The organism is Streptococcus sp. 2022WUSS135 (genome assembly GCF_044427045.1).
GTDB lineage: Bacteria > Bacillota > Bacilli > Lactobacillales > Streptococcaceae > Streptococcus > Streptococcus hashimotonensis.
In genome coordinates, this window is the sequence record NZ_JAOTGL010000012.1 from 1 (window position 1) to 57,671 (window position 57,671).

A 57,671-nucleotide genomic window follows, 5' to 3' on the forward strand; every position below is an offset into this window, starting at 1 on the left:
ATTTTGGAGGCTTTTTGGAAATCGTATTTTGCCATTTGTCCCTTGCAGGAAGGGCATTTAGGGGCTGTGTAATCCAAGTGACCGTGGAGTTCTAAGTGAGTTCCCATATCATATTCATCAGTGATAACGATATTTTTGTCTTTAATTCTGAGAAAATTTGTGATAAGATTTAGTTGTTCCATATGAGTCTTTCTAATGAGTTGTTTAGTCGCTTTTCATTATAGGTCATATGGGACGTTTTTCTATACTCAAAAACTGTCGACTCTGGAACCTTTTTCGGCTCTTTGTCAACTGTAGTGTGTAACCGCCTAATAACAAGGTATCTATCCAATCACTCCCTCCTCCAGTATACTGTTATAAAAAACAAAACTGGAGGATTTTTTATGTCACACCCCATCGTCCCATTGACTGTTCCCCACTCTCGCCGCTTTGAGAAGAAAGGCAGAAATGATATTCTGATGAAAATTCGTCTCGGAAAAGTGGAAGTCGCATTCTTTCACTCTATCAACCAAGAAATATTAGAAACAATCTTGGATAAGGTACTGTTCTATGACAATCCGGCTCAGTGATTTAGGTCAAGTCTACTTGGTTTGCGGTTACTTATGTACGAAGTAGTGGTGTGATTTGGTTAAGAGGATTATGCTCACTTAGAATTTCTACCTGCTTGCTTTGAGAGACATGAGTGTAGATTTGTGTCACATTGATGTTACTGTGGCCCAGTAAATGTTGTATTTGTCGAATATCGACACCATTATCAAGTAACATAGTTGCAAAACTATGTCGAAACATATGTGGAGTGATATGTTTTTTCAGTTGTAGCGAGTGAGAAATATTTTTCAGAATTAAGCGCACACTTTGTTCTTTAAGATGATCATCGTTTTTCACACCGGTAAATAGATAACTAGAATGACCACAATGATGCGTTATATAGTCTTCAAGTAACGAAAGTGTTTCATCGTTTCCAATATAGAGTAGTCGCTCTTTCTTTCCTTTTCCGAGTATTTGAATGGTTCTATTTTCCAAATTGATATTAGCAAGTTTTAAATTACATAATTCAGAGATGCGTAACCCAGTTGATAAAAGTAGCGAGATAAGGAGTAGATTTCGCATAGCTTTCCGCTTAGAATGCCTATTTTTAGAATTTTCTATTTGTTGGTGGGCGAAACAATATATTTTTTGTAAATCTTTCAAGGAAATCGTTTTAGGAAGCTTTTTCTCTTCCTTGTAGTGGAGTCGAAGCTGATGGAAGGGATTTTTTGAAATTAGTTTTTCTTCTTCCAGAAATTTATAGTATGATTTAAGACTAGCAATCTTCCGTTTTAATGTGCTAGTCTTTTTTATATGTTGGTTGAGAAAAGTAAGATAGGACCTAATATCATTGGTCCCAAAGTTATAATACTGATGTAAATCAGATTTGTATGCTCGGATAGTATGAGAACTAAGTCGCCTTTGAATAGCGCAAAAGTCAAGATATCTCTGGATAGTGTCGTAATTCATAATATAATCTCCTTAATATGTCGTAATAAAGCTATTATATACGATAATTTATCAATTTACTAATGATAATAAATTGTTATCGGTAGGAGAAATTATGGATACTTTGCAAAAATTTAAACAGCTATACAATGATGCCGTCGTTACATATCAAAATCAACTTCCTCTATGCGCAGCAGAAAACGTTGTATCACCTTTTTCTAAAATTATGCTCTCTTCATCGCTACAAGAGAAATATCTTCTAGGAGCAAGTTCTGCCTATCAAGAAAATAATTTTTTAGGAAGTGATAAGCTTTTTGAATTTAATATTTTTTTAAACCAACTATGTCTTGAATTATATGGCGCCCAATATGCTGATGCACGCACCTTATCTGGTATTAATGCTGTTACGTCATTATTGATGACTTTATTTGAGGAGGGGGACATTGTATATATTTCAAGTGATGAATATGGTGGCCATACCTCAATAAAGAAAATATGTCGGAGATTAGGAATAATTACTAGATATATTCCTTATGACTACAATAAATTAGATTTTGATTACGATCAATTAAACAAAGCACTAACAAAGGAAAATGTCAAAGGTGTATTAGTGTGTCTTTCTGATATTTTATTCCAACCTAAATTAGAAAAGATTAATTTACCCAAGGACTGTATTTTATTATACGATGCCACTCAGACTCTGGGCCTGATTGCTGGTAAAGAGAATAAAAATCCTTTTGAATATTTTAATAAAAGCGATGACAATTTCATTATGTTTGGTGCTGCTCATAAAACTCTTCCAGGGGTAACATGTGGGCTTATATTGACAAATAATCCAATGTTACTTCAAAAATATGAAACAATCAATCCTGACTTCTTAAGAAATACCCATTTTCATCATATTCTCAGTTTGATAACAACTTTGATTGAGTTTGAAAAATTTGGTAGTGCCTATTCTCAAAATATTCGGAACATGGTCAAAGACCTCTCTAAAAAGTTAATAGGAGGTGGTTTCACCTTAGTAGGTGGTGAACGGTATTCTGAAACTCACCAGATTTGGCTCTCTTTTCCTAATCAAATTGAATTGGATGCCTTTTTTGATGCATGTTATCACTATGGCATATCCGTAACAAAGCGAGAAAAGAAAATCTATAATGATTTTGGGATTAGGATTGGGTTACAAGAAATCGCACGTTATAGCTGGGAAACCGATATTATTGATACTATAGCCACTGTGCTAACGGCAATAAAAAATAATATGCCTAGCGATGAAATCACTAAGCATATTGATACCTTTTTAAAAGCAAAACGAACCCTAAACTATACTTTTTCAGAAGCGCAAGTTAACCAATTTAAACAAAGTTTACATGACAGTTAAAGGTATAAAACAAGAATGTTTTTTCGATAATTTTTGGGCAATAGTAGAAGTATCATAATACTCTAACCGCCTAGTATACTTAGAGAGTTCTTCAAGCATGTCATAGTCATGCGTTAGGTAATAATAAGCTAATTGGAATTGCACTTTATTCAGCAAAGGCTCTATTTGAATAGCTCGTTGGATAGAATTCAAATCTTCTTGTGTAACATTAGCAGATTGCTCCTGCAATAGTATCTTTCCAATCATGGCATTGTGATATAAATTGGTATCTCCGACGTTTTTTGAAAATGCAATAGCTTTATCATAGAAATCATAACTCGCTTTGTAATTCTTTTTAGAAGGATGTAGATAGAATTTCTCACGGTATAATTCCCCAGCTTCAAAATAATAATCATATAAAATTCTTAATTTGCTATTCTCTAGACTCTTAATATTTTTTATTAAGAGTTCTTCTGCTTTTTTTAAGTCATTGCAGCATTTACGATAAAAAATAATATAATGACGCTGAGCAAACAATACGATCTCATTACCAGACTGTAAACTATCTATTTTATTTTTCAGCTCTTCAAATTTTCTTTTCAGGTGTTTTTTTCCTTGAAACATATCAATTGAAAAAGCTGAATAGAGCGAACGAATCTTATAATAAGTTTCTTGACTACTGTCGGAAAGTTTACGAAAGCTCTTAGAGATTTGACTTAAGTCCTCACCGATATGCCTCTTACAATGCAAGATTAAATAGTCACAACGTTCCTGTTGCTCAGAGGATACGGTACTTGTCGCCATTAATAATTCTAAATTGTCTATAGCATCTTGGAATGAATTTGTTAAATGCAAGAGATCACAGAAATTTATCTTATAAGACATTACTTCGGTTTGAACATTTTTATAAATTAAGTTGTGATCAAATACGCCGCAATCATTTATTTTATCGATAATATTTTTTGCGTAGTTGTAATCTCCTATTTTTAATAAAGAAGAAATAAAACAGTCAAAAAAACAATCTGTAATTTTATCAAAATCAAAAAAAGCTTGAGTTCCGTTTTGTAAAATTGTCTCACCTAAATATAATAGATATTGATATTTTTCATCGTTGTATAACTGTTTTAATATTTGAATAAAGACTGAATACTCATTTTTTATTGCAATAGGTAGTCGTAATGACAATTCCAAAAAATTTTCCTGACTATGTATTTTATAATATTCCAGTAATTTTATGTACACGTCTTCATTCTTTAAGTGTGCGAGGTATTGTTCAGCAATGAGCGGATTTAATTCAATATTCTTTGTAGTCACTTCAAATTGCATCAACCCTTTTGATGACAAAGACATTGTTAGACCAATATCAAAAGTGGAGAACAGTTCCTTGGTAAAGTCATGATATAGAATTTTATTCAAAGCGATTAACTGCAAGAGGTCTTTCTCTTTAGCAGTGCAAATGGCTAATTGAGATGATATAACCTCCACGAGTTCATAGTTAAGCGGGCGGCGATTTGTTTTGAAAAGATAGTCTACATAGACAGGAATACCTTGAGTTAAGGTAAACACTCTTGAAAGATTGTCTTCATCAATATCCAATCTACGTAGCTTTGCTAGTTCAGCAACTTGTTTTGCATCAAAATTCTTTATTTCTATTTGAGAAGATTCATTAGGATTAATATAGTTTAGTCCCATAATAATCTTATATTGAACATAATAATTATCTAGGAAAAAATTGATTATATTGGCGTATTGTGTAGGAGCAATATTATCTAGGATAATCAGACATTTTTTTTGACCAAGGAGACTATTAAGCCAATTATAAAAATCAAGTGGACTGACTATCTTTATTTCAGTAATTTTCTCTAGTTCATCAATTAAATTTTTCTTTTCTAAATCGATATACAATGAAAATTTAAGGGATTTTTCTTTTTTATCAATGATTCTATCGTGTAGTTTTTTCAGTATAATCGTCTTACCACGTCCTAGAGCACCGTATACAATGGTCAGCTCCTGTTCTTTAATGAGTTCCTGAAGAATTTCTTGGATCTCTAATTCCCGTTTTAAATAAACATTATCCTGTATATATTGTTTGTTCTTGAAAATGCTCTTGCGTTTTTTATGTTTTTGTAAACACTGTTGTACAAACTTCTGTGGAATTTTGAATATAAACAATATGGCCGATAAAACTACCGGTATAAAAAGTTGATAAAAATTGGGGTATTTTGCTAATAACTCCTCTAAATATTTAAGCAATTTAATTTCTCCTACCGATAACAATTTATTATCATTAGTATACCATAATCTACATTTGTTTTATAGATTTTATTAAAATTTTTATAGTAAATATTTTTAGTTTTTTGTTTCCCAAAATGTAATAGAGATTGATTTTTCACAAGTAATTGTCATAAAAATCAGAAAATATTTTATAAATATGATAAAATAGAAGTGATACTAGTTTGAGGTAAGGATATGAAATTAAGAAGAAGCGTAGAAAAACTACAGGGAACGATTCGTGTCCCAGGAGATAAATCAATTAGTCATCGCTCTATTATTTTTGGTTCCCTTGCAAAAGGTGTTACCCGTGTCCACGATATTTTGCGTGGAGAAGATGTCTTGTCAACCATGCAGGTCTTTCGTGACTTGGGTGTAAAAATTGAAGACAATGGTGATATTGTTGAAGTACACGGTGTTGGCTTTGATGGTCTTCAAGCACCCAAAAATGATTTGGATATGGGAAATTCTGGAACCTCGATTCGTTTGATTTCAGGCGTTTTAGCAGGTCAAGATTTTGAAGCGACTATGTTTGGTGATGATTCCTTATCCAAACGTCCTATGGACCGAGTAACTATTCCACTCAGTCAAATGGGAGTAGAGATTTCTGGACAAACTGAACGTGACCTACCTCCGTTGACCATCAAAGGGAATAAGAATTTAAAAACAATTCGCTACCAACTCCCTGTAGCCTCTGCCCAAGTAAAATCAGCTCTGATTTTTGCTGCCTTGCAGGCTGAGGGAGAGTCGGTCATCGTAGAAAAAGAGTTGACTCGAAACCATACAGAAGATATGATTGTCCAGTTTGGTGGACAGTTGGAAGTCAATGGCAAGGAAATCCGCATCCAAGGTGGTCAGGAGTTTATTGCTCAAGAGATTACAGTTCCAGGAGATATTTCAAGTGCTGCCTTTTGGTTGGTTGCTGGCTTAATCGTACCAGGTTCAAAAATTGTCCTTGAAAATGTGGGAATAAATGAAACTCGGACTGGTATTTTAGATGTCATTAAAGCTATGGGCGGTAAAATGACTCTTTCTAACATGGATGAACTTGCAAAATCAGCTACCATTACAGTTGAAACGTCGGAATTGAAGGCTACGGAGATTGCAGGCGAATTGATTCCTCGTTTGATTGATGAGTTGCCAATTATTACCTTACTAGCGACTCAAGCACATGGAACAACGATTATTCGTGATGCTGAGGAGTTGAAAGTTAAAGAAACGGATCGTATTCAGGTTGTTGCAGATGCTCTAAATAGTATGGGAGCAACTATTGAACCAACAGAAGATGGTATGATTATTCACGGACCAACTGCTTTACATGGTGCTGAAATCAATACATTTGGTGACCACCGTATCGGTATGATGACTGCCATTGCTGCCTTGTTGGCCAAAGATGGAGAAGTTGTATTGGAAAGAGCAGAAGCTATCAATACTAGCTATCCTGCCTTCTTTGAACACTTAAATAGTTTGATGGATTAGGAGAACGTATGCCAATCGTTTTACTTGGATTTATGGGAGTTGGAAAAACAACAACAGCACATTTGTTAAATCTCCCCGTTTACGATATGGACCATATCATTGAAGAACGGATTGGTATGCCTATTGCTGACTATTTCAGTCTTGAAGGAGAGGCTTCGTTTAGACAACTGGAGACAGAGGTATTGAAAGAATTGCTGGACTTACCTAGTAATTGTATCGTGTCAACTGGTGGTGGTGTGATTAAATCTGAAGTAAACAGGGAATTGCTGTTGGCAAATAGGGAGGACAATGTACTTCTTACTGCCTCCTTTGAAGTTTCCTATCAGAGAATTCGTAAGGATAGACAGTCGCAAAGACCTCTCTTTTTACAGTGTAGTAAGGAAGAGTTTGAAGCCCTTTATCGTGAACGAATGGCACTTTATCAAGGTTTAGCCGATACTGTAATCGATACAGATAAACTGAATCCAGAACAAGTAGCAAGGAAAATTTTATGCAAGTAGCCTATCTAGGACCTCGTGGTTCTTTTACACATCAAGTGGCCCAGCAGGCCTTTCCGACTGCGGATTTGCAGGCTTTTGAAACGATTACAGAGGTTATCAAGGCCTACAAAACGGGGGAAGTTACCTATTCCGTTATTCCAGTAGAGAACTCGATTGAAGGTAGTGTTCATGAAACGATTGACTATCTCTTTCATCAGGCGGAGATTCATGCGGTTGCAGAGATTGTTCAACCGATTGCCCAACAACTGTTAGCCACGAGTGCCGATAAGGCTGTAGAGGTTATCTATTCTCATCCGCAGGCAATTGCTCAGGGGAAGAAATATATTCAAGAACATTTTCCTCAGGCTCGTATTGAAATAACAGCTAGTACAGCCTATGCTGCTCGCTTTGTGGCAGAACACCCTGAACAACCATTTGCGGCAATTGCTCCGCAAGCGGCAGCTGTTGAATATGGACTGGAGGTAATTGCGCAAGACATCCAGGAAATCAGCGAGAATTTTACACGTTTTTGGATTTTGGGGGATAAGGCTCCGTCTATTGCCCTGGAACAAGTAGCTAAAAAAGTCAGTCTTGCACTGACATTACCAGATAACCTGCCAGGAGCCTTGTATAAGGCCATGTCTGTTTTCTCATGGAGAGGAATCAGCTTAACAAAAATAGAAAGCCGACCCCTGAAAACGGCTTTGGGTGAGTATTTTTTCATACTGGATCTTGATAATCAGTCTGAGGAATTATTAGCCTATTCTCAAAAAGAATTGACTAGTTTAGATATAACCTATAAAGTACTAGGGAATTACCTGGTCTATATGACCAGCTAGGATGAAGACAGATGAATAAAAACAATAATATCCTAACCCATCATGAACAATTGAGGTTAGATTATTTGCAAAAAAATATCCACTACTTAAATGACAAAGAAAGTCGTGAGTTGGATTATCTATTATATAAAAAAGAGCTGAGAGAACGGCATGGAAGTCCAAGGCAATCTCTACGTAGCTTCACACCAACGGCTTACGAAGATGACTTCGAGGAAGATTATTTTGAAGAGGATGATGAGCAAGAGGAACTGTTGCCTCGCTATCCTGAACGTAAATCCAGAAAAACAAGACAAGCCAAACCTCAACGGTTTCAGTCTCCTCGTATCGAGCCCAAAGCGAAAGTACCTAAACCTAAAAAAGCTCGTAAAAAGGGTGGTTTCAAGCGCTTTATTGGTTTCGTATTGCTTGCTATAGCGCTAGTGATTGTAGCGATGGGCTATAGTTTTTTCAAAGGTATGAATAGCGTGAGTGAGAAGCCAGTAGCTGAGGTCTTCAACGGCGTAGATACATCGAATGGGACAAATATTTTAATTTTGGGAACAGACGGTCGTGTTGGCGAAAGTTCAGGTGAAACTCGAACGGATACCATCATGGTTCTAAATGTGAATAACACAGATAACAAAGTCAAACTTGTTAGCTTTATGCGGGATACCTTGGTGGATATTGAGGGATATGAATATAAACTCAATACTGCCTATACTTTGGGAGAACAGGATAATCAGCAAGGGGCAGAAGAAGTTCGGAAGGCGTTGAAGAATAATTTTGACATCGATGTCAAGTACTATGCGATGGTGGATTTTGCAACCTTTGCGACAACGATTGATACACTTTTCCCTGAGGGCGTAACGATTGATGCACAGTTTTCAACTATTAATGGTGAAGTCGTTAGCTCAGTAGAAGTGCCGAATGATTTACAACTGGAAGAAAATGCTCCTGCTTATCAAACGATTCAGGTCGGTGTACAGCAGATGGATGGTAAGACCTTGCTTAACTACGCGCGCTATCGTTCGGATGATGAAGGTGATTTTGGTCGTACGAGACGTCAACAGGAAGTGTTATCTGCTGTTATGACACAGGCTAAAAATCCAATGAAACTATTCTCTGGCTCCGAAGCTATAGGTAAGGTTGTGGCGATGACTCCGACAACAGTGCCACAAAGCTTTATGTGGCTACAGGGACCAGGCCTTCTATTGGATGCAGCAAATGGTATCGAACGTGTTACAATCCCAGAAAATGGAGACTGGATTGACGACTATGATATGTATGGTGGTATGGCTCTTCGTGTTGATTTTGAAAAATACCAGCAGCGCTTGGCTGAGTTAGGCTTGCGTTAAGAAATATGGTATACTAGAAGTGACTTCGGTCACTTTTTTAGTGGTCCAAAAATAGAAAGTAGAATTATGTTAAAGAAAAACGATATTGTCGAAGTAGAAGTAGTAGATTTGACACATGAGGGTCAGGGTGTGGCAAAAATTGATGGTTTTGTCTTCTTTGTAGACAATGCTCTTCCAGGTGAGAAAATTTCCATGCGCATCTTAAAACTTAAGAAAAATATTGGTTTTGGTAAGGTGGAGCAATGGCAGAGCTTCTCGCCAGACCGTAATCAGGACTTGGATTTGACCTATCTAAGAACAGGTATTGCTGACTTGGGGCATCTCACTTATCCAGCCCAACTAGCTTTTAAGAAAAAACAAGTTGAGAATAATCTACGTAAGATTGCAGGTCTGCCAGAAATAGCAGTAGCAGATACTTTGGGAATGGACAATCCTCTTGCTTATCGTAATAAGGCAGCTGTTCCTGTTCGTCGTGTGAATGGGCAGTTAGAAACAGGATTTTTCCGAAAAAATTCACATGATTTAGTTCCGATTGAGGATTTTTACATTCAACATAAGGAAATTGATGCCTTGGTTCTAGCGACACGTGACCTGTTGAGAAAATTAGACTTGAAGCCTTACGATGAGAAAGAACAGACAGGACTTGTGAGAAATATTGTTGTTCGTCGTGGTCATTATTCAGGTCAGTTGATGCTAGTTTTAGTTACGACTCGTCCGAAGATTTTCCGTGTTGAAACCCTTGTTGAGCGTTTGACAAGCCAATTTCCAAATCTTGTTTCTATCGTTCAGAATATTAATGACCAGAATACCAATGCTATATTCGGTCAAGAATTCCGTCTTTTGCATGGCAGTGAAACTATTGTAGATACCATGTTGGGCAATGAATTTGAAATTTCTGCACCGTCTTTCTATCAAGTCAACACAGAAATGGCTGAAAAACTCTATCAGACCGCCATTGACTTTGCAGAATTGTCGGCAGATGATGTCGTGATTGATGCCTATTCAGGTATTGGGACAATTGGTCTCTCCTTTGCAAAACAAGTTAAGCATGTTTACGGTGTAGAAGTCGTTGAAAAGGCTGTCCTTGATAGTCAGAAGAATGCTGCTCGAAATGGGATTGATAATGTTACCTATGTCTGTGATAGCGCTGAATCTGCTATGCAGAAATGGGTGGCAGATGGAGTCAAGCCAACTGTGATTTTTGTCGACCCACCACGAAAAGGTTTGACAGAAAGTTTTATCAAAGCAAGTACTTCTGTAAAACCAGAAAAAATCGTTTATATCTCTTGTAATGTGGCAACCATGGCGCGTGATATTAAACTTTATGAGGAATTGGGGTACAAATTGACGAAGGTACAGCCGACTGATTTATTTCCAAATACGCATCATGTGGAAGTTGTGGGATTATTAAAAAAACGCAATTAGATTGTCCAGCTTGCTCTACTGTTTTTGAGCAAGCTACTTCAAAGGTCCCCAGGACCTTTGAACTCCCAAAGAGAATGGCACTTCAAAAATAAAATGAATGAGGGGAAAATTAAAGAATTTGACGGTATCACTTTGCTTGTTTGGACATCCGATAATAAGATAAAAGTATTGAAAGAGTTTGGTTGTAATTGTAATAACTACAATCCTTACAAAGAGAGTGAAACACCATTGTTTAGAGATGAAAAAGTAAATTGGTTTTGAGGAGATAAAATATTGATAGAAAGTAGACCTGAGTTTGACAAAATTACATCGTTTGACGAGTTTAATAAATATTATTGGTATCGTGAAGAACTTTCACAGATATGCAAGTCATTAGGATTGGAATATAGAGGTACAAAACAGGAATTCAATTATATTATTGAGCAATACTTTAAGGGTAATTTCATTAAAAAGTCAACAACAATAAATGAAAAGAAACAGGTAGAAACTATTACCTTAGATATGCCATTACTTGAATGTGGTTTTTCCTTTAATGCAAAGTTCAGAGAATATTTCTCTGTTTTAACAGGTATCTCACCATTTAAATTTACTGCTGATATGGCAACAGCTTGGAGGAAAGTAAAAAGAGAAAAGGATTTGAGTTTTACAATTCAAGATATGCTAAAAGTTTATTATGGAAAATCAAATTATGCTAAGTATGACAATTCGGTTTGTCAATGGAATCAATTTTTGAAGGATTTCTGTGCAGACGAAAATAGTTGCAACTACTCAAACAAATTAAAAGTAGCTTCTATTCTTTGGAAAGAAGTCCGAAATACAAAAAATGAAAAAATTTATTCAAAGAATCTTTTGACTAAATATTCAACTAAAATAAAAGAGTATCGCAAGTAGGATATTCTTAGCTTGCTAAGCTAACAATTCGATAAAAACTAACACATGAATAGTAAATCAAAAAGTGAATAGATGTTGGAATTTTTTGGTAAGTATTCAATGTCAATGATTTTAATAGGAATAGTCTTAGTAGGAATCATTATTATAGGAATTGCAATAAATTTATCTATTGTAATTATGACGAAAAAAGAAGATTAGAAAATAGTATTCTTTGATATTAGTTTGAATTAGGAAGCTGATATATGGAGAAAAAATGCTGCTGCATTGTTTTTTATTTTAGGCTTTGTAGACTTGTTATGTGACTTTCAGTCCATCACGCTCTGCAAGGTGCGCGACGAAGGTTATACCAAAAAAACTCCAAACGCGATACAATAAAGGTGTTCAAGCCTATTGTAAAGCGAGAGGAGAAGAAAAATTATCCAGTGGATGATTTTTGCCGAAACTAAAAAAATTAAAAGTTGAGGGGCACAAAAGGCACATAGCTAGAGGGATAGCCGGACTACAGTTACGAATTGAACAAATTATTCTAGCTCATAACTTACGCTATTTTGAAACGAACTAGCACCACGGGTATTATTTTATCTTAGTCCTCTTTATCATTGCTAAACTTGATGAAGGTTGTATTGTCTGTTATAATATTGGATATTGCAAGCTTTAAGTGAAAGGTTTTAGGGAAGAGATTATCACAACTCATTCTTTATTGGTAATGAGATATGATATAAACGATAGTCTAGTAAAAGATTTGGAGAATTGACTTCCTTAGAAAGTTAAATGTGAAAAAATACGATTATCTAGTTGTTGGTGCGGGTCTGTTCGGAGCGGTCTTTGCTCATGAGGCAGCTAAAAAGGGTAAAAAACTAAAGGTTATCGAAAAACGAGACCACATTGCAGGTAACATCTATACCAAAGAAGTAGAAGGTATTCAAGTCCATGAATATGGTGCACATATTTTCCATACTTCTGAAAAAGAAATTTGGGATTATGTGAATCAGTTTGCGGAGTTCAATCGCTATACAAACACACCAGTCGCCAATTACAAAGGTGAAATCTACAATCTTCCATTCAATATGAATACTTTCAATAAACTGTGGGGCGTGGTGACCCCTTCGGAAGCAGAAGCCAAGATTGCAGAGCAACGAGCTGTTTTGGGAGGAAAAACACCTGAGAACTTGGAAGAACAAGCCATCTCACTAGTTGGTACAGACATCTATGAAAAATTGATCAAGTCATACACCGAGAAACAATGGGAAAAACCATGTACGGAGTTACCTGCCTTTATCATCCGTCGTTTACCCGTGCGTTTGACTTATGATAATAACTATTTCAACGATAGCTACCAAGGTATTCCAATCGGCGGTTACACGCAGATTGTTGAAAAAATGTTGGAACATGAGAATATTGATGTTGAGACAAATGTTGATTTCTTTGCCAATAAGAAAGACTATTTAGCTACCTATCCGAAGATTGTCTTTACAGGAATGATTGATGAATTCTTTGATTACCAACTTGGTGAATTGGAATATCGTAGCCTTCGATTTGAGACAGAAGTGTTGGATATGGAAAACTATCAAGGGAATGCAGTTGTGAACTACACAGATAGTGAAACGCCATTTACTCGTATTATCGAACACAAACATTTCGAATTTGGTACACAACCGAAAACCATTATTACACGTGAGTATTCGAAGACCTGGAAACGAGGCGATGAGCCGTATTATCCAGTGAACAATGATCGTAACAACAAACTCTATACTGCTTATAAGCGCCTCGCAGAACAACAAGAGAATGTCATATTCGGTGGGCGTCTTGGTCATTATCGTTACTACGATATGCACCAAGTCATCGGAGCTGCCTTACAGTGTGTGAGAAGTGAAGTTGGGGAATGATTTTGAGAAGTCATCAAAGTAGTAATTGATTCTTGGCAGAAGTCGGAATACTCTTAAAATGTTAATCAAAAAAACCAGAATTTCTGGTTTTTTTTGATTATTGAATTGCTGCCAACAGGTCAGCTGCTTGTTGCTCGAGTTTTATTAGAGTTTCGTCAGATAACTCCAATACACCTGTTCCCCATGCTTCTGGATTGATGGTTGAACCTGTAAATTCACCAGCAATCTGAGTACGGATAAATGGAAGAAGGTGTTGGAAGTCTTTGAATAGGTGGTCGTGACCACTGTTTGAGACTGCAGAGACAGTTGTGATTTTATCTTGTAGGATAGATGGTCCTTTTGGATTGGATAAATCGAGCGAACGACTGAGCCAATCGAGAGCATTTTTTACGATACCTGGGATTGCATAGTTATATACTGGTGAGAAAATCCAGATAGCATCTGCAGCGTCTACTTGTGCACGTAGCTCTGCAATTTCAGGAAGGATAGGTGTCTCGATGTCTTGGTTGAATAGGGGAATTTTTGCAAGATCAATGTAAGATACTTGAGCCTTATCAGCTAAGAATGCTTCGGCTTTTTTTGCCATTTGATGGTTAAAAGAACCGTCACGTAGTGAACCAACTAAAAACAATACGTTTGCCATGATGGGCTCCTTTTCATAAAAACATAAATTTAGTATATCGTATTTGTCTTTTGTTGGCAATCCTAGGTCTGCTGATTCTTGAATTTTTTAAGTATCTCGGCTAATTGGTCTTGTTCTTCTGAACTAAGGACAGAAAAAATCTCTCCAACGTGATCATAATGCTCAGGAAGGATTTTTTCAATGGTTTCGCGTCCAAGTGGAGTGAGAGCAATCAAGGAAGCACGACGGTCATTTGTATCGATAGTCTTGTAGATATAGCCATCTCGAATCATGTTTTTTATAACGACAGTCATATTGCCAGATGTGCTTAATAATTTATCAATTAAGTCTTGAATCCGCAGATTTCCTTTGTTGTAGAGTGCCTCCATCACTCCAAACTGACAAACTGTCAGTCCGTATTTTTTGATTGTTTCTAATTCTGATTTTGCGATAGTATTAGCTGCTCTGCGAAAGACGACTAGACTGTGAAGTGCATGCTTGTTCTCGTTTAAAGATTGTTCAACAGTTCTCATGAGAATATTTTAGCAATAAATAGTTCGGTTATCAAGCAAAAAAAGTTAGATTCTATATTCATAGGTAAAGTGCTTTTATAGAAAAGATAGTTTTTCGTTAATCAAGTTCGTTTTTTGAGGTAATACTAACTGTACTGGAAAAAACGAGCAATGAGCATTTGAAAAATAGTCTTAGATGGAAGTGCAAAACTGTGAATGTAGGTTCTTATATCCTTTTCTTTGTGCGAAGGAAAAGGAAATTTTATTTACAATCACGGAAAGAATGGAAATATGCTTTAATTTGTAGTATAATGGGACTACTATGGAAAAAAAGATTTTTCAACTGTTGGAGTGGATGGCTTCCAAGACTGGTCAGTTAGTGTTGGGCTCTTTTATCCTTCTCAGTGTTGTGACTTTTTCAATTTTTACTATTTGGGATATTGCTGCTGCCCCTTTCAACAATGCGCGTAGTCATGCAGTTGCAGTAGCTACAGAATATGCTGATTTGCAAACTGTCAATGATTTTTCTATCTACAATGGTACTGAAACCTATTTTTGTGTATTTGGTGTAACCAGTCAGGGAGAAGAGGTTGCAGTTTTGATTCCAGAGGCTTCTAGCACACTATATGTCTATCCTTTAGCTCAGGGAATTTCGCAAGAAGAGGCGCAAGCTATTGCCAAGAAAAACGGTGCAAGCCAAGTAGAGCGAACTATTCTAGGTTTAAGGGATGGCAAACCTATTTGGGAAGTTAAGTCTGGAACAGCATACTACATAGTTGATTTTGAAACAGGGAACTTTATCAAACGGGAGGGCTTATGAGCAAGTTATCAAGACGAGTCTTAGAGATGGAAGAAAGTGTAACTCTGGCAGCAGGTGCGCGTGCAAAAGCCTTGAAGGCAGAAGGACGTGATATTTTAGAGCTGACCTTGGGTGAGCCAGACTTCGTCACACCGAAAAATATTCAAGAAGCTGCTATTAAGTCTATCGAAGATGGTAAGGCGAGTTTTTATACGGTAGCTTCAGGACTTCCAGAATTGAAGGATGCAGTCAATACCTACTTTGAGAATTTCTATGGCTACTCTATCGAACGCAATCAAGTCGTTCTTGCGACAGGTGCTAAGTTTGTTCTTTATGCCTTCTTTGCGGCGGTCATCAATCCTGGTGATGAGGTGATTATTCCGACACCTTACTGGGTTTCTTATGCAGATCAAATCAAGATGAATGATGGGGTGCCTGTCTTTGTCACTGCGACAGAAGAGCACAATTTCAAGGTAACGGTTGCACAGCTGGAAGCGGCTCGTACGGATAAGACCAAGGTATTCCTACTCAATAGTCCTTCTAATCCGACTGGCATGATTTACAGTCGTGAGGAATTGGAAGCTATTGGAAACTGGGCTGTAGAGCACGATATTCTCATCTTGGCAGACGATATTTACGGTCGTTTGGTCTATAATGGAAATACCTTCACACCGATTTCAAGCATTTCAGAAAGCATTCGTCAGCAGACTATTGTTGTCAATGGGGTGGCCAAGGCCTATGCCATGACAGGTTGGCGGGTTGGATTTGCCGTTGGTAATCCTGAGATCATTGCGGCTATGAGCAAGATTGTCGGACAAACGACTTCAAACCTGACAGCAGTTGCACAATATGCGGCTATTGAAGCCTTTACAGGTCCGCAAGATACGGTAGAAACCATGCGTCAGGCTTTTGAAGAGCGGCTTAATACCGTTTATCCCTTGCTGGCAGAAGTGCCTGGTTTTGAAGTAATCAAGCCAGAAGGTGCCTTCTATCTCTTCCCAAATGTCAAAAAGGCTATGGAAATGAAGGGCTACACAGATGTGACTGAATTTACCACAGCCATTTTGGAAGAAGTGGGAGTCGCAATGGTGACAGGTGCTGGTTTTGGAGCTCCTGAGAATATCCGCCTCAGCTATGCGACAGATATGGACACGCTCAAAGAAGCAGTGGCTCGACTACACACATTTATGAAAAAATAAAAAGAGGAAAAATAATGTCTAGAAAATTGATTACCATCAACCAAGTAAAAGATTATGTCGGTCAAGAAGTGACCATTGGTGCCTGGGTTGCCAACAAATCAGGCAAGGGCAAGTTAGCCTTCCTGCAATTGCGTGACGGAACAGCCTTCTTCCAAGCAGTTGCTTTCAAGCCAAACTTTATTGAAAAATTTGGTGAAGAAGCTGGTGCGGAGAAGTTCGATGTAGCAAAACGTCTCAGCCAAGAAACGTCTGTCTATGTGACAGGGATTGTCAAGGAAGATGAGCGTTCTAAATTTGGCTACGAGTTGGATGTGACAGACCTTGAAGTCATCGGTGAGTCACAAGATTATCCAATTACGCCTAAAGAACATGGTACAGACTTTCTGATGGACAACCGTCATCTCTGGTTGCGTTCGCGTAAGCAGGTCGCTATCCAGCAAATCCGTAACGCGATCATCTACGCGACCTATGAATTCTTTGAAAAGAATGGCTTTATCAAGTTTGATAGCCCAATCTTGTCTGGAAATGCGGCAGAAGATTCGACTGAGTTGTTTGAAACAGACTACTTTGGTCAACCAGCTTATCTCAGTCAATCAGGTCAGCTTTACCTGGAAGCTGGTGCTATGGCCCTTGGTCGTGTTTTCGACTTCGGACCTGTTTTCCGTGCGGAAAAATCAAAAACTCGCCGTCACTTGACAGAGTTTTGGATGATGGATGCTGAGTATTCATTCCTCAGCCATGAAGAGTCACTTGACTTGCAAGAAGCGTATGTCAAAGCTTTGATCCAAGGTGTTATCGACCGTGCTCCACAAGCCTTGGAAACTCTTGAGCGTGATGTGGATGCTCTCAAACGCTACATTGCAGAACCATTCAAACGTGTGGCTTATGATGATGCCATTACCCTTCTGCAAGAGCATGAGGCTGATGAAGATACAGACTACGAGCACATCGAGCATGGGGATGATTTTGGCTCACCTCATGAAACTTGGATTTCAAACTACTTTGGTGTACCGACTTTCGTTGTTAACTATCCAGCAAGCTTCAAGGCCTTCTACATGAAACCAGTTCCTGGTAATCCAGAGCGTGTGCTCTGTGCGGACCTCTTGGCGCCAGAAGGCTACGGTGAAATCATCGGTGGTTCTATGCGTGAGGACAATTACGACGCCTTGGTAGCCAAGATGGACGAGCTCGGCATGGACAAATCAGAATACGAATTCTACCTTGACCTTCGTAAATACGGCTCTGTGCCACACGGTGGTTTCGGTATCGGTATTGAACGCATGGTAACCTTCGTTGCTGGTACAAAACACATCCGTGAAGCTATTCCGTTCCCGAGAATGTTGCATCGCTTGCATCCGTAAGCAAATCAATAGATATACAAACAGACTACAAACGTGGTCTGTTTTTCTGGTGTCAATTGACATTTTGAATGAATTGTTTTACAATGTATTACAAGAAGAAAGTAGGTGGAATGATGGGAATTGTATCCTTGCGGTTAAACGATGCAGAAGAAGAAATCTTCAGAAGCTATGCCATTCATACAGGAAAAAGCCTGTCTGAGCTATTCAAAACTGCACTTGCTGAACAGATAGAAGACCAGTTGGACTATGAAATTGGTATCAAGGCTTTGAAGAAATTCCAAGAAAATCCTGTTACACACTCGATTGATGATGTTCTTGCGGAGTTAGAAGATGGCTTATAAACTTGTTCTCAGCGATGATGCTTTGAAGCAGTTGAAAAAAATGGACAGGCATGTGGGGATGATGCTTGCTAAGGATTTGAAAAAACGTTTGGACGGTTTGGAGAATCCAAGACAGTTTGGCAAGGCCTTGGTAGGAGACTATAAGGGGCTGTGGCGGTATAGAGTGGGGAATTACCGTGTGATTTGCGATATTATTGATAACAAAATGGTTATCCTAGCTCTTGAAATCGGGCACCGGAAAGAAATCTATAAAAAGTGAAGTTCTAGGTAACTAGGCTCGGTATCGGTGCACTTCTCAGAGCTCGTGTCAACATCTCAGCGTAGTGGTTGATTGGCTCTAACAATCTGGGAGATTGTTAGAGGTTGGAGATAAGATTTGCATAGCAAATCTCAGTTGTTCGTGTTTTCCACTCCAAATCTTCCTTATACGACTGAAGCGAACGGAGTTCGCCTTATCTCCAACCTCCAAAGGTTCCCCGAACCTTTGGAGCTATGCGGGGGTGGGGAGATGAACTCCTTTTTGACTTATCGAGTTCTTCCCCACTTCCTGTTTTCTTGCTTTTTCACCTGTTTTTATTTATAATTACTCTAAATAAATCTGTGGAGAGGAAAATGAAGCAAGAAAGTTTAGGAAAAGAAATTATTCGTTTGGCCTTTCCTGCGACGCTGGAAAATATCTTTCAGACCTTAGTTGGTTTTGTGGATACCCTCTTGATTGCACAGCTGGGGCTGGTAGCGGTGACGGCAGTGGGTCTAGCCAATACGATTTTGAATGTCTATTTGGCGGTCTATATGGCTTTGGGAGTTGGGGCAACGGCTTTGATTGCTCGGTCTATTGGCGCAGGAGATAGGGAATCTCTTACCTTTCATGTCCGTCAAGCCTTAGTGCTTTCAGTAGGTGTAGGTCTGCTATTGGATTTACTATCCCTTATTTTCGGGCGGCAGATGCTGGTCTTGATGGGAGCAGATGCGGAGAGTTTGGCTGGTGCCCAGGCATTTTTTTACTGGGTTGGTGGTTTGACGATTTTTCAGGCCCTGATGACCATTTTGGGAACAATCCTGCGAGCATCTGGCGACGCGGTAACTCCCATGCAAATCAGTCTTTTGACCAACATTTTTAACGTGGGCTTGGACTATATTTTGATATTTGGGCTTGGCTCCTGGTCAGGTTTGGGTATTGTAGGGACGGCCTTGGGAACCGTCTTAGCTCGCTTGCTTGGTACTGTCTTGCTTTACCGAAAAGTACAGCAGACTGACTTGGCAGTAGATCTCAAACAATTGTTCCACTTCGGAAGTCCTAAGGAAATGGTGGATTTGACCCTACCTGCAGCCTTGGAACGCTTGGTCATGCGGTTGGGACAGGTAGTCTATTTCAGTTTGATTGTGGGGCTGGGGACGACTGTCTATGCTTCTCACATGATTGCAGGCAATATCGAGAGTTTTACCTATATGCCAGCCTATGGTCTTGCGACAGCGGCAGCGGTTTTGATTGGTCAAGCCTTGGGAAAGGGGGACATCCTCACAGTTAGACGGGTCGCATTTCTCAGCTCTGCCTATGGTGTTACCATCATGTCCCTGCTCGGTACCATCTTATTTTTCGGAGCTCCAAGTTTTGCTCTGCTATTTACCAAAGACCTAGAAGCTGTCAAACAAGTCGTCACAGCCTTACGGATTGATGCTTTCAACCAGCCAGGCCTTGCGGTTTCTTTGATCATGGCTGGCGCTCTGCAGGGCTTGGGGGATACCAAGTCGCCACTCTACTCCACAATGATAGGAATGTGGGGGCTGCGCGTCGTAGGTGTTATCGTCTTAGGTCAGATGTTCGGTTTAGGAATTGCCGGCGTCTGGCTGTCGATTTTGATTGACCTGCTCTTGCGAGCGATTTTTCTGACTTGGAGATTTACAGTGAAAACAAGAAAACTGGCTGAATAGGCTAGTTTTTTGGTATAAGCAGGTAGTTTTAGAAATAGATTATATATTGCCTTATTTCATATTGGTGATACTATCTCAATTCCTTTTTTATAAAAGAAAATAGGTGTAGGATAGTAGTAGGTGAGCTGTTTTATACAGAACTTGTGCTATAATAGATATAAAAAATTAAAAGGAGATAGAGATATGAAAACCATTCACACAGATAAGGCCCCTGCAGCAATTGGCCCATACGTTCAAGGGAAGGTTGTTGGAAATTTCCTCTTTGCCTCTGGGCAAGTTCCTTTGTCACCTGAAACTGGTGAAGTGGTTGGTGAAACCATTCAGGAGCAGACTGAGCAAGTCTTGAAAAATATTGCAGCAATTTTAACAGAAGCAGGAACAGACTTTGACCATGTGGTGAAGACGACTTGTTTCCTAAAAGATATGAATGATTTTGTAGCCTTTAATGAAGTTTATAAAACAGCTTTCTCAGCAGATTTTCCAGCTCGTTCAGCGGTGGAAGTTGCTCGCTTGCCACGTGATGTTAAGGTTGAGATTGAAGTTATTGCAGTTATTGATTAGAAGAGAAAAGGAGGGAATGTCATGTTGGACAAACTCCATTTAGTGATTGTGACAGGGATGTCTGGAGCTGGTAAGACGGTAGCCATTCAGTCTTTTGAAGACTTGGGTTATTTTACCATTGATAATATGCCACCGACTCTCTTGCCAAAGTTTTTAGAGTTGATTCGCCATAGTCAGGATAACAATAAGATTGCTCTTGTTGTAGATATGCGGAGTCGCTCCTTCTTCTCGGAGATTCGAGAGGTGTTGGATGAGATTGAGGGGGCAGAGGATTTAGATTTTAAAGTCCTATTCTTGGATGCAACGGATAGTGAATTGGTTGCTCGCTATAAAGAAACTCGTCGTTCCCATCCTTTGGCGGCTGATGGTCGTGTTTTGGACGGGATTCAGCTAGAGCGTGAACTTTTGGCTCCCTTGAAAAATATGAGTCAAAATGTTATTGATACGACAGAGCTGACTCCTCGTAATCTGCGTAAGGAAATTTCGGAGCAGTTTGCTAGTCAAGATAATCAGCCGTCGTTTCGCATAGAAGTGATGTCCTTTGGTTTCAAATATGGGCTACCTCTGGATGCAGACTTGGTTTTTGACGTTCGGTTCCTACCAAATCCCTACTACAAGTTAGAATTACGGAATCTTACAGGACTAGATCAGCCTGTCTTTGACTATGTCATGGAGCATCAAGAATCGGAAGAGTTTTATAGTCATTTGCTCGGCTTGATAGAACCGATTCTTCCTGATTATCAAAAGGAAGGAAAATCCGTTCTAACGATTGCCGTTGGATGTACGGGTGGTCAGCATAGAAGCGTAGCCTTTGCTAAACGTTTGGCAGACGATTTAGAGAAAAATTGGAATGTCAATCGTAGTCATCGTGATAAGGATAGACGGAAGGAGACGGTCAACCGCTCATGAGAAAACCAAAGATTACAGTTATCGGGGGCGGGACTGGTATTCCAGTCATCTTGAAGAGTTTGCGGGATAAGGATGTAGAGATTACCGCTATCGTGACGGTAGCTGATGACGGAGGATCTTCGGGGGAAATTCGTCAGGCTTTGCAGGTGACCCCTCCAGGTGATTTGCGTAATGTCCTTTTGGCTATGTCGGATATGCCCAAACTTTATGAACAAATTTTCCAGTATCGTTTTGCGGATTCAGATGGTCCTTTGGCTGGTCATCCGCTAGGGAATCTCATTATTGCTGGTATTTCAGAAATGCAGGGTTCAACCTACAATGCGATGAGGTTGTTGACGCGCTTTTTCCATACGACAGGGCGGATTTATCCATCTAGCGAACAGGCCTTGACCCTTCATGCTATTTTTACAGATGGGACCGAGGTAGCAGGTGAGAGCAAGATTTCCAAGCATAATGGGATGATTGATCATGTCTATGTGACAAATTCTTATAACGATGATGAACCGAAAGCCAGTCGCCAAGTAGTTGAAACGATTATGGAAAGTGACATGATCGTACTTGGACCGGGTTCTCTTTTTACCTCAATCTTGCCGAATCTGATGATTTCTGATATTGGCAAAGCCCTAAAAGAAACCAAGGCTGAAGTGACCTATGTGTGCAACATTATGACCCAACGGGGAGAGACTGAGTTTTTCTCAGATGCGGACCATGTGGCGGTTCTCAATGCACACCTAGCTGAACAATTTATTGATACAGTTTTGGTCAATATTGAGCCAGTTCCACAAGAGTATATGAATAGCAATCAGTTTGATGAATACTTGGTACAGGTAAAACACGATTTTGCAGGTTTGCAAAAACAGGCTAATCGTGTGATTTCTTCGAATTTTCTTCGTTTGGAAAATGGCGGAGCTTTCCATGATGGTGACTTGGTGGTAGAAGAGTTGCTCAAGATTTTGCAGGTGCGGTCATGAGTTTTACAGTACAAGTAAAGGAAGAATTGTTGCTTCAGTCTAGCCAAAATAAGAGCGAGCTATCTGCTATTATCAAATTATCAGGCAGTTTGGGCTTAGCTTCATCAGGTTTGACTCTTTCTATCAGTACGGAAAATGCAAAGATTGCCCGTCACATTTATGAACTGTTACTTCATTTCTACCAGATTAAGGCTGAGATTCGCCATCATCAAAAACCTAATCTCAAAAAGAATCGTGTGTATGCAGTTTTGATAGAAGACGGCGTGAATGAGATGTTGAACGATTTGTATTTGGCTGATAGCTTCTTTGGATTAGAGACGGGGATTTCTCCCTTGGTTTTGGAAAATGATTCGTGGAGTCAAGCCTATCTTCGTGGAGCATTTTTAGCGGCAGGCTCTGTTAAGGATCCTGAAAAAGGAAAATACCAGCTTGAAATAGCTTCTGTCTATAGTGACCATGCCAATGACCTAGCCAATCTGATGCAGAAATTTCTTTTGGATGCCAAAGTCATTGAGCGAAGTAAGGGAACCATTACCTATCTGCAACGTGCAGAGGACATTATGGATTTTCTTTTGGTGATTGGAGCAGAAGAGGCAAAGACAGAATTTGAGAATGTTAAATTGCTTCGTGAGGCTCGAAATGATCTAAATCGAGCTACCAATGCGGAAGCTGCTAATATTGCAAAGACGGTCAATGCTAGTATGAAAACAATTAATAATATTATCAAAATTATGGATACTATCGGTCTAGATCAGTTGTCAGGTGACTTGCAGGAGATTGCCCAGTTGCGAATTCAGCATCCAGATTATTCCATTCAGCAATTGGCGGATAGTCTAACGGTACCGATCACTAAAAGTGGTGTCAACCATCGTTTGCGGAAAATCAATAAGATTGCGGATGAATTGACTGAATAGATAGGTATACATAGAATGCTATAGTCTTTTGAATTAACTTTGATACATTGTCACTTTCGACTTGCCGTATTCTAGTATTGCTTGCACCTCAGTTCCTTGTCTGAAAGTTAATTCATTCGACGATACTAAGACTGGTTCGAGAGGACCAGTTTTTTGTATTGGTTATGATGGCATTCCTCTTCACAGGAATGATCCTATTTTATGAATTTTTCAGTAATGATTAGCATAGAACGTTAATATATGTTAAAATAGATAGAAGGATACTTTAGCTAGAAAGGAGTTTTGATGATAAGCAACGAACAATATGATTATCTAAGGGCACATCCAACTTTTGAACGTTTGACACGTGATAGCTTTGATCAATTAGCTAAGCATATTCGTTTTCGAAAGATTCCTAAGGGACAAATCTTTTTTTACGCAGAGGATCCTAGAGATTATCTATTTGTATTGTATAAGGGCTATGCTCGGATTGAGCAATATGATGAGACGGATAGTTTTACGTATTTGGACTATATTCGGCAGGGCGGTGCCTTTCCTTTTGGAGATATGTTTCAGGACAAACCTTATCATTATACTGCCATTGCCATAACGGACCTAGAGTATTTTATTGTGCCGATGGTCTTGTTTGAAACCTTGTCGAAGATAAATCCTAGTCAAATGGCTTATATCTGTCAAAAATTATCCAAAGTGCTTCGTTTTCAAGAGTTGCGCTTGCGAAATGCGATGCGTTCCAAGGCATCAGATCGAGTCGTTCAAGCCTTGGCTCTTCTTTATTGGGATATGTGCCAGCGCGATCAGTTTGCTACCTTGCCATTTGAAATTCATATTCAGGAGATTTCGCGTTTAGCAGCTACGACACGGGAAACAGTTAGCCATGTTTTGAAGCAACTGAAACAGGATGGTAAAATTGCTTATAGCCATAAACAGTTAACTTATTTAGATATTGATTATTTCTTAGAAAATTTGACAGAAACTCATTGAAGTTTCTGTTTTTTTATAAAAAAATAAAAATTCATATAATGATATAACGGAAAGAATTATGCAGAATATAGGCGATATAATCGATAATTATTTATAAATAAGGTTAAAAATGTGAAGAATTTCTCAAAATAAATGTGAGCGTTTTCAAGTTTTTGTTTTTTTACTCTGTTAAACTATGGATGTAAAGAGGAAATGAGAGGCAGGAAAGCGTACGGTCCTCCTCGTTTCCCATCATGTATAAATCTACAAGGAGGACAGATTATGTCAAACCATCCAATTCATGTTTTTTCAGAAATTGGTAAGCTGAAAAAAGTTATGTTACACAGACCAGGTAAGGAAATTGAAAACCTCATGCCTGACTACCTAGAACGCCTACTTTTCGATGATATTCCATTCTTAGAAGATGCACAGAAAGAGCATGATGCTTTTGCTCAAGCTCTTCGTGATGAGGGGGTAGAAGTGCTCTACTTGGAAAAATTAGCTGCTGAGTCACTTGTTACACCTGAAATTCGTGAACAATTTATTGATGAATATCTCGAAGAAGCTAACATTCGTGGTCGGGCGACTAAGAAGGCAATTCGCAAGTTGTTGTTGTCTATTGAAGATAATCAAGAACTGGTTGAGAAAACGATGGCCGGTGTTCAAAAGGCAGAATTGCCAGAAATCCCTGCTGAAGAAAAAGGTTTGACAGATTTGGTTGAATCCTCTTACCCATTTGCAATAGACCCAATGCCAAACCTTTACTTCACACGGGATCCATTTGCTACGATTGGTAATGCTGTTTCTCTTAACCACATGTATTCAGAAACACGGAACCGTGAAACCTTGTATGGTAAATATATCTTCACTCATCACCCAGAATATGGTGGAAAAGTTCCATTGGTTTACAATCGTGAAGAAACTACTCGTATCGAGGGTGGGGACGAATTGGTTCTTTCAAAAGATGTTTTGGCAGTAGGTATTTCACAACGTACCGATGCTGCATCAATTGAAAAACTATTGGTAAATATCTTTGAACAGCATGTTGGCTTCAAGAAAGTATTAGCATTCGAATTTGCTAACAACCGTAAATTCATGCATTTGGATACGGTATTTACCATGGTTGACTATGATAAGTTTACTATCCACCCAGAAATTGAAGGTGACCTTCGCGTCTTCTCTGTAACCTATGAAAATGATATGCTTCATATTGAAGAAGAACATGGTGACTTGGCAGAACTTTTGGCTGCGAACCTTGGTCTTGAAAAAGTAGAATTGATCCGTTGTGGTGGCGGTGATATGGTTGCTGCTGGTCGTGAGCAATGGAATGATGGTTCAAATACATTGACCATTGCACCAGGTGTGGTAGTTGTTTACAAACGCAATACGATTACCAATGCAATCCTCGAGTCCAAAGGGCTTCGTTTGATTAAGATTGGCGGAAGCGAATTGGTTCGCGGTCGTGGTGGACCTCGTTGTATGTCAATGCCGTTTGAACGGGAAGACATCTAATGCCAAGTATAGAACGAACAACAATCGGTTCGGAAGAATGGCAACGCGCAGCCTCTATCTATGTCCGCTATAAGGTATTTGTCCTTGAGCGTGGCATTGCAAAGGAAGATGAATTTGACCAGAATGATACTGAAGGAAGAGTTTACGCCAATCTCTTTATTGGTGAGGAGCCTGTTTCAACGGGACGTTTTCTTCCTGTCGTTCCTGGTCAAGCTCGTCTAACCCGAATAGCCACTCTACCGAATTTTCGTGGAAAAGGCTATGGAAAAATGATTATCAGCTCTTTGGAAGCTTATGCACGTGAAACAGGCTTTCATCAGTTGGATATACATTCGGAGTTAACTGCAAAGACTTTTTATGAGTCAGTCGGCTACCAAGCAACTTCTGAAGTTTATCAAGAAGATGGAGAATGGTGCCAGACATTGACAAAATTTATTTAAACATTAGGAGAAGAGACAATGACAAACGTATTTAAAGGCAGACATTTCCTTGCAGAGAAAGATTTCACACGCGCAGAATTGGAATGGTTGATTGATTTCTCAGCTCATTTGAAAGATTTGAAAAAACGCAATATTCCACACCGTTATTTGGAAGGTAAAAATATTGCTCTCTTGTTTGAAAAAACATCAACACGTACTCGTGCTGCCTTCACAGTAGCATCTATTGACCTTGGTGCCCATCCAGAATATCTTGGTGCAAATGACATCCAACTTGGTAAGAAAGAATCTACAGAAGATACTGCTAAAGTTTTGGGACGCATGTTCGACGGTATTGAATTCCGTGGTTTCAGTCAAAAAATGGTGGAAGAATTGGCAGAATTCTCTGGTGTGCCAGTATGGAATGGTTTGACAGATGCATGGCACCCAACTCAAATGTTAGCTGACTACTTGACTGTCAAAGAAAACTTTGGCAAGTTGGAAGGATTGACTTTGGTTTACTGTGGTGATGGCCGTAACAACGTTGCTAACTCACTTTTGGTAACGGGTGCTATCCTTGGTGTCAATGTCCATATCTTCTCTCCAAAAGAACTCTTCCCAGAAGAAGAAGTAGTTGCCTTGGCTGAAGGTTTTGCGAAAGAAAGTGGAGCACGTGTTCTCATTACAGACAATGCTGACGAAGCAGTCAAAGGCGCAGATGTTCTCTATACAGACGTTTGGGTATCAATGGGTGAAGAAGATAAATTCGCAGAACGCGTTGCCCTCTTGAAACCATACCAAGTGAATATGGAATTGGTGAAAAAAGCAGAAAATGAAAATCTCATCTTCTTGCACTGCTTGCCTGCCTTCCATGATACAAACACTGTTTATGGTAAAGATGTCGCTGAAAAATTCGGCGTAGAAGAAATGGAAGTAACAGACGAAGTATTCCGTAGCAAGTATGCTCGTCACTTCGACCAAGCTGAAAACCGTATGCACACAATTAAAGCGGTTATGGCAGCTACTTTGGGGGATCCATTTGTTCCACGTGTGTAATACTCTTCGAAAATCAAACTCATACGTTGTTGCCTCGATTTGATGAACTTCAGTTCTATCTTCATCTTCGTCGCCTAGTCTGATTTTGATTTTCATTGAGTATATTCTCTAGTCATCGCAACCTCCGGGGGCTGGCACCCAGCCCCCTTATTTTGAGGATAGATGTGTAAGCGATTACTATTTCGCGAAAGTGAGGAAAAAGCAAGAGATATGGCAAATCGTAAAATTGTAGTAGCCTTGGGTGGCAATGCCATTTTATCGTCCGACCCATCGGCTAAAGCACAAAAAGAGGCCTTGGTACAAACAGCCAAGCACCTTGTAAAATTGATAAAAAATGGGGATGACCTTATTATCACGCATGGTAATGGTCCTCAGGTTGGAAACTTACTTCTTCAAAACCTTGCTGCTGATTCGGAAAAGAACCCAGCTTTTCCACTAGACAGTTTGGTAGCCATGACAGAAGGTTCGATTGGTTTCTGGTTGCAAAATGCCTTGGAAAATGAATTGATCAAGGAAGGCATTGAAAAAGATGTAGCATCTGTTGTGACTCAGGTTATCGTGGATAAGAATGATCCAGCCTTCGAAAATTTGACCAAGCCGATTGGGCCATTCTATACAGAAGAAGAAGCGAAAGCAGAAGCAGAAAAGACTGGTGCAACCTTCAAAGAAGATGCCGGTCGTGGTTGGCGCAAAGTCGTTGCTTCGCCAAAACCTGTAGGAATCAAAGAAATTGGTACCATTCGTACCCTTCTCAATGCAGGTGAAGTTGTCGTAGCTGCTGGTGGTGGAGGTATTCCAGTTGTCCAAGAAGCAGATGGTACTCTTACCGGTGTGGAGGCAGTTATTGATAAGGACTTTGCTTCTCAATGTTTGGCAGAATTGGTTGATGCAGACTTGTTTATCGTCTTGACAGGCGTAGACTATGTCTTTGTCAACTACAATAAACCAGACCAAGAAAAATTAGAAACTGTTACCGTAGCTGAATTGGAAGAATATATCAAACAAAATCAATTCGCACCAGGTTCCATGCTACCGAAAGTTGAAGCAGCTATTGCTTTTGTAAACAATAAGCCGCAATCAAAAGCAGTCATTACCTCATTAGAAAACTTAGGCGCTTTGATTGAATCCGAGAGTGGCACTATCATTGTCAAAGGTTAAGCAGCTGTATGTATCGTTGAGGCTTCTATTTATTGATGTACTCTGCATGAAAATATAGTTTTTAAACTAGACGGGTTATTTATTGATGGAGTTAGGGGAGTGAAAGTGTTGATAGTCCTACAAGGGTTCCCTTTAATCGAAATATGAAGGTCTGGGCTTCTAAGCTCCCTCCCCTCTCATCCATTTCCTATCAAGTATCTATCTATAAGCAATGATTTCAGATAATAGACTGAAGGAGATAGACATCTCTTGAAGATAGGTGGATATTTGATACGGTTATTACGGATACAATTTCCCTTAAATAGGGGATAAACTTTTAAAATATTATAGGAGGTTTTTGCGATGAGCGAAAAAGTGAAAAAAGGCTTTAAATTGCCTTCGTCTTATACAATATTGATGCTCATTATTGCCTTTATGGCAGTGATGACATGGATTATTCCAGCTGGTCAGTATCAGGTTGATGAAGCCGGACATTTGGTGGCTGGTACCTATGAGAAGGTTGCTCAAAATCCACAAGGGATTTACGATGTTTTTATGGCTCCAGTTCGTGCCATGCTTGGTCATGGTGCGACTGAAGCAGCGATTAACGTAGCATTCTTCATCATCATGGTTGGCGCCTTTCTTGGTGTAGTTAACGAAACAGGTGCACTTGATGTAGGGATTGCTTCTATTGTAAAACGCTTCAAAGGTCGTGAAAAAATGTTGATTTACATTCTCATGCCTTTGTTTGCCTTGGGCGGCTCAACCTATGGTATGGGTGAAGAAACAATGGCTTTCTTCCCACTCCTTGTTCCTGTTATGATGGCGGTTGGTTTTGACAGTATTACTGGTGTAGCCATCATCTTGCTGGGTTCTCAAATCGGCTGTTTGGCTTCTACTGTAAACCCATTTGCAACGGTTGTAGCCTCTGATGCAGCAGGTGTAAGTGTTGCGGACGGTATGATTTGGCGCTTTGTCTTCTTCGTTGTTATTCTCTTGATGGGGGTTCTCTTTGTAGCCAACTATGCTGAGAAAGTGAAAAACGATCCGACTAAGTCCTTGGTTTACAAACAGCGTGAAGCAGATATGCAACACTTTAATGTAACAGCAACTCAAGAAGTGAATGCAGAATTATCACCAGCTCAAAAACGTGTTCTCTGGGTATTTGTACTAACATTTGTTCTCATGATTTGTAGCTTTATTCCATGGGAAGATTTGGGTGTGACTATCTTTACACAATTTAAAGATTGGTTGATTGGTCTTCCATTCATCGGTCAAGTGATTGGTTCTTCAACAGCTGCTCTTGGTACTTGGTACTTCCCAGAAGGAGCAATGCTCTTTGGTATCGCAGGGATTGTAGTTGGTTTAGTTTATGGTATGAGTGAAGAACGTTTGGTAAAATCCTTCATGTTCGGTGCGGCTGATATTTTCAGCGTAGCTTTGATTTGTGCTATCGCGCGTGGTATTCAAGTCATCATGAACGATGGTATGATTACTGCCACTATTCTCCACATGGGCGAAGAAGGATTGCAAGGTTTGTCTTCACAAGTATTCATCATTTTGACCTATCTCTTCTACCTACCAATGTCCTTCTTGATTCCATCTTCATCAGGTCTTGCAGGAGCTTCTATGGGTATCATGGCACCTCTTGGTGAGTTTGTAAATGTACCAGCGAGCTTGGTTATCACAGCTTTCCAAGCTGCATCAGGTCTCTTGAACTTGGTAGCTCCAACATCAGGTATTGTAATGGGAGCCTTGGCACTTGGTCGTGTTGAAATTGGTACTTGGTATAAATTTGTAGGTAAGTTAATCGTAGGCATCATGATTGCCTCCATAGCTATTTTGGTCATTGCGACATTCTTCTAATCGAAATTCTGGGTCAGATTTTATCATGAATACAGATAAAATTTGGCTCAGTTTTTCCTTTTATGATAGAATAGTGCTAGAAAATATATCATATCTTATTATGTTGAAAGGGGACACAATGAGAACAAGTTTTATTCAGTCATCGCATCAGGAGGCATGTATTCAAGCCATCCAAGAACTGGTTGCTTTTCCTTCTGTTTTGCAAGAACGTCAGGCAGATACGCCATTTGGTCAATCGATTCAGGATGTTCTGGAGCACACGTTGGCTTTGACAGAAAAAATGGGTTTTAAAACTTATTTAGACCCTGCTGGTTATTACGGCTATGCTGAAATTGGGCAAGGCGAAGAATTATTAGCAATCCTTTGCCACTTAGATGTGGTACCTGCTGGTGATCTTAGTCAATGGCAGACGCCGCCTTTTGAGGCTGTGGTAGAGGGAGATTATATTATTGGACGCGGGGTTCAGGATGATAAAGGTCCTTCGATGGCGGCCTTATTTGCAGTAAAAGCACTTCTTGATGCGGGAGTCCAATTTAACAAACGGATTCGTTTCATTTTTGGAACAGATGAAGAGACCTTATGGCGGTGTATGAACCGCTACAATCAGTTGGAAGAAGTGGCAACTATGGGCTTTGCACCAGATTCTTCCTTCCCTTTGACGTATGCTGAAAAAGGATTACTACAGGCCAAATTGCATGGTCCAGGTCACCCTTGTCTGAGTATCGAAGCGGGAACTGCCTATAACGTAGTACCTGCTAAGGCAAGCTATTCTGGTCATTTATTAGCCGGAGTTATTGCGGAGTTAGATCAATTAGGCTTTGATTATGAAACCAAAGATGATCAAGTAACGGTTCTTGGTATTTCGCGGCACGCCAAGGATGCTGCTGAGGGGGTCAATGCCATCGTTCGTTTGGCAAAGGCCTTGGAACATTTCGAAAGCCATCCAGCCTTGGACTTTATCGTCAATGCAGTTGGTGAAGATGCCACAGGATTTAAGCTTTTTGGTGATGTGACCGATGAACCATCAGGGACACTCAGTTTCAATATTGCAGGTCTAACCATTAGCGCAAAAAAATCAGAAATTCGCTTGGACATTCGTATTCCTGTCACTGCGGATAAAGAAGCCCTAGTTTCTACTTTACAAGCCAAAGCGCAATCATGTGGCTTGACCTATGAAGAGTACGACTACCTTGCTTCCTTGTATGTGCCATTAGACAGTCAGCTGGTATCTACGCTCATGTCTGTTTATCAAGATAAGACAGGAGATTTAACAAGCGAGCCAATCTCGTCAGGCGGGGCTACCTTTGCTCGTACTATGCCAAACTGTGTGGCCTTTGGTGCATGTTTCCCAGATACAGAACAAACAGAGCATCAGGAAAATGAACGCATGCCATTAGAAGACTTATATAAAACAATGGATATTTATGCTGAGGCAGTCTATCGCCTAGCTGCGGAATAGCCATTATCAGTATTGAATAGTAAATTACAGTTTAAAAGCTCTTAGTGAAATATCTAAGGGCTTTTCTTATGAAGAATAACATTGAAAGATGAGATAGAAATGTGTCACTATTCACAAGTAGTGGACAAAAATATATGAAAGTGTGACTTATTATATGCTGTTTTAGAAATAGACCCCATCTGCATATAGAATAAGTCAAGTTAGACTATTCTACAATAAAACGCTTACATGTTATATTTGTGACAGAAATGCGATCGCACATCAACCAGTAAACTGAATTTTGAGTCTTATACGAGACTAAATAGGTTTACAAACTGCTTTATTTTGGCTATAGGTAGGATAAACTTGCAGACTTTATAGGAGGAAATAATGAAAAAAGAAACAGGTAAGTTTACGAAAAAAGTCATCCTTGGTCAGCTTCTCATCTGTACCAGTTTTTTGGTATGGGCAGGACAGACCGTTGCAGCAGAGGAGGTATCTCAGGGAGAACCAGTAGCAATTAACAATGAGACTCCACCTGCTATTGAAGCAAAACCACTTGTGGAAGCTACTCCATCAACTGAAACAGAACCTTCAACTCCAGAAGAAAAACAGGAGGAATCACAAGTAGCTGATAAAAATGTGGTAGAAGGGAAAAAGCCCGTAACTAACAGCCAGCATCAGATGGTTTCTGAATTATCAACGGTCCCTTCTGTTTCTATAAAAAATCCAGATGCAGCTACAGATGGGAGTGCTTACGGTAGTAGCGATGATGCCAATAGCAATACCAAAATCATTGCTGGTAAAGAAACTGGCGAATCAGATAACGGTTACTCCAAGTGGGATCATGTTTACGTTCAGTATGATTTTGAAAAGGAAGTTCCCGTCCATACTGTAAAAATTCATCGTAATACTTATGATAATGCAGTGTCTACTTTTAAAGATGTTAAAGTGGAATTGTCTACAAGTGCAGATTTTTCTCCTGAAACCACAGAAGTCATTTTCAAACAGGCAGATGTAGAAGAAACAGTTGCAAATAAAGGACAGCCTCAAGTCATCCAATTGCCAACACCAATCAATGCTCGTTATATTCGTATTTGGGGACGGGGGCATTATATCCAAAATACAAACAGTTCCTGGAAGGGATATAGTAATGGCGTTCTCTTTAACGAGATAGAAGTCTTGGCGCAGGTTGAAGCAGATGCTGGTACGAATGAAGAACCACAAACCGAGCTAGTCAACCTCGCTAAATTGAAAAAACCATATTTCTATGGTAAGGCTCCAACTAATCCAGAAGCCATTAACGATGGCAAGTTCGACGAGAATTATACTACTCAAGAATCAATAGGGAACCAGGCCTATCTTCAATATGAATTTAGAAATGTCTATACTATTGAGGAAATCAAGGTTCAGTTAGCTCCTGGAGAGTATCGTAATTTCCGGATAGATTTGGATGATGATTATAATGATGGTAATAATTATAATACAATCTATAAGAATGAAAATTTCACCATTGACAAGGAACAGATCATAACGATTAAAACTCCGAAGAACTCTAAAGCGCGTTATGTTCGCTTTAGAGGTACTCGCGTAGATGATACTCCTCTTCGCTATTCAGAAATTCAGATTATGGGACGAGGAAAATCTTATGACGAATCTGCTCCAGAATACGTTCCACCAAAATCTGAATACGATACATTAGTCTGGTCTGATGAATTTAATGGCGACAAGATTGATGAAAGTAAATGGCAAATTATTGATGGCATGTGGAATCATGCGGCTATATACAATCGTAAAGCAGTTTCTATCAAAAAAGATGGCGACAAGAGCTATTTGTCTATTCGTAGCACGAACCATAAGGATAAAAAAGCTTTGGTTGAAGCAGTTGGGCACGATCGGTATGATGATAAAGAATTACCAGATAAAGTAACATGGTCTTCTGGTCGCCTAGAATCTAAAGATAAGTATTCTTTCCAATTTGGTCGAATGGCTGTTCGAGCTAAGGTAAATGACTCTAAGGGAATCTGGCCTGCTATTTGGATGTTGGCACAGGATGAGACCGGGCATGACGAAATTGACGTTTTGGAATACCTTGGTCAAAATCCATGGGATGCATGGACAACTAACCATTTTGGTATTTTGGCAAAAAATAAAAAATCTGATGGCTCAGCTTATAAGAATTACGAAGCTTGGAGTCAGGAATTCCATGTCTACGAAGTCGAATGGACTCCAGATGTCATCAAATGGTATATTGATGGAAAATTTGTTTTTCAAACAGACCGTGGTAAGGATCGGGATGGTATGCACACCCGCCCTATGTTCCCAATACTGGAAACCCAAGTTGGTGATGGCTGGGTTGGTGATGTTGATTACAAACGCAACATGACTAAACAGGATAGTGAGTACTTGGTTGATTGGGTTCGAATTTATCAAAAAGCAGATCAAAGTAAGGTACGTTTTGATAATCTAGATGATGCCAAGCCTAATGATTATGTCATTAAGCCGCAGCAAAAACTTGGTCACCTCGTAACAGTCTCTAACGGGAAAGCAGCTCATGAAAACAAAAATAATTTCTACTATGGAGGTCAACCACGTTACGAAACAAGCAGGCTCTATGCTGATGGTGATGGCGAAAATGCACTAATTTACAAGATTGCTAATCCAGAGGCTTTGCACTTAACGACTTATTACAAAACACTTGAAGACTATTCTGTCTATAATAAAGAAGCAGGGGCTAATGAAGGAAAATCTGTTCGCAAACATTTGATAAATGCAAAAGACGGTGAAATTGACTTCACTGTGTATTCATCTGTTGATGGCAAAAGCTGGAATAAAGAGAATGTTACTGTAGTGGATAATTTTGTAGAAGCAACCCCAGCTTATGCACGCACTACATTTGATATTCGCAACATTCGAAAAGGTACTAAATTTGTGAAGATCGTCTTTCCAACGGTCAAAGGTATTTCCTATAAGTTGGAAGATGGAACAGAGAAAAGCTTGCAAGCCAGTGATGTTCAGTTAGCAAAAGTAACTTTTGTAGCTGCTCATCCTGAAGCAGAACCAGAAAAACCTATTGTTAATCAAGAAAAACTAGCTTTGTCCAAAGTCTTTTCACTCGATGCCGGTCGCAAGTATTTCTCTGTAAATCAGATAAAGGAGATTATTGATTTAATTTCTTCTTATGGTTACACGGATATGAACCTCTTATTGGGAAATGATGGTCTGAGATTTTTATTAGATGATATGAATTTGACCGTTGGAGATAAGGTGTATGACAGTGAAGCAGTTAGAAAAGCAATAATAAATGGTAATAAGCATTATTATGACGATCCAAACGGTACAACCTTAAGTCAGAGTGAGATGGATGATATCCTTGCTTATGCTAAGGAAAAAAATATTTCCATTATTCCAACTATCAATAGCCCAGGGCATATGGATGCGATTGTAGAAGCAATGGAAGAATTGGGGATAAAATCGCCAAAATTTAGTTATAATGGCAAAACATCTGCACGTACAGTTGATTTAAAAAATGACCAAGCAGTTGCTTTTACTAAAGCCTTAATTGATAAATATGCTAGTTACTTTGCAGGCAAATCTAAAATTTTCAATATTGGCTTAGATGAGTATGCTAACGATGCTACAAATGCTTCTGGATGGCACATTCTTCAGACACAAGGTGATTATGGTAAGTTTATTCAATATGCCAATGATTTAGCAGCTATCGTCAAGAAGCATGGTTTAGAGCCAATGGCTTTCAATGACGGTATCTATTATGACCACGATACTAGTTCAGGTACTTTTGATAAAGACATTATTGCTTCTTTCTGGACAGGAGGTTGGGGAGGATATGATGTTGCTTCCTCAAAATTCCTTCATGAAAAAGGGCATAAAATTCTTAATACAAATGATGCTTGGTACTATGTTATTGGACGTGAAGCAGAAGGTTTGGGATGGTATAACCTTGATCAAGGCCTTCGAGGAACTAAATCTACAAGGTTTGATCAAGTACCGAAATCTGAGAATACTAAGGTACCTATTATCGGTAGTATGGTTGCGGTATGGGCAGATGACCCAAGCAAGCCTTACAGCTATGACTCAATTAAAAAACTTTTGCACAGCTTTACGGAAAACAATTCTGATTATTTTTTGGCAGAGTACCGAGATTTGCGAGAAGAAGTTGGGAAGATTCCTACTGATTTAGATTCCTATACACCAGATAGCGTAGCAAACTTAAAAGAGGTTTTGGACAAGATTGACTGGAAACTCAGTAAAAATAACCAGGCATTTGTAGATGGTTATTTAGCAGAGGTAAAAGCTGCGCGTGAAGCGTTAGTTCCTCTGCCACCACTAGTGACAGCAAAAGGAGATAGCGTCAAAGCGGAGCCCTTACCAGTAGGGCAGCTACCTTTGATTACCGCTAAGGGAAAAAGTGTCCAAGCAGAACCACGTGCCACCTTTAAGGGATACCTGACACCAAACTATGGTCCCTCTGTCACGCCTTTATCCCTTGTATCAAAACCAAGCAGTGAGCAGTCAAATTCCAAGCAAGCAGCTTCTCAGAAGAAAGAATTGCCAAATACAGGCGCAGTAGATGGTCTTGGATTCACTCTTCTTGGACTTATCGGCCTAGCAACTGCTAGTCGTCGGAGGAAAGAGGAGTAATATAGCCATCTGAGTGAATGTTCAGGGCTTTCTAATTGTAATGATATAGTCATTTAGTTTTTCTTTCACTCGCGTTGCCGTACCCAAGTATAGCATGTAGCTCATTGCCTTGTACAAAAAGTAAACTAGAAGGCTATGAATAACAGGATAATTTTTTAGCAACTACTAAAAATCCCCCGTAATAAATCTTATTACGGGAGATTTTCGTTTATGAGTATAAAGGGGAGTTATTGATAATTATTTGAAAAATTATCTTTAAAATTAAGTATGTTGTTTGTGAACATAAATTTTTATAATTTACTAAAGAAAAATGGTGGAGTAAACTGTTTCAAGTGCTCGAAGCAAGCTTGTGCCCCCTCGACATCTTCACAAATGATGAGACAGACATCGTCACCGCAGACGGTTGCTACAATTTGAGGAATCTCCATGGCATCCAAAATAGAACCGAAAGAGTTGGCCAATCCAGGTAGTGTCTTGAGAACCACTTGATGCTGGATAGGTTTTAGCATGACCAGAGCATCTTCCATATAGAGTCGCAGTCGTTTTTCCCAGCGAGTAGGAGCAATGGGGTTGATGACATAGTGAGAAGAATCATCTTCGTTGACTTTGACAAGATTGAGCATCTTGATGTCACGGGAGAGGGTAGATTGGGTGACGGAGACTCCGTTGACCTCTAGTAATTCTTGCAATTCCTGCTGGGTATGTATTTTCTTCTCCATGATTAGAGACAGGATCAGCTGATGGCGACTTTCAATCTTGTTCATAAGGCCCTCCAATAAAATCAGAATTCAGAATAATTTGGTGACAACAGCCTATTGAATGAACATTGCATCCCCAAAACTAAAGAAGCGGTAGCGTTCTTCAACAGCATGTTTATAAGCTTCTAGGGTAAATTCTCTACCTGCAAAGGCAGAAACTAGCATAACCAAAGTAGATTTTGGTAGGTGGAAATTGGTTGAGAAGGCATCAACGATTCGGAAGGTGTAGCCAGGTTTGATGAAGATATTTGTCCAACCAGAATCAGCTTCCAAACGGCCATCAAATTTATTACCGATGGTTTCGAGGGTGCGGATGGATGTTGTGCCGACTGCGACGATACGACCACCGCTATCTTTGACCTGATTGAGTGTTTGAGCAGCTTCTGCTGATAGGTTATAGAATTCCGAGTGCATTTCATGCTCATCAACGTTTTCAACAGAGACTGGTCGGAAGGTCCCAAGCCCAACGTGAAGAGTCAAATAGACTAGTTTCACTCCTTTAGCTTCGATTTTTTCGAGTAACTCTTGGGTGAAATGTAGTCCAGCAGTTGGGGCTGCGGCAGAACCGTTTTCCTTGGCATAAACTGTTTGATAGCGTTCACGGTCTTCTAATTTTTCATGAATGTAAGGTGGAAGTGGCATTTCGCCTAGGCTTTCCAAGACTTCAAGGAAGATACCTTCATAGGAGAATTCAACAATTCTTCCACCGTGTTCTAATTCTTCTACGATAGTAGCAGTTAATCGTCCGTCACCAAAGGCAACTGTGGTACCGACTTTCAGGCGTTTTGCTGGTTTGGCAAGCACTTCCCACTGATCACCTTGGGTATTTTTCAAAAGCAAAAGCTCAACATGTCCCATAGTTTCAGGCTTGTAGCCATAGAGACGGGCAGGCAGAACACGTGTATTGTTCATGACCAGAGCATCACCGGGATTCAGCTGGTCGATGATATGGTCAAAGTGACTGTCAACCATGCTCCGTTTTTCGCGGTCGAGGATCAATAGTTTAGAGCTGTCGCGCTTTTCAAGGGGAACTTGAGCGATAAGCTCTTCGGGTAAATCAAAATCAAAATCTGCAGTATTCATATTCACTCCTTAGACTTAAAATAAAATATAGGTAAAATAAATCAATAGGGCAAATGGCAAAGCCACCAATAGACTACCAATCAGGTAGAAAATAAACTTTAGGACCTTTGATTTAGAAATAAAATAGCCAGTAAGGCAGAACAGAATACCAATAAAAAATAAGTAAAAAAGCACATCTGTCATAAATGTATTATATCATAGTTAGACACTTTAGTCTTGATGGATGGGAAGAGATTTAAAATTATTTGTGTTGATTTAATACTCTATAGGTATAAATTCTTGACAAAAATTGGTCTATACCATATAATAAAGAAAAAACTAGAAATGGTATAGACCAAAGAGGTGTGTTATGAAAATTCATGTAGTAAACAATCAAGTTGAAGGAGCAACTGTAGCATTAGACATTTTGAGAGAAAAAATGAACGGAGGTGCCAAGGTATTAGGTTTGGCAACAGGCTCCAGTCCGTTAGAATTTTACAGATTGATTCGTGAGTCGGATTTAGACTTTTCGGATGTGACATCTGTAAACTTGGATGAGTATGTTGGTTTAGGTGAGGAGAGCGACCAATCCTATATTCATTTTATGAAGGAAAATCTTTTCAATGCCAAACCGTTTAAACAATCTTATTTACCGAATGGTTTGGCGACAGATGTAGTTGCTGAAACAGAACGTTACAATAAAATTTTAGCTGAACATCCAGTTGATTTCCAAATTTTGGGTATCGGTCGCAACGGGCATATCGGTTTTAACGAACCAGGTGCTCCATTTGATGGTCAGACCCATCTGGTTGAATTGGCGCCATCAACCATTGAAGCCAATGCACGCTTCTTTGACAATACCGAAGATGTACCCAAGCAGGCTATTTCCATGGGCATCGCCAACATTATGGTAGCCAAGACCATTGTCCTCATGGCTTATGGTCAGGAAAAAGCTGACGCCATTAAGGCGACTGTGGAAGGTCCTGTGACAGAAGATGTCCCAGCAAGCGTCCTCCAAAACCATGACGATGTCGTTCTTATCCTCGACCAAGCCGCAGCAAGTAAATTAGTGTAGTATGTTGTAAACGATTATTCTTAGACATAAAGTTGGTTGCAACAGTACAATAAGTATAATTTCTGAATGAATCTAGGTTCTTTTTCCATTATGAATTTGACAAAAATTGTGAAAAAATATACAATAAAACTTGAGGGATGAGTCAAATAAAAACAAAAGTATTTGAATAGTAATGAATCCCTATTATAAAAAATTAAGTTTTTCACTATTATGGTAGAAGAATTTAAGAATAGTTGTAAAAGGATGTGATTTTTATAGTGTAAGTTTATATATTTTGTGTAAGAGAAAACATTTTAGAAAGGAAGATAGGGAATTATAAATTGAAGAAATTGTGGGCCTATCTATTGACACCACTCTTGGTATTATTGGGTTCGAGTGTATTCGCTAATAGTGTGAAAGCACTTGCAAATGGGGTGAGTGGATTGTATAAAAATAATAGAAGGTATTTTAAAATTACTGAGTCATAAAATATGGAGGAGCCAAAAATGGCTAGAATAAGAAAATTATTTGCGATTCTGCTGGTATTTTTAGGTGGAATTTTTTCTACCCAAATAGTCTCAGCAGATACGGTTAATATTACTGTGAGTAATACGAAATTAACCCCAGAAAAAAGTGGATACAAACAATCCGTAGAGTTTTCATTTGATTTTGCTGTACCTGAGTCAGCAAAAGATGGTGATACGACTGTCATCTCCCTGCCAAATGAATTAACCTTCCAAAGGAATGAATCTTTTGATGTGTATGCTCCTGATGGTCAAAAGGTTGCGAAAGCTGTTGCTGATACAAGAACTAAAAAACTAACCATCACTTATACAGATTATGTTGATAAAAAGAATGATGTAACCGGACACATGGCGTTTAATGTGGTGGTGGATAGTAATGTAGTTAAAAAAGCACAGGAAGTTTCCGCAACCATCATGATTAATGGTAGCTCGCCATCTATTACGATTGGTGGTGGTAAAATCAATTATCTCGGTCCTACTGGCGAGCCAGATACTCTTAATTTTTGGAAATATGGAACGACTTCTGGCACCAATACAATCCAATACTATGTCCACTTCAATACCGCTAAGGAAAGTGTATCGAATGTTGTTATTGCTGATACCATCAAGTCCCCAGGTTTACAGTATGTAGAAGGCAGTTTTAAAATCTCTGAAGGGGATTACGCTAAAAATGACATCAATTACTGGGAACTAAGAAACAGTACTGATGTTACGAATAAATATAATGTTGAACTTTCTAATGATAAAACCTCCTTCAAGATTAAATTTGGAAACATTTCTAGAGGATATACAATCGCTTATAAAGTAAAAGCCAACTATAATCTCGTTAACGGAGAAGTAGTTGAAAATAACATAACCTACTCTTCAGGAACTACTAAAAAAAGCGACTATACCAGCAAATTCGCCTACCAAGGTGCTTCTGGTACCGCTAGCGGATATAACTATAGTCTAGGTATTAAAAAGGTTAACGAAGAAGGTGTCGCTCTTGCAGGAGCTGAATTTACCGTTATTCGTAAGGCGACTGGACAAGTAGTTGGAACCCTGAAAACGGATGTTAATGGTAAAGCAACTATTACCGGGCTTTTGAGAGATGAGTACATCCTACGCGAAGTAACTCCTCCAGATGGCTATGTTGCAGGAGAAGATGTAGTAGTTAATCCTGCAGACTTTGATTCTATAAGCAAGATTGCTAGTAAAACAATCGTCAATAAGAAAAAGCAACCAGCTAAAGTTGTTTTGAAAGCAACTAAAATCTTAGAAGGTCGAGCATTGGTAGATCAAGAGTTTGAATTTGTCTTGACTGATCAATACGGTAGAGAAATTGAGACTGCTAAGAACGATCAATATGGTGACATCAAGTTCAAGGAATTGACATTTGATGAGGAAGGAACTTATGATTACACTATCAAGGAGAAGAAGGCTAATACATCAGATGAAAATGGGATTACTTACGATGAACAACCTGTTGAAGTGGCTGTCGTAGTATCAAAGGATCCAACTGGAAAATTGACGGCTACAGTTTCTTATGCAAATGATGATAATACATTTAAAAATATTTATACGCCAACTCCAGTTGATGTAGAGCTTGAAGTGACTAAGAAGTTGACAGGTCGCAAGCTCCTCGAAGGTGAGTTTGAATTTGTTTTGACAGAAAATCGTTTCCCAGATCCTACTCCTTCGAGAATGCCTGCAAGAAATACGGTTGTCCCTACGGAAAATATTGTACGTCAAAAAGTGACTAATACTGCGGATGGGAAAGTGAAATTTGCACCCATAACCTATGATAGTCGAGGAGCTTATCAATACACAATCGAAGAAACCAATGCAGGTAAAACAATTGATGGCGTAACGTATGATAGCCTTAAAGTTGAAGTGACCGTAGTTGTGACCGACAATGGTAAAGGTAGACTCGTTGCTGAGGTTTTCTATTCGAAAAATACTGAGTTCAATAACATCTACAAAACAAGCAAAGCCAAGGCAGAACTGGCTGTTAAGAAAACACTAACCGGTCGTGAGTTGAAGGAAGACGAATTTGAGTTTGTATTGAAAAATAAAGCAAACGAAGAAGTCGCTACTGCTAAAAATGATAAAGATGGTAATGTAAAATTCAAAGAATTGACCTTTGATAAGGCAGGTACATACACTTATACCATCTCTGAAAAGAATGGTGGTACAACCGATAAAGGTGTCACTTATGACGGTAAGACCATTACTGCAACCGTAACTGTAACAGATAATGGTTCAGGTGAGTTGAGTGCCGCTGTTTCATACAGTGATGAAACCCCATTTAACAATACGTATGCCGTATCAGCTACTCGTGCGGAACTGGCTGTTAAGAAAACACTCACTGGTCGTGAGTTGAAGGAAGACGAATTTGAGTTTGTATTGAAAAATGAAGCAAACGAAGAAGTCGCTACTGCTAAAAATGATAAAGATGGTAATGTAAAATTCAAAGAATTAACCTTTGATAAGGCGGGTACATACACTTATACCATCTCTGAAAAGAATGGTGGTACAACCGATAAAGGTGTCACTTATGACGGTAAGACCATTACTGCAACCGTAACTGTAACAGATAATGGTTCAGGTGAGTTGAGTGCCGCTGTTTCATACAGTGATGAAACCCCATTTAACAATACGTATGCCGTATCAGCTACTCGTGCAGAACTGGCTGTTAAGAAAACACTCACTGGTCGTGAGTTGAAGGAAGACGAATTTGAGTTTGTATTGAAAAATAAAGCAAACGAAGAAGTCGCTACTGCTAAAAATGATAAAGATGGTAATGTAAAATTCAAAGAATTAACCTTTGATAAGGCAGGTACCTATACTTATACTATCTCTGAAAAGAATGGTGGTACAACCGATAAAGGTGTCACTTATGACGGTAAGACAATTACTGCAACCGTAACTGTAACAGATAATGGTTCAGGTGAGTTGAGTGCCGCTGTTTCATACAGTGATGAAACCCCATTTAACAATACGTATGCCGTATCAGCTACTCGTGCAGAACTGGCTGTTAAGAAAACACTCACTGGTCGTGAGTTGAAGGAAGACGAATTTGAGTTTGTATTGAAAAATGAAGCAAACGAAGAAGTCGCTACTGCTAAAAACGGTAAAGATGGTAATGTAAAATTCAAAGAATTAACCTTTGATAAGGCAGGGACTTACACTTATACAGTCACTGAGGTTGTGGGTGGAGATACGGCAATCATCTATGATAGTCTTGAAATTAAGATAACTGTAATTGTTACTGATGATGGTGAGGGTAAACTAGTTGCTAAGATTGAGTATCCTGAGGATATTGAGTTCAATAATGGATACGTTGAGCCAACAACTACAACGACTACCGAGGAGCCAACAACTACAACGACTACCGAGGAGCCAACAACTACAACGACTACCGAGGAGCCAACAACCACAACGACTACCGAGGAGCCAACAACCACAACGACTACTGAGGAGCCAACAACCACAACGACTACTGAGGAGCCAACAACCACAACGACTACTGAGGAGCCAACAACCACAACGACTACCGAGGAGCCAACAACTACAACGACTACCGAGGAGCCAACAACCACAACGACTACTGAGGAGCCAACAACCACAACGACTACCGAGGAGCCAACAACTACAACGACTACCGAGGAGCCAACAACTACAACAACTAGTGAAAAAACTAGAAAAACGGCTCTTCCATCTACAGGTGACAAAGGTAATATTTTGGTTGCTATAGCTGGTTTTGTTGCTCTTATTGCAATAGTTGTAATGGTATATTGCCGTAAATCTAAGAATGCTTAATCATGAATAAATGACTAAGCTAATGAATGATATAAGAGAGAACATTGCTTCTCTCTTTTTTAAAAGGGGCAGATACAGATTCCAGTATTGTAGAGAGTTTATTATCTGCTCCTTTTAAGAAATATCAAAAATGAGGTAGCTTATTAATGAAATTAACTTTATTAATTACTTTTTTCAATGAAGAAAAAATATTAACTAAAACACATGAAGAAATGTCTAAGCAGCTGGATAGTATGTTAGGAAAAGAGTTGGCAGATTATGAGTTGCTTTATATTGATGATGGCTCTAATGATATGACACTTGAATTGATTGAAACAATTGCTGCCCAAAATACTAAGGTTCGTTACATTAGTTTAAGTAGAAATTTTGGCCGTGAGGGAGGTATTTTAGCGGGGTTTAAATATGCAACAGGGGATGCAGTTATGGTAATGGATGGAGATCTCCAACATCCTCCTTACCTTATCCCTCAGTTTGTTGAGGCATATAATAATGGGTACGATATTGTGAGCGGTCAGCGAGATCGAGTTGGTGAATCAAAATTTGTAAGTTTTTTTGCAAAAATGTTTTACGAAATATCAAAGCATTCCATGGAAGTAGAATTGACGGATGGAAAATCAGAATTACGTTTGTTAAGTAAGCGTGCTGTTGAAACTTTTGTAGCATTACCTGAGTATAACCGATTTAATAAAGGACTATACGAATGGATAGGTTTTAAAGAAAAAGTAATTACATATAGTAACCAAGTTAGGGTGGCCGGAACCAGTAAGTTTGGCTTTAAAAAATCCTTTAATTATGCAGTTCAAGGCATGATTTCGTTTAATGATAAGCCGCTGAGGATTTGCATACAGTTAGGTTTACTCAGTTTAGGACTTGCTTTACTTTATCTTATAATGGAATTTATTCGGTATTTTACACATCCGGAACATATAGTTAGTGGGTATTTTACAACCATTGCAGCTATTATTCTTTTTGGAGGTGTTCAGCTAGTTTCTATTGGTATTTTGGGAGAATACATTGGTAAAATATATTACGAAGTCAAAAAGCGTCCACACTTTATAGTTGAAAAAACAAATATTGAACAAGCAGAGAAAGATAGGGTAGGATAAAAAATGAGGATATTTATGAAATTATATCAAAGGTTGCTCAATTATATTGAAGCGAATCGAAAGATGAGTATTTATATTGTCAGTAGTACACTGCCTATGCTTATTATGCTGGTTGTGTGGCTATGCATAGGTATATATCCTTTTGGAAGCAAAAGTCTTATGGCGGTTGATTTTGGACAACAGTATATTAGTTTTTATGGTTTTTTGAAATCAACGATTCTTTCAGGGGATTGGTCTGGATTCTTGTATTCCTTTACTAAATCGTTAGGAGGGGATATGCTCGGAGTATTAGCCTATTATTTGCTAAGTCCTTTCAATCTTATTTATGTCATTACTCCATTAAGTCAGTTTAGTTTAGCAGTATTTTTAACCATTTGGCTCCGTTACGGAGCGATTGGGATGAGTTTTGCATATCTTCTTATTAAGCGTTATAGAGGCCTTGATACTACTGCATGGCTGGTGCCACTTATGTCAACAGCCTATGCATTATCTGGTATGTTAGTTTCTTATCAGATGAACCCAATCTTTTATGATGCAATGATTATGTTGCCACTAGTGATCGTTGCACTAGAGGAGTTATTGGATGGTGGTAAGCCGTTTCGTTATATATGGACTTTGGCGCTGACCATCTTTACTCAATTTTACATGGGTTACATGATTAGTCTCTTTGTTGCCATGTATGCCTGCTTTTATGTATCCCCTCGCTTATCAATTGTTGGGGATTGGAGACAGAAATTACGTAATTTCTTTTCCCCTCTTTTGAAGGCTTTTATTTATTCTGTCATAGGAGTGGGGTTAGTAGCTGTATTGCTCTATCCGGTGGTATTAAACCTTATGCAAAGTAAGGGGCAAGTAGGCTCGGGTATGGAGTTTAGCTTTGCTTTACAAATTAATCCTTTCGATATTTTATCAAAATTGACCATTGGTGGTTTTGATACGAGTTCTGGTTGGTCAGCAGGACCTAATTTGCCAAATATTTATATTGGGGCGTTAGCTTTGTTTGGTTTTATTCTTTATTTTAGATTTGCTGAGACGCATCGTAATCAAAAAATCGGCGCCTGTATTATATTGGCAATCTTTTTCATTTCCTTTATTAATGAGTTTGCTAGTAAGATTTGGCATATGGGGCAGAATCCCGCAGGTTTCTTTTTCCGATTTTCTTGGATTTTATCCTTTTATATGATTTTGCTAGCGTTTCAAACCTTTAAACAAAAGCCAAAGATTTCATACAGAAGTTTTATCATTGGACTTAGTATACTTATCGCTGCAGCAGTTTATGTTCTGAGTCAAAGCTATAGCTATATTTCTAAAGTGCAACCTATGATTGTAACAAGTTTTGTTCGACAATATTTGTTATTGATTCTGTGTTTTGTGGTTTTATTAATAGCGGGAATACTTTTCTTCTGTTGGAAAAAATGGCAGTGGTCTCAAAAAAAAGTAATTGGTTTTACGGGTATTTTGACAATTGTAGGGATGACGAGTATCATCCTATTACAACAAGGGTATTTTCTGACTCAGGTAGTATTGACAGTTATTGTCTGGATAGTAATCTTATTATCTTTTTGTTTACAGCAAAATCGTGTGACGTGGACAACATTGATTATAGCTACTATTTTTGAACTTGGGTATAATGCGTATTTATCTCAGTCAACTTTTTTCTATGCAGATGCTTATAAATTTAGAGATGCAACAATATCTGTTAAGCGTGTGACCGACAGTATCCGAGACAATACTGAAACTAAGTTTTATCGTATAGGCTCAAGTTTTTCTTATTCAAAAACGACACCAACATTATTATCTTATCCAGGATTAAGTAGTTTTAGTTCTAGTTTGGAGCGTTCAACAATGGATTTGTTTTCTTATTTAGGTGATGTGGGTGTAAATGCTGCTACTCAGTATGCTAACGGAACAGCACTGACAGATGCACTTTATGGCGTACGTTATTATATGGATATCAAAGAGTATACACAAGAAGAAGTTGAAAATAATCCACAAAAAATGTACTTTACACGCCATTCAAAACGTTTTGATCTCGCAGAATATTATACAAATGCAGTCTATGAAGATGGTCGTTACATCGTTTATGAAAATCCGAACGTTTTCTCAATTGCTTTCGGAACTAACACACTTGTTCAAAATATTAAGTTTGGTTTCAATAATCCTGTAGCAAACCAAAATATTATTCTTAATTCTATGGCGGGAGATACAAAAGACCAAGTTGGCTATTTTCAAACTTTTGGTTTTTCGGGATTTGAAACACAAAATATGGAAGAGACAACAAATGATAAAGGGGAAATTATTTATAATCGAATTGATAAAAATCAACCTGGAATTATTCGTTATAAAATTATTCCTAAGAGTAGCTATACTTATTACTTCCTAACCCCATATCTTTTAAACCAAGCAGAAGGTAAACTTTCAATATTACTTAATAATAAATGGTTAACGAATCAAAAGAGTTTTTCTCAGAGACAACTTTGGCAACTCACTTCAAATACTGAAGGGCAGGAAACGGTTCTGGAATTGCGATATTCAATGGATAATGTCAGTTTAAATGGAGCAGGGCTTGTGCGTGCAGACAACGATGCGATTAAGCGGGTGTTGGCAGAGCGTTTGAAACAGAATATGACGGTTACAGAATGGTCAAATACATGTGTTAAAGGAGTGGTAAATATTACTGATGATAGTAGTATAATGATGACCACTATTCCCTATAGTAAAGGGTGGACAGTAAAGGTTGATGGGAAAGCTGTCATGACTAAGAAAGCGTGGAATAGCTTGTTATCGTTTCCGATAAGTGCAGGGAAACACACTATTGAGATATCTTTCTTTCCACAAGGATTATTTATAGGAGCCATGTTGAGTTTAGTTTTTTTAGGTGTCGTCATTGGTCTGTATTATAAAGATAGAAAAAATATGGACTGTTAGGAGGATGTAATAAAGGTGGGAAAAAGCTATCTGCTGATGAGAAGGTTCTTTAAATCCGAAGTTTTCAAATACTTATTTTTTGGAGTTTTAACAACAGTTGTTTATATTGTTTTTAGAGAGTTTCTCTTTATTTTAATGCATAATATAACAACCTCTGTTTTAGTGGCTAATGTAATAGCTATTGTTTTTGCATTTTTTGTGAACGATTATTTCGTATTTGAGCAAAGAAGAAGTGGTTGGGCAGGGCGATTTGTTAAATTTTTTCTAGCAAGGCTAACTACTCTTGGTTTGGATATGCTTTTGGCTTTTCTTCTTATTGAGCAATTTCCAGAAATTATAGGTCAGTTTGTCCAATATGATTTTGTATGGATTAATAGAATTGAAATGTATTTATCTCAAATTCTTATTATGTTATCGAATTATCTTATTAGTAAATTACTTGTTTTTATAAACCATAAATGATATTCTCGAGGAAACGTCGACATAATAAAGATTTATGGGATTGTAGGAAAAACTATACTTAACAAAAATCAAAAAATAATAAACTCACATCTATCTACCTACGCTAAGAAATGCAAAAAAGTTTGGAGATTGGATTTGCAAAGCCAATCATAGCAGGAGATTAAAAGGTCTGAGGATGCTCAACAACTAGAAATGAAAACTTGTTGATGAACTTGTCAAGTCCTTTACCACAGTCAGGTTGGCAATAAAACTTGCGAGGCAAGTTACTTATGCAAAGTACTGCAAAGCGAACTAGCTGAGTAATCAAAGATAAATTGAATAACAATACCACTGGCTAAAAAATCAGAATAAACGCAAATAGAAAAAAGGTCTCATAGTCGAAATGACTTTGAACCTCTTTTTCTATATACTCCGTTACAGGACAGTTACGTGATTATAAATATTCTGAGCGTTAAATTGAATATACGAGAAACTTTCAACAAGAGGTATTGCTATCCTTTATCATGTTGAAAATTGATAGGAACAAGTGAAATAGGCGAAACAGTATCATTTTCTCTACGTTTTGTATAACGTTTTCATTTTTTTCAGGTAGTTTTCTGGTTTTTATATAATCTTTTTCTAAAGTTGGTTTTTGAGTTATTTTTTTGTGCTATACTGTTACTACGTTTCCGATAGGAGGAAGCAAATATCTATACAAAGGAGATGTTTCATCATGAAACATATTGTAACAAAACGTAATTATAAAGTTGGCGCATGCGCTATGGCACTTGCATTGTTGATGACTACTGCAGGTGGTGCAGTTGTAAATGCAGAGCAACGTCTTAATTCACAATTTGGTTTTGAACAACGTGACGAAGTGCTTCTAGAAATAAAAGGACCTAAACAGTCTTTCAATGAAGGAGGGGTTGGAAATTTAGAGTCTATCAACTCACCTATGCCTCAAGTAGCCCCTTCTGTACAAAAATCATCATGGTTTGGTTCATTTTGGGGTGGTGTAAAAACATTCTGGAATGCATTATGTTGTTCTGTGGGACTAACTGGGCTCAAAGTTAGTAAGTAACATAGAGTTATAATCTTGTAATATTTAGTCAATTAATTTGCAAATCCTTCATACTTCACTAACTTTCTTAAATTTTTTAATTTTCTATATATTACCCTCTTAGAAATCTTTTTCATCTACACATTTATAACTTTAATAATATAACTCGAATTAGTATGCCCTCTATGAAAATAGAGGGTTTTAAACATTTTAGAGACATTTTTTCTTTATTACCACAATTATTCGAGACAAGATCCTTTTGAACCACAAACATTGCATGTGTATTTTTTATCTTTATATTAATATTTCCATATCTTGGAGTTTTATAGTTTTTTATCTAACCTTTTTCTAAAGTTGGAATTTGAGTTGTCTGTTTGTGCTATACTATCACTTGTAGAGACGAATATCGTATAAAGGAGATATTTCAACAATGAAGCAACTTGTAACAAAACGTAGTTATAAAATTGGTTTGAGTGCCATGGCTTTGGCCTTGCTAATGACCACTGCAGGTGGCGCAACTGCACATGCAAGTACGGAGACCTACAGTGTCGAAACCCGAGGTGATACCAAAGTGTATAGGCTGTTGGAAGCTCCAGCGGAGTCTTTTGCACAGGGGAGCATAGTTTTGAAACCTGTGAATAATTCTACAACTAAACCATCTGAAACCAAATCATGGTTTAATTCTTTTTGGAGTAGTGTAAAAACATTCTGGAAAGCACTCTGTTGTGGAGTTGGATGGTGTTAAGTAGAATGTTTACTATTTAGAGTTATATTCTTGTAATATTTAGTCAATTAAATTTGCAAATCCTTCATGCCTTCATTAATCTTTCTTAAATTTTTAATTTTCTATATATTACCCTCTTAAAAATCTTTTTCATCTATACATTCATAACTTTAATAATATAACTCAAAATAGTATGCCCTCTGTGAAAATAGAGGGTTTTAAATTTTTTAGAGATATTCTTTTTTTATTGCTTCGCTTATTCGAGACAAGCTTCTCTTGAACGGATCGTATCCTATTTCGGATTTTTATATTAATATTTTTATTTTTTGGAATTTAATGGTTTTTTATCTAATCTTTCTCTAAAGTTGGGATTTACGTTATTTTTTTGTGCTATACTGGCACTACATTGTCTAAAAAAGGGCGAATATTGTATAAAGGAGACATTTCAAAAATGAAACGTATTGTAACAAAACGTAGTTATAAAGTTGGTCTATGTGCTATGGCTCTTGCTCTTCTGATGAGCACTGCAGGTGGCGTAACTGCTGGTGCACAAGACTATCATGTCGAATCATCAGGTGCTCTTAAGCCAATTGGAAATGGAACGTTTATGAAAATGGAATACTCAGCTTTTCCTAAGGATACTCCTATTGAGAATAATGGGGTCAGTGGGTTGAGACCTATTCATAGTCAGAATGCTGATTCAGCTAATTCATCTGATTCTTGGTTTTGGAACTTATGGAAGAAATTCAAAACAGTTTTCCAATCATTTATTGAAAATGGGGTACGTCGTGGTTTTGGTATACAAAGATTATTTGGATTTAAGTAGTCAATAATTAAAGTGTTATTCAAATGTTCATAATCTTGTAATATTTAGCGCAATTAATTTATAAACCTTCACATTAAAAAACTAATACTTTGTAAAAGGAGACATTTCATGAAACGAGCTAATTCAAAACTGGCAGCTTTAACACTCATTACAACTCTCGCGGTTGCAACTTTTGCTAGCACAACCGCCTACGCGAATGATAATATTTGGGCAGGAGATCAGGCTGTGGCAAGAAATCACAAACCGATTACGAATGAGCAACTTCAAAAAACGATTGGAAATAAAAATCAAAATCATATTACGATACAAGCTAGATTTGGAGAGGATAAGATTAAAAGCCAAGGTATCAAGATTCTTGGACCAGTTGAAACACAACAGCCAAAGACTCCTGAAAACTCTTCATGGTTTTGGAAGCTTTGGAATCGTTTTACAACTTTTGTCAAAAGTATTTTTAGCTAAGATTTCTATTTTTCGTTGACTTCATATGGATAGAGAACAGTGGTTCATTTGAGTCTTTATTCAAATGAAAAGCGTATGAAATATTGGAGAGTTCTAGGCATCTAAACTAGAGATTGTGCATGAAATTATTTAATAGCCTCACATTTTTTGCGAATGAGATGTTGACACGAATTCCATATTTCTTGAGTCTCGGTTGTAATTTTTCTTAGATAGATTAAAGAGTGAAAAGTTTAGGATATTGTAATTGTTCTAAACTTTTTATATTGCATTGATAAAAAATACAGTCTTTGTATAACAGGTATATTCTTGTATTTTTTAGTGAAAAAAGAAATAAATTGACAAAATTATGGTAAAATATAGGTTGATTTAAAATTAATCATTTAATGAATGGAATGAGTTCGAAGTAAGTCAAGATTGACTAGACATTGTATTTAAAGCAATTCGCAGGAATAAGAGATGGAAGGAGATAGAACATGCAACATCCAGTTGTACGATTTATCTGTAGAACCCTGTTCTATTTTTTTATATTGTTACTACTTTTGTATCTGTATAGTTATTTAGACATTGGACAGGGAGGATTTATCTATAATGAGTTTTAAGGAGGAGAGTATAAAAATGATTAGTAGCATGTTAGAGCGGGTAGAGCATTTTGCAACAGAAAATCCTGACTACCCTGTTTACCATCATCTAGGACAGTTGTATAGTTATGGGGATTTAAAAGCAGATTCAGATTCTTTAGCAGCCCATATTGATAGTTTGGATTTACCAGCAAACTCTCCTGTCCTTGTTTTTGGCGGACAGGAGTACCAGATGTTGGCAATCTTTGTTGCCTTAACCAAGGCTGGTCATCCGTATATCCCTGTAGATAGTCATTCTGCTTTGGATCGGATTGAAGCCATTCTGGAAATAGCAGAGCCGAGTTTGGTGTTTGCGGTAGCAGACTTTCCGCTAGAGACAAGTTTGCCAGTGCTTGGTTTGTCTGAAGTTGAAGCCATTTTTGAGAAGAAATCGACTTATCAGTTGATGCATCCTGTAAGCGGAGATGATACCTACTATATTATCTTCACTTCTGGGACGACGGGTAAACCAAAAGGGGTGCAAATTTCGCATGACAATTTGCTCAGCTTTACTAACTGGATGATAAGGGATAAGGAGTTTGCGCTACCAGAGCGACCACAAATGTTGGCTCAACCTTCCTATTCGTTTGACTTGTCGGTTATGTATTGGGCTCCGACGCTTGCCCTTGGTGGGACCTTATTTGCTCTACCGAAAGAGTTGACTTTGGATTTTAAGACCTTATTTGCAGCTATTCAAACTTTGCCATTTAAGATTTGGACTTCGACACCATCATTTGTAGATATGGCCTTGCTATCTCGTGAGTTCGATGGGGAACATTTACCAGATTTGACGCATTTCTATTTTGACGGAGAGGAGTTAACTGTAAAAACAGCTCAGAAGCTCCGCGAACGTTTTCCAAAAGCTGTGATTGTTAACGCTTATGGACCGACCGAAGCTACAGTTGCCTTATCAGCAGTTGCCATCACTGATGAGATGCTGGTGAATTATAAACGTTTGCCGATTGGTTATACCAAACCAGACTCGCCAACTTTTATTTTGGATGAGGATGGTCAAGTAGTACCGAATGGTCAACAGGGAGAAATTGTTGTATCAGGTCCTGCTGTCTCTAAAGGCTATTTGAATAATCCTGAGAGAACCGAGGCGGCATTTTTCCAGTTTGACGGCTTACAGGCCTATCATACTGGGGATTTGGGTGTAATGACAGATGAAGGTCTGTTACTCTATGGCGGACGTATGGATTTCCAAATTAAATATAATGGTTATCGTATCGAGTTGGAAGAGGTTGCCCAACACTTAAATAAATCGACCTACATTGAGGCTGCGGTGGCTGTTCCACGTTATAATGCTGACCATAAAGTGCAAAATCTGTTAGCTTATGTTGTCCCTAAAGCAGGGATTATGGAGCAGTTTGATCGAGAGTTGGAGTTAACCAAGGTCATCAAGCAGGAGTTAAAAGAACGGATGATGGATTATATGATGCCTTCGAAGTTTATTTATCGAGATAGTCTTCCTTTGACTGCAAATGGGAAGATTGATATTAAGGGGTTGATTGCTGAGGTGAATGCTCAATGATGGAGTTTTTCAAACAGCTACCTCAGTTAGAGCCTTATGGAAATCCATTGTACTTTTTCTATCTAGTCTTGGCGCTAGTACCAATTTTTATAGGACTCTTTTTTAAAAAACGTTTCCCCTTGTATGAAACAGGTGTTAGTTTAGCCTTCATTGTCTTGATGTTTACAGGTACAAAGACAATGCAGTTGCTGTCTTTATTGGCCTATATTATTTGGCAGACAATGTTGATTTTTTTCTACAAGCATTATCGTCAACGGGCAAATCAAAGCTGGGTCTTCTATCTAATCGTGTGTTTAGCTGTTTTTCCGTTGACTTGGGTAAAGTTGGCACCGACTTTTAGTCAGCATGGGGCAATTTTCGGTTTTTTAGGTATTTCTTATTTAACGTTTCGGTCGGTCGGAATGGTGATTGAAATGCGGGACGGTTTACTAACGGAATTTAGTTTGGGGAGTTTTCTGCGATTTTTGCTATTTATGCCAACTATTTCGAGTGGTCCTATTGATCGTTATAGACGGTTTACGGAAGATTACAAACAAATTCCAGAGCGAACTGAGTTATTAAATATGCTCGATCAGACTGTGCATTATATTATGATGGGCTTCTTATATAAGTTTATTCTAGCCTATTTTATCGGGCATACTTTACTGGAGCCTTTAAAGGCAGTAGCCTTGGATCAAGGTGGATGGTTTAACTTACCTACTATTGGAGTTATGTATCTTTATGGTTTTGAATTATTCTTTGACTTTGCAGGCTATTCCATGTTTGCCATAGGTATTTCCAATCTTATGGGTATTCGCTGCCCAATTAACTTTGATCAACCGTTCAAATCGCGTGATCTTAAAGAATTTTGGAATCGATGGCATATCAGCTTATCTTTTTGGTTCCGTGATTTCGTCTTCATGCGTCTGGTTAAGACTTTGTTGAAACATAAGGTTTTCAAAAATCGAAATACGGTATCTAATGTTGCCTATCTGCTAAATATGCTCTTGATGGGCTTGTGGCATGGTGTAACATGGTATTATATTGCATATGGTCTCTTTCATGCTTTGGGGTTGATCATCAATGATGCTTGGATTCGTAAGAAGAAATCAATTAATTTAGCTCGAAAAAAAGCTGGGCAAGAACCACTGCCGGATAATCGTTGGACGAGTTTCGCTGGTATGTTTGTGACCTTCCATACGGTCATGTTCTCTTTCTTGATATTTTCAGGATTTTTAGATAAATTGTGGTTCAAGTAGACAATAGGTAACGATTGTATGAATCGTAGAAAGGAATATAAAATGGATGTAAAAGAAACAATATTGAATATTATCGAAGAATTATTTATGGAAGATGTATCTGAAATGATGGATGAAGACCTATTTGATGCGGGTGTTTTAGATAGTATGGGGACTGTAGAACTTATTGTGGAGTTAGAAAGTCGTTTTAATATTACAGTTCCAGTTTCAGAGTTTGGTCGTGAAGATTGGAATACAGCTAACAAAATCATTTCTGGTGTTGTGGAGTTGATGCATGCGTAAGCAATTGTGGCAGATTTTTGGGCCTGTGATTTGTGCAACGTTTTTAGTTATTCTCACCTTGTTGTTTTTCCCGAGTGCTTCTCGGCCAAATTTCAAAGAAGAAAAACAAGATGCAGTAGCATTGTCTTATATTAGTTTTAAGAGCAAATATAAGAAAAATAGGGCTCTGGGAGACAAAAATCATCGTTTTGTTCCTTTCTTTGGGTCAAGTGAGTGGTCACGTTTTGATAGTATGCATCCATCAGTGTTGGCAGATGCTTATCAGAGAGAGTATACTCCCTATTTGTTAGGACAACGTGGTGCAGCTTCGCTGACACAATATTTTGGCATGCAACAGATTGGGGCACATTTAAAAAATAGTCAGGCTATCTATGTTGTTTCTCCTCAATGGTTTTCACCAAAAGGGGCATCATCTAAGGCATTTGAACAATATTTTAGTAGTGATCAAGCCACTTATTTTCTGCAAACAAGTGCTGGGGATGACTATGATAGATATGCAGCAAAGCGTTTCTTAGAGCTTAAATCAGACTATAGTTTGACAGGAATGTTTCAAAAAGTAGCTAGTGGTAAGGAATTGTCGAAATGGGATAGAGAGCAGTTGATCTGGCAAGCCTATTTATTAGAAAAGCAAGATGCCTTATTTAGTCGCTTTGCTGATTCTGGTAGTAATTTAGGATTGGTAGAAACGGAAGCGATGAAACTTCCAGAGACTTTTTCCTATGACCGCTTGAGTAAAGTGGCTAATGAGGACGGGAGTCGTTCTACTCAATCAAATGATTTCCAAATTGATGATAGGTTTTATAGAAATCGCCTTCAGTCAAAAATCAAAAAACTCAAACAATCCCAGACAAAAATATCTTATCTGCAATCACCGGAGTACAATGATTTTCAGCTGGTTTTGAATGAATTTGCTAAACATCAGACTGATGTGCTATTTGTAATTCCCCCGGTTAATGAACGTTGGATGAACTACACTGGTCTCAATAAAGATATGTATCGGGCAACAGTAGCAAAGATTAAGTACCAGTTGACCAGTCAAGGTTTCAATCATATTGCTGATTTGTCGGAGCAGGGGGGGATAGATTATTTTATGCAAGATACGATCCACATCGGTTGGCAAGGCTGGCTGGAGCTTGATAAGTATATCCACCCATTCTTGACAGAACAACAGGCGCCTGTTCATTATCAGCTAAAAAAAGAATTTTTAACTTCCGAATGGGCTACGTACAAGGGAGATTTTAACCTATTTTTGAAATAGTTAGATACAGTTATAATAAAAAGCAAGAAGGCTTTGAATTAGGAAGTCTCCTTGCTTTTTTTGTTCTTTTACTGTAGTAAACTGAATGATTATATATCTTCTCCCAACAAACTTTGGTTGGCTTTGCGGAAGCGAATAACATGATAGGCAACCATAGCGTGTGAGAGCAGGTTTAAGATAACAAATAGTAGGATATTTGAATGACCATCCAGCAATAAGGCAACATTTCCAATTACTAAAATCAGACCGTAGATAAGAAGACCTTTCCTGCCAACTTGATGGACTTGTTGATTATAGAAGGAGGTCGAAAGGATACCACTATAGAAGAGAAGGTTTCCTACAATCAGCATGGGCAAGGTCAAATCATTATGATGACTAGGGAAAAGCTCCATTGCCACTGTGAAGAAATTCAAGCCAAGGACAATCACCAAGTGAGCGTATAGCAGAACAGTCGCATCTGCCTTACGATGATGGTCGATAGTGAGATAGGTCTGAGAAATATAGAAGATGAACAGAGTCGCCATTGCGAAGAAGAGGAGGATTCCTTCCAAAGGAAGTTCTAGAAGCGGGTAATTTTTGATAATAGCGATGACGGTCTCACCGAAAGTGATAATGGTAATCAGCTGGCAACGTTCCACCATGTGTGGGAAGTTGATGGGGTCATGACTCATTCTCTTTTGGAAGAAGAAGGAAATCAAGAAGGGAATGAAATAGACAATCAGCATCCGTTCATCATTGGTCCATAGCTTGAAGACGACCAACAAGGTTGCACCGGCAAAGACAGCAATATAAGTCGTCAGCATCTGCAAGGTTGCCTTAATGTCCTGATTGAAACCGATCCGTCTTCCTCTTAGGTAATATTGTAGGAGAATAATGACATAAGACAAGGTTAAAAAGGTGTTAAATGGCAGAGCTGTTTGTGCAAAATCGTTGCTAAAATTAAGTGACATATTTCCAATCAGATACATGGATGGAATAATGGTGAAAATATCCAGAAAATCCCGTTCGCCATATTTATTGAGATAGATGGTTTCATTCATCCACAAGGTCATGATAATCAAGTTTGCAGTGATAAATGTTGCAACTTCTTTAAAACCGATGTGGTCTCCATGTAGCAAGCCCGTCAGTGAAGAAGTAGCTAATACAAAGACCAAATCATAAAACAATTCATAATTTGACACACGTTTTGCCTTAATGTCAGACATTGTAATCTCCTTTTTCTGAAAATCTGAAATATTATACCACAGAAATTGTGAGGGAGCAAACCAGTTATTTTTGAAACTGATTTTCTGAAAATTGTGGAAAATGTCTGTAGGAGTTTTTCAATCATTGATTCTTTAGTGGATGATAAAATATTTATAATGGTACGATTTGTTCATTTTATGATATAATAT

The 57,671-nt window shown here is 38.4% G+C and carries 48 protein-coding genes and 2 pseudogenes; 42 read left to right on the plus strand and 8 right to left on the minus strand.

Annotation, left to right across the window (positions count from 1 at the left end; translation table 11 throughout):
- Positions 1–182, minus strand: a pseudogene (locus ODU45_RS05195) (ISL3 family transposase); the annotation flags it as partial.
- 201 nt (positions 183–383) lie between these two features.
- Between ODU45_RS05195 and ODU45_RS05200 the strand changes: the two are divergent.
- A complete protein-coding gene (locus ODU45_RS05200) occupies positions 384–569 on the plus strand; it encodes a hypothetical protein (protein ID WP_398580896.1) in 186 nt (61 codons plus the stop codon).
- A gap of 31 nt (positions 570–600) precedes the next feature.
- Here ODU45_RS05200 and ODU45_RS05205 read toward each other — a convergent pair whose 3' ends face one another.
- Positions 601–1,497 carry a tyrosine-type recombinase/integrase gene (locus ODU45_RS05205; protein WP_398580897.1) on the minus strand — a complete coding sequence of 299 codons (897 nt, stop codon included), beginning with the start codon at positions 1,495–1,497 and terminating at the stop codon, positions 601–603.
- Positions 1,498–1,591: 94 nt separating this feature from the next.
- On the opposite strand from ODU45_RS05205, the gene ODU45_RS05210 reads away from it, so the two are divergent.
- Positions 1,592–2,854: a hydoxy methyltransferase gene (locus tag ODU45_RS05210; RefSeq protein WP_105256845.1), complete on the plus strand. Its 1,263-nt coding sequence runs from the start codon at positions 1,592–1,594 to the stop codon at positions 2,852–2,854.
- Here ODU45_RS05210 and ODU45_RS05215 read toward each other — a convergent pair.
- Positions 2,840–5,086, minus strand: coding sequence for a hypothetical protein (locus ODU45_RS05215; RefSeq protein ID WP_238141297.1), 2,247 nt, complete (start codon positions 5,084–5,086; stop codon positions 2,840–2,842). The two genes, ODU45_RS05210 and ODU45_RS05215, sit on opposite strands and share 15 nt — an antisense overlap.
- 216 nt (positions 5,087–5,302) lie before the next feature.
- Between ODU45_RS05215 and aroA the strand changes: the two genes are divergently transcribed.
- From aroA to glf, 8 genes and pseudogenes are all read left to right on the plus strand, one after another.
- On the plus strand, positions 5,303–6,583 hold the full coding sequence (gene aroA / locus ODU45_RS05220; RefSeq protein WP_398580898.1) for a 3-phosphoshikimate 1-carboxyvinyltransferase: 1,281 nt from the start codon (positions 5,303–5,305) through the stop codon (positions 6,581–6,583).
- Between the two features lie 8 nt (positions 6,584–6,591).
- Entirely contained in the window at positions 6,592–7,083 is a 492-nt protein-coding gene (locus tag ODU45_RS05225; protein ID WP_024393608.1) for a shikimate kinase, read from the plus strand.
- Positions 7,074–7,901, plus strand: coding sequence for a prephenate dehydratase (gene pheA / locus ODU45_RS05230; RefSeq protein WP_398580899.1), 828 nt, complete (start codon positions 7,074–7,076; stop codon positions 7,899–7,901). Before ODU45_RS05225 ends, pheA begins: the two co-directional genes overlap by 10 nt.
- A gap of 11 nt (positions 7,902–7,912) precedes the next feature.
- A complete protein-coding gene (locus ODU45_RS05235; RefSeq protein ID WP_044759758.1) occupies positions 7,913–9,235 on the plus strand; it encodes an LCP family protein in 1,323 nt (440 codons plus the stop codon).
- 66 nt (positions 9,236–9,301) lie between these two features.
- Entirely contained in the window at positions 9,302–10,660 is a 1,359-nt protein-coding gene (gene rlmD / locus ODU45_RS05240; protein WP_398580900.1) for a 23S rRNA (uracil(1939)-C(5))-methyltransferase RlmD, read from the plus strand.
- Positions 10,661–10,732: 72 nt separating this feature from the next.
- A pseudogene (locus tag ODU45_RS05245) lies at positions 10,733–10,921 on the plus strand (hypothetical protein); the annotation flags it as partial.
- Between the two features lie 12 nt (positions 10,922–10,933).
- A complete protein-coding gene (locus ODU45_RS05250) occupies positions 10,934–11,551 on the plus strand; it encodes an SAP domain-containing protein (protein ID WP_105178735.1) in 618 nt (205 codons plus the stop codon).
- A gap of 773 nt (positions 11,552–12,324) precedes the next feature.
- Complete coding sequence (gene glf, locus ODU45_RS05255) at positions 12,325–13,437, plus strand: UDP-galactopyranose mutase (RefSeq protein ID WP_398580901.1); 1,113 nt, start codon at positions 12,325–12,327, stop codon at positions 13,435–13,437.
- A gap of 97 nt (positions 13,438–13,534) precedes the next feature.
- On the opposite strand, the gene ODU45_RS05260 is transcribed toward glf, so the two are convergent.
- On the minus strand, positions 13,535–14,080 hold the full coding sequence (locus tag ODU45_RS05260) for an NADPH-dependent FMN reductase (RefSeq protein WP_398580902.1): 546 nt from the start codon (positions 14,078–14,080) through the stop codon (positions 13,535–13,537).
- Positions 14,081–14,142: 62 nt separating this feature from the next.
- Positions 14,143–14,592, minus strand: a complete 450-nt coding sequence (locus ODU45_RS05265; protein WP_009909619.1) for a MarR family winged helix-turn-helix transcriptional regulator — start codon at positions 14,590–14,592, stop codon at positions 14,143–14,145.
- 301 nt (positions 14,593–14,893) lie between these two features.
- Between ODU45_RS05265 and ODU45_RS05270 the strand changes: the two genes are divergently transcribed.
- The 18 genes from ODU45_RS05270 (at position 14,894) to ODU45_RS05355 (ending at position 36,605) form a co-directional block, all read left to right on the plus strand.
- Positions 14,894–15,391, plus strand: coding sequence for a DUF5590 domain-containing protein (locus tag ODU45_RS05270; protein ID WP_398580903.1), 498 nt, complete (start codon positions 14,894–14,896; stop codon positions 15,389–15,391).
- On the plus strand, positions 15,388–16,569 hold the full coding sequence (locus ODU45_RS05275) for a pyridoxal phosphate-dependent aminotransferase (RefSeq protein WP_398580904.1): 1,182 nt from the start codon (positions 15,388–15,390) through the stop codon (positions 16,567–16,569). The genes ODU45_RS05270 and ODU45_RS05275 overlap by 4 nt, the downstream gene beginning before the upstream one ends.
- 14 nt (positions 16,570–16,583) lie before the next feature.
- Positions 16,584–17,930, plus strand: a complete 1,347-nt coding sequence (gene asnS / locus ODU45_RS05280; protein ID WP_014638198.1) for an asparagine--tRNA ligase — start codon at positions 16,584–16,586, stop codon at positions 17,928–17,930.
- A gap of 113 nt (positions 17,931–18,043) precedes the next feature.
- A complete protein-coding gene (gene relB, locus ODU45_RS05285) occupies positions 18,044–18,271 on the plus strand; it encodes a type II toxin-antitoxin system RelB family antitoxin (RefSeq protein ID WP_002938604.1) in 228 nt (75 codons plus the stop codon).
- Positions 18,261–18,530 (plus strand): type II toxin-antitoxin system RelE/ParE family toxin, encoded by a 270-nt coding sequence (locus ODU45_RS05290; RefSeq protein WP_011922754.1) that lies wholly within the window; start codon positions 18,261–18,263, stop codon positions 18,528–18,530. The genes relB and ODU45_RS05290 overlap by 11 nt, the downstream gene beginning before the upstream one ends.
- A 353-nt stretch (positions 18,531–18,883) precedes the next feature.
- Positions 18,884–20,203: an MATE family efflux transporter gene (locus ODU45_RS05295; RefSeq protein ID WP_398580905.1), complete on the plus strand. Its 1,320-nt coding sequence runs from the start codon at positions 18,884–18,886 to the stop codon at positions 20,201–20,203.
- 183 nt (positions 20,204–20,386) lie between these two features.
- On the plus strand, positions 20,387–20,764 hold the full coding sequence (locus ODU45_RS05300; protein WP_029171852.1) for a RidA family protein: 378 nt from the start codon (positions 20,387–20,389) through the stop codon (positions 20,762–20,764).
- A 21-nt stretch (positions 20,765–20,785) separates the two neighbouring features.
- Positions 20,786–21,673: an RNase adapter RapZ gene (rapZ, locus tag ODU45_RS05305; RefSeq protein ID WP_398580906.1), complete on the plus strand. Its 888-nt coding sequence runs from the start codon at positions 20,786–20,788 to the stop codon at positions 21,671–21,673.
- Positions 21,670–22,644: a YvcK family protein gene (locus tag ODU45_RS05310; RefSeq protein WP_024400159.1), complete on the plus strand. Its 975-nt coding sequence runs from the start codon at positions 21,670–21,672 to the stop codon at positions 22,642–22,644. Before rapZ ends, ODU45_RS05310 begins: the two co-directional genes overlap by 4 nt.
- Positions 22,641–23,558: a DNA-binding protein WhiA gene (gene whiA / locus ODU45_RS05315; protein ID WP_105151201.1), complete on the plus strand. Its 918-nt coding sequence runs from the start codon at positions 22,641–22,643 to the stop codon at positions 23,556–23,558. The genes ODU45_RS05310 and whiA overlap by 4 nt, the downstream gene beginning before the upstream one ends.
- 285 nt (positions 23,559–23,843) lie before the next feature.
- The gene (locus tag ODU45_RS05320) at positions 23,844–24,539 is read left to right on the plus strand and encodes a Crp/Fnr family transcriptional regulator (RefSeq protein WP_014638193.1); all 696 of its coding nucleotides are present in this window, start codon (positions 23,844–23,846) and stop codon (positions 24,537–24,539) included.
- 261 nt (positions 24,540–24,800) lie between these two features.
- Complete coding sequence (gene arcA, locus ODU45_RS05325) at positions 24,801–26,030, plus strand: arginine deiminase (protein WP_398580907.1); 1,230 nt, start codon at positions 24,801–24,803, stop codon at positions 26,028–26,030.
- Complete coding sequence (locus ODU45_RS05330; RefSeq protein ID WP_398580908.1) at positions 26,030–26,470, plus strand: GNAT family N-acetyltransferase; 441 nt, start codon at positions 26,030–26,032, stop codon at positions 26,468–26,470. The genes arcA and ODU45_RS05330 overlap by 1 nt, the downstream gene beginning before the upstream one ends.
- A gap of 18 nt (positions 26,471–26,488) precedes the next feature.
- Entirely contained in the window at positions 26,489–27,502 is a 1,014-nt protein-coding gene (argF, locus tag ODU45_RS05335; RefSeq protein ID WP_011922164.1) for an ornithine carbamoyltransferase, read from the plus strand.
- Positions 27,503–27,712: 210 nt separating this feature from the next.
- Positions 27,713–28,660: a carbamate kinase gene (arcC, locus tag ODU45_RS05340; protein WP_398580909.1), complete on the plus strand. Its 948-nt coding sequence runs from the start codon at positions 27,713–27,715 to the stop codon at positions 28,658–28,660.
- Between the two features lie 342 nt (positions 28,661–29,002).
- Entirely contained in the window at positions 29,003–30,505 is a 1,503-nt protein-coding gene (locus ODU45_RS05345) for a YfcC family protein (protein WP_024413009.1), read from the plus strand.
- A gap of 118 nt (positions 30,506–30,623) precedes the next feature.
- Entirely contained in the window at positions 30,624–31,964 is a 1,341-nt protein-coding gene (locus ODU45_RS05350; protein ID WP_398580910.1) for a dipeptidase, read from the plus strand.
- 369 nt (positions 31,965–32,333) lie between these two features.
- Positions 32,334–36,605, plus strand: a complete 4,272-nt coding sequence (locus tag ODU45_RS05355; RefSeq protein WP_398580911.1) for a family 16 glycosylhydrolase — start codon at positions 32,334–32,336, stop codon at positions 36,603–36,605.
- A 290-nt stretch (positions 36,606–36,895) separates the two neighbouring features.
- On the opposite strand, the gene ODU45_RS05360 is transcribed toward ODU45_RS05355, so the two are convergent.
- Positions 36,896–37,369 (minus strand): arginine repressor, encoded by a 474-nt coding sequence (locus ODU45_RS05360; protein WP_002941715.1) that lies wholly within the window; start codon positions 37,367–37,369, stop codon positions 36,896–36,898.
- 48 nt (positions 37,370–37,417) lie between these two features.
- Positions 37,418–38,446: a tRNA preQ1(34) S-adenosylmethionine ribosyltransferase-isomerase QueA gene (gene queA, locus ODU45_RS05365; RefSeq protein ID WP_398580912.1), complete on the minus strand. Its 1,029-nt coding sequence runs from the start codon at positions 38,444–38,446 to the stop codon at positions 37,418–37,420.
- Between the two features lie 349 nt (positions 38,447–38,795).
- Between queA and ODU45_RS05370 the strand changes: the two genes are divergently transcribed.
- The 14 genes from ODU45_RS05370 (at position 38,796) to dltD (ending at position 56,277) form a co-directional block, all read left to right on the plus strand.
- Entirely contained in the window at positions 38,796–39,500 is a 705-nt protein-coding gene (locus ODU45_RS05370) for a glucosamine-6-phosphate deaminase (protein ID WP_398580913.1), read from the plus strand.
- A gap of 485 nt (positions 39,501–39,985) precedes the next feature.
- Entirely contained in the window at positions 39,986–43,804 is a 3,819-nt protein-coding gene (locus tag ODU45_RS05375; RefSeq protein ID WP_398580914.1) for a Spy0128 family protein, read from the plus strand.
- Between the two features lie 146 nt (positions 43,805–43,950).
- Positions 43,951–44,910, plus strand: a complete 960-nt coding sequence (gene pgfS, locus ODU45_RS05380; RefSeq protein ID WP_398580915.1) for a glycosyltransferase PgfS — start codon at positions 43,951–43,953, stop codon at positions 44,908–44,910.
- 15 nt (positions 44,911–44,925) lie between these two features.
- Positions 44,926–47,838, plus strand: a complete 2,913-nt coding sequence (gene pgfM1 / locus ODU45_RS05385) for a glycosyltransferase PgfM1 (RefSeq protein WP_398580916.1) — start codon at positions 44,926–44,928, stop codon at positions 47,836–47,838.
- Positions 47,839–47,874: 36 nt separating this feature from the next.
- Entirely contained in the window at positions 47,875–48,300 is a 426-nt protein-coding gene (locus ODU45_RS05390) for a GtrA family protein (protein WP_398580918.1), read from the plus strand.
- A gap of 712 nt (positions 48,301–49,012) precedes the next feature.
- Complete coding sequence (locus tag ODU45_RS05395; RefSeq protein WP_105142650.1) at positions 49,013–49,360, plus strand: SSU0592/SSU0593 family protein; 348 nt, start codon at positions 49,013–49,015, stop codon at positions 49,358–49,360.
- Between the two features lie 409 nt (positions 49,361–49,769).
- Positions 49,770–50,084, plus strand: coding sequence for an SSU0592/SSU0593 family protein (locus tag ODU45_RS05400; protein ID WP_105257264.1), 315 nt, complete (start codon positions 49,770–49,772; stop codon positions 50,082–50,084).
- Between the two features lie 430 nt (positions 50,085–50,514).
- Positions 50,515–50,889, plus strand: coding sequence for an SSU0592/SSU0593 family protein (locus tag ODU45_RS05405; RefSeq protein ID WP_024400405.1), 375 nt, complete (start codon positions 50,515–50,517; stop codon positions 50,887–50,889).
- 108 nt (positions 50,890–50,997) lie between these two features.
- Positions 50,998–51,348 (plus strand): hypothetical protein, encoded by a 351-nt coding sequence (locus ODU45_RS05410; protein ID WP_024400406.1) that lies wholly within the window; start codon positions 50,998–51,000, stop codon positions 51,346–51,348.
- Positions 51,349–51,821: 473 nt separating this feature from the next.
- Positions 51,822–51,947, plus strand: a complete 126-nt coding sequence (dltX, locus tag ODU45_RS05415) for a teichoic acid D-Ala incorporation-associated protein DltX (protein ID WP_002937209.1) — start codon at positions 51,822–51,824, stop codon at positions 51,945–51,947.
- A gap of 16 nt (positions 51,948–51,963) precedes the next feature.
- Positions 51,964–53,499, plus strand: a complete 1,536-nt coding sequence (gene dltA, locus ODU45_RS05420) for a D-alanine--poly(phosphoribitol) ligase subunit DltA (RefSeq protein WP_105139416.1) — start codon at positions 51,964–51,966, stop codon at positions 53,497–53,499.
- Positions 53,496–54,737, plus strand: coding sequence for a D-alanyl-lipoteichoic acid biosynthesis protein DltB (dltB, locus tag ODU45_RS05425; protein ID WP_011922177.1), 1,242 nt, complete (start codon positions 53,496–53,498; stop codon positions 54,735–54,737). The genes dltA and dltB overlap by 4 nt, the downstream gene beginning before the upstream one ends.
- A gap of 42 nt (positions 54,738–54,779) precedes the next feature.
- On the plus strand, positions 54,780–55,019 hold the full coding sequence (dltC, locus tag ODU45_RS05430) for a D-alanine--poly(phosphoribitol) ligase subunit DltC (protein ID WP_002937198.1): 240 nt from the start codon (positions 54,780–54,782) through the stop codon (positions 55,017–55,019).
- Positions 55,012–56,277, plus strand: a complete 1,266-nt coding sequence (gene dltD / locus ODU45_RS05435) for a D-alanyl-lipoteichoic acid biosynthesis protein DltD (RefSeq protein ID WP_208571418.1) — start codon at positions 55,012–55,014, stop codon at positions 56,275–56,277. Before dltC ends, dltD begins: the two co-directional genes overlap by 8 nt.
- A gap of 89 nt (positions 56,278–56,366) precedes the next feature.
- Here the strand turns inward: dltD and ODU45_RS05440 are convergent, their stop codons facing one another.
- Positions 56,367–57,482 carry a low temperature requirement protein A gene (locus ODU45_RS05440; protein WP_398580917.1) on the minus strand — a complete coding sequence of 372 codons (1,116 nt, stop codon included), beginning with the start codon at positions 57,480–57,482 and terminating at the stop codon, positions 56,367–56,369.
- Positions 57,483–57,671: the final 189 nt, after the last annotated feature.

Coding starts and splice junctions, on each gene's coding strand:
- arcC (WP_398580909.1), top strand. CDS start 27,713: ATGGCAAATCGTAAAATTGTAGTAGCCTTGGGTGGCAATGCCATTTTA.
- ODU45_RS05350 (WP_398580910.1), top strand. CDS start 30,624: ATGAGAACAAGTTTTATTCAGTCATCGCATCAGGAGGCATGTATTCAA.
- ODU45_RS05395 (WP_105142650.1), top strand. CDS start 49,013: ATGAAACATATTGTAACAAAACGTAATTATAAAGTTGGCGCATGCGCT.
- argF (WP_011922164.1), top strand. CDS start 26,489: ATGACAAACGTATTTAAAGGCAGACATTTCCTTGCAGAGAAAGATTTC.
- ODU45_RS05375 (WP_398580914.1), top strand. CDS start 39,986: ATGGCTAGAATAAGAAAATTATTTGCGATTCTGCTGGTATTTTTAGGT.
- aroA (WP_398580898.1), top strand. CDS start 5,303: ATGAAATTAAGAAGAAGCGTAGAAAAACTACAGGGAACGATTCGTGTC.
- arcA (WP_398580907.1), top strand. CDS start 24,801: ATGTCAAACCATCCAATTCATGTTTTTTCAGAAATTGGTAAGCTGAAA.
- ODU45_RS05210 (WP_105256845.1), top strand. CDS start 1,592: ATGGATACTTTGCAAAAATTTAAACAGCTATACAATGATGCCGTCGTT.
- ODU45_RS05440 (WP_398580917.1), bottom strand. CDS start 57,482: ATGTCTGACATTAAGGCAAAACGTGTGTCAAATTATGAATTGTTTTAT.
- ODU45_RS05205 (WP_398580897.1), bottom strand. CDS start 1,497: ATGAATTACGACACTATCCAGAGATATCTTGACTTTTGCGCTATTCAA.
- ODU45_RS05400 (WP_105257264.1), top strand. CDS start 49,770: ATGAAGCAACTTGTAACAAAACGTAGTTATAAAATTGGTTTGAGTGCC.
- rapZ (WP_398580906.1), top strand. CDS start 20,786: ATGTTGGACAAACTCCATTTAGTGATTGTGACAGGGATGTCTGGAGCT.
- pgfS (WP_398580915.1), top strand. CDS start 43,951: ATGAAATTAACTTTATTAATTACTTTTTTCAATGAAGAAAAAATATTA.
- ODU45_RS05290 (WP_011922754.1), top strand. CDS start 18,261: ATGGCTTATAAACTTGTTCTCAGCGATGATGCTTTGAAGCAGTTGAAA.
- ODU45_RS05320 (WP_014638193.1), top strand. CDS start 23,844: ATGATAAGCAACGAACAATATGATTATCTAAGGGCACATCCAACTTTT.
- ODU45_RS05345 (WP_024413009.1), top strand. CDS start 29,003: ATGAGCGAAAAAGTGAAAAAAGGCTTTAAATTGCCTTCGTCTTATACA.
- ODU45_RS05265 (WP_009909619.1), bottom strand. CDS start 14,592: ATGAGAACTGTTGAACAATCTTTAAACGAGAACAAGCATGCACTTCAC.
- ODU45_RS05295 (WP_398580905.1), top strand. CDS start 18,884: ATGAAGCAAGAAAGTTTAGGAAAAGAAATTATTCGTTTGGCCTTTCCT.
- ODU45_RS05410 (WP_024400406.1), top strand. CDS start 50,998: ATGAAACGAGCTAATTCAAAACTGGCAGCTTTAACACTCATTACAACT.
- ODU45_RS05330 (WP_398580908.1), top strand. CDS start 26,030: ATGCCAAGTATAGAACGAACAACAATCGGTTCGGAAGAATGGCAACGC.
- ODU45_RS05390 (WP_398580918.1), top strand. CDS start 47,875: ATGAGAAGGTTCTTTAAATCCGAAGTTTTCAAATACTTATTTTTTGGA.
- queA (WP_398580912.1), bottom strand. CDS start 38,446: ATGAATACTGCAGATTTTGATTTTGATTTACCCGAAGAGCTTATCGCT.
- pgfM1 (WP_398580916.1), top strand. CDS start 44,926: ATGAAATTATATCAAAGGTTGCTCAATTATATTGAAGCGAATCGAAAG.
- ODU45_RS05360 (WP_002941715.1), bottom strand. CDS start 37,369: ATGAACAAGATTGAAAGTCGCCATCAGCTGATCCTGTCTCTAATCATG.
- pheA (WP_398580899.1), top strand. CDS start 7,074: ATGCAAGTAGCCTATCTAGGACCTCGTGGTTCTTTTACACATCAAGTG.
- dltD (WP_208571418.1), top strand. CDS start 55,012: ATGCGTAAGCAATTGTGGCAGATTTTTGGGCCTGTGATTTGTGCAACG.
- dltX (WP_002937209.1), top strand. CDS start 51,822: ATGCAACATCCAGTTGTACGATTTATCTGTAGAACCCTGTTCTATTTT.
- ODU45_RS05260 (WP_398580902.1), bottom strand. CDS start 14,080: ATGGCAAACGTATTGTTTTTAGTTGGTTCACTACGTGACGGTTCTTTT.
- ODU45_RS05200 (WP_398580896.1), top strand. CDS start 384: ATGTCACACCCCATCGTCCCATTGACTGTTCCCCACTCTCGCCGCTTT.
- whiA (WP_105151201.1), top strand. CDS start 22,641: ATGAGTTTTACAGTACAAGTAAAGGAAGAATTGTTGCTTCAGTCTAGC.
- dltB (WP_011922177.1), top strand. CDS start 53,496: ATGATGGAGTTTTTCAAACAGCTACCTCAGTTAGAGCCTTATGGAAAT.
- ODU45_RS05405 (WP_024400405.1), top strand. CDS start 50,515: ATGAAACGTATTGTAACAAAACGTAGTTATAAAGTTGGTCTATGTGCT.
- dltA (WP_105139416.1), top strand. CDS start 51,964: ATGATTAGTAGCATGTTAGAGCGGGTAGAGCATTTTGCAACAGAAAAT.
- rlmD (WP_398580900.1), top strand. CDS start 9,302: ATGTTAAAGAAAAACGATATTGTCGAAGTAGAAGTAGTAGATTTGACA.
- ODU45_RS05235 (WP_044759758.1), top strand. CDS start 7,913: ATGAATAAAAACAATAATATCCTAACCCATCATGAACAATTGAGGTTA.
- ODU45_RS05270 (WP_398580903.1), top strand. CDS start 14,894: ATGGAAAAAAAGATTTTTCAACTGTTGGAGTGGATGGCTTCCAAGACT.
- ODU45_RS05225 (WP_024393608.1), top strand. CDS start 6,592: ATGCCAATCGTTTTACTTGGATTTATGGGAGTTGGAAAAACAACAACA.
- asnS (WP_014638198.1), top strand. CDS start 16,584: ATGTCTAGAAAATTGATTACCATCAACCAAGTAAAAGATTATGTCGGT.
- ODU45_RS05310 (WP_024400159.1), top strand. CDS start 21,670: ATGAGAAAACCAAAGATTACAGTTATCGGGGGCGGGACTGGTATTCCA.
- ODU45_RS05300 (WP_029171852.1), top strand. CDS start 20,387: ATGAAAACCATTCACACAGATAAGGCCCCTGCAGCAATTGGCCCATAC.
- ODU45_RS05370 (WP_398580913.1), top strand. CDS start 38,796: ATGAAAATTCATGTAGTAAACAATCAAGTTGAAGGAGCAACTGTAGCA.
- ODU45_RS05355 (WP_398580911.1), top strand. CDS start 32,334: ATGAAAAAAGAAACAGGTAAGTTTACGAAAAAAGTCATCCTTGGTCAG.
- ODU45_RS05275 (WP_398580904.1), top strand. CDS start 15,388: ATGAGCAAGTTATCAAGACGAGTCTTAGAGATGGAAGAAAGTGTAACT.
- relB (WP_002938604.1), top strand. CDS start 18,044: ATGGGAATTGTATCCTTGCGGTTAAACGATGCAGAAGAAGAAATCTTC.
- dltC (WP_002937198.1), top strand. CDS start 54,780: ATGGATGTAAAAGAAACAATATTGAATATTATCGAAGAATTATTTATG.